Here is a 57,671-nt window from a genome sequence, read left to right on the forward strand (position 1 = left end):
GAGCGAGGCCGGGGTCTGGGAGATTGTAGCGGTGACCTTGGCCGAGATCATGGCGGATACTGGCCACTACAGCATCGACAGCACCACGGTCCGCGCCCACGTCTCGGCGGCGGGCGGAAAAGGGGGGCTCGTCAACGCGCTCTTGGCCGTTCGCGGGGCGGGTTCACCAGTAAGCTTCACTGCCTGGCTGACGCCCTCGGGCGACCGCTCGCGTTCCACCTGACGGGCGGGGAGGCGGCAGACTGCAAGGCCTATGATGCCCTGATCGTCTTACCAGAACACACGCCGAATGCGCTGCTTGCCGACAAGGGCTACGATGCTGAGACCATCCGTGCCGACCTTAAGAGGCGCAACATCGAACCCGTCATCCCCGGCCGCTCAAACCGGCGGGTCAAGATCGAGCATGACCGGTCGCTCTACAAGCAACGAAACCGCATCGAGCGCATGTTCGGCCACCTCAAGATCAACCGCGCCATCGCCACACGTTACGACCAGCTGGCCAGCAGCTTCCTCGGCATGGTCCACCTCGCCACCGCAAGATACTGGCTCAAATTTGTCCACGCCGCCTAGGGCATCATCGATGGGGACGTCACACACCGCATGTTCGAGTGCATTCGCGCCGTTCATGACCGCAATGCGGGCATCGGCAAGCTGCTGGACGTGCACGCCCACCCGCTTGCCTGTCGCTTTGGCAGCGGTCAGTACGACCGCGAAGCGCTGCGGTGAGAACGCGGGTAAACTCGCGGGTCGGTCTTGCCGGGCGCCATCGTCCTGAAGCACCTTGATATAATCTGACCCGGCGTCGATCCGGGCGGTCATGAACGACGCCGGATTCTCCCCAGGCGCAAGCGTCTGCGGAAGCGCTGTACCTGTGGGCATGTCGCTGAACAGTTCGAGTGGATGGCCGCCTGGTGGGGTTGCGCCGATGCCGGCCGTAAAGGTGTCGGCCTCCCCGACCTGAGCGAACGAAGTTCGTTGCTGGCGCCAATGGTCAATCGTCGCGCGATCGGCGAGCGAGTACATGTCAAAGACCGTCGTCACCCCAAAGCGTAGCGCGTCGGCTTGTGCCCCGGGGAAGACGTGGACGTGGCCGTCGATCAGGCCGGGGATAAGTACCCGGCCGCGCGCCTCGATCAGTTCGATGCCGCTCGGTGCTGCCACCCGCCGGGCAACGGCGACGATACGCCCATCCCGAACCAACACATCCCTCACGCCCAGCATCCGTGTGCCGTCGAACACGCGGGCTCCGCGAATAAGAACGCTGCCATCTCGGGCCTGGGCTGAAGTTGCCGCCATCGCCGCCGCCACCGTCAACGCCAGATATGCCCCAAGTCTCATGTCGACCTCCCAAGTTCCATCGGCGCTAAGGAAATGGGCGGTGAGATGCGGGCAAGTGTCGTGGCCTGACCAGTGCAGCTGGCGCCGTCGATCGTGCCAGCTAGCGTCGTGCTGTGGCCATACGCGCCTCAAGCATAGAGCGATAGGAGCGGCTGAGCGGCACGATCGCGCCATTGGAGAGCCGGATATCGCCGTCGCCGTTGCGCCGGTCAGCGATTGCCGCGATCCGGTCGACCCGGATCAATGCCGAGCGATGGACCCGGACGAACGCGGGTCCAAGGCGATCAAGCAGATCGGTAATCGGCGTCCGTAACAGATGCACTTCACCACCCGCATGGATGCACAGGTAGTGGCCTGCAGCATCGACCCGCTCGATCGCATCAAGCGCCACGAAGATGGTGCGCCCACCGTCGCGTATTTCCAGGTGCGCCGGGACCGTCGCTTCTTTCGCTGGCGGATGAAGGAGCCGCCGCACGCGGGCAAGCGCGCGACCCACGTCCGCCGGTGTGGCTGGTTTTAGCAGATAGTCGATCGCTGCCACGCCGAACGCGGGCAGCGCGTGCTCGGGAAAGGCGGTGAGGAAGACGAGCGCCGGGCGCGGCTCGCGCAGGCGCTCGGCAAGCATCAATCCGGTGCCATCGGGCAGCTCAACGTCGAGGAAGGCTAGGTCCGGGTGCATCACCTCCGCCTTGGCTAGCCCTTCTTGCAGCGTCGACGCCTCTGCGATCACTTCGACGTCGTCATGCGCCGCTAGCAAGCGGCAAAGTCCCGCCCGCGCAAGCGGCACGTCCTCAACGATTAGCGTACGGATCACGACGCCAGTCTGCCATCGACATAAGGCATGTCGATGCGCACCACAAAGCGATCTGCACGACGATCCACCGTCATCGTTCCAGACCCATCATTCCACGCCGTCAATCGCTCGCGGACCCCCGCCAACCCCGAGCCAAGGCCACGCGAGGACAGTTTTGCATCCGCGATCGCGTTCGCGATTTCGATAACAAGCCGCCCATCGTCAACATTGCCTGTAATCGTCAGCCCGCCGCTTTCGGCTATACGACCCAATCCATGCACAAATGCGTTTTCAGCCAACGGCTGCAGGATCAAGGCAGGCACCCGTGCCGTCCAGGCTTTGTCCGACATCGTCATGCGTACATCCAACTCAGCGGGCAGCAGCAACCGATGCAGTTCGATATGATCCTTGGTGAGCGCAACCTCCTCGGCCAAGGTCGCCTCCTCCGCGTCGTTCGCCAGTGTTGTGCGGAGCACGTCCGCCAAACGCGCAATCGCATTCTGTGCCGCAGTGGCGTCACGATGGGCAAGCTCGGCGACTGCGCCCAGAGCATTGAAGAGGAAGTGCGGGTTGATCTGCGCACGCAACGTTTCGAGGCGCGCCCTTGCAAGCATCCGTTCCCGGTGGCGCGTCCGCTCTACCCAGACGAGCGTCTGCCCGACGCCGACGACTGCACAGTAAACTGGCACCGAGAAGAACGACGTGATCGCAACACCGGTCGCCAGTTGGACTATCGACGACGGTGCTCGACTGCCCAAAGCCAATTCAAGAACCACTTCGAGGCACAGACCTACCGCGGTGATTGTCGGAATGACGATGATCCCGGCCAGACCGAGGAGCGGGAGCGACCGCGCCGTTCGGCCGGGTATCAGCGGCAACCCTGCGCTGAGACGCAGCAACGTCGGCGTCGACAACGCCCAAGGCAGGAAGAACACGGCCATCGCGCAGAGCGTCTCGGGCAGCGACGCACTCTGTCCTTGTGTAGCGCCAACTAACCAGACCGCCGGGGTATAGGCGAACGCGACGACTGCCCAGCCCGCCGCAATCGTCCGCTTTGCGGGCATGAGACCTGCCGATAACATTCCGTCGCATACGCCTCTTAGTGAATCATCGCTAAAGCTAGTGCGACGCGCCTTCACTGCGCAACGATAGCCTGTCAGCATGGCTGTTCCACAGCGGCTGCCCCGACCCAGTTGCGGACGCTCAGGGCGCCGATGACGCTCCCCGTAAGCAGACGATCGTTCACAACGCCGTCCAAGACCTCCCATTGCGGGAACAAGTTGGGAACTAATCAACTAATAGACGATTTAGGACTGTGCACCACTAGATGGTGTTTGCTTGGAGCCAAACGATGGCGAAGAACGAGCATACGAGCGAGAAGGCCGGCAAGGCAGCCTCCAAGGTCCTGAAGGACGGTCGAACCGGCAAGGACTCGAAGACAGCCGCTGGATCGGCTTTGTCTCAACGCCCCGACAAAAAGAAGAAGTAATTGATGGGGGCCGGTCGGTACCGGCCCCACCCATCTGGCACGGGTATTAGCCAGCTGAGACTCAGAAGCGGTCATGCGAGGCCCGTTGTCGTATCCCTAACATCGTCCATTCGTTCATCTCACTTGAGCGACCAGCGGGGATAAATGGATTATGGCTGTAGCCGCGCCAAACCGACCCAAAGGAAACCCATGGGACCGATCGTTTATCGATAAATGGTGATTTACATCACAAATACACCGTGTCACCTTTAAGCAGCTTGATCGCTGAGGGGGGCGGTTCGCATGCTGCAAATTGAACGACTGACTCATGTCTATGGCAATGGGACGAGGGCGCTTGACGACGTAACGCTGACGATCCCGCCCGGGATGTTCGGGCTCCTCGGCCCTAACGGTGCGGGCAAGTCGACGCTGATGCGCACCATCGCGACGCTGCAGACGCCGACGTCGGGTAGCATCACGTTCGACGGCATCGACGTAATCCGCCAGCCCGAGCTGCTGCGCCGGACCCTGGGATATCTGCCGCAGGATTTCGACGTCTATCCGCGCGTATCAGCCTACGACATGCTCGACCACATGGCGGTGCTGAAGGGCATTGCCGGACGGGCCGACCGCAAGGAGACGGTCGAGGCGCTGCTGAACCAAGTCAACCTGTGGTCGGTGCGCAAGAAGGCGCTGGCAGGCTTTTCGGGAGGCATGCGTCAGCGGTTCGGCATCGCGCAGGCGCTGATCGGCAATCCGCATCTGATCATCGTCGATGAGCCGACCGCAGGCCTCGACCCCGAAGAACGCAACCGCTTCCTCAACTTGCTTGCGGAAATCGGCGACAATGTCGTTGTGATCCTGTCGACGCATATCGTCGAGGACGTCGCCGACCTGTGCCCGCGGATGGCGGTGCTGGCGAGCGGGCGGATCCTGCTGGAAGGACCGCCGCTCGGCCTGATCGCAGCAACCCGTGGGCAGGTATGGCAGAAAACGATCGCGCGTGACGAACTGGACGCGCATCGCGAACGGTATCGGGTGATCTCGACGCGGCTGTTCGCCGGACGGACGATCATTCACGTCATGGCCGAAGCATCGCCGGGCGACGGCTTCGAGCCGGTCGATGGTGGTCTGGAGGACGTGTACTTCTCGACGCTCGACGCCTCGCGTCGCGCCGCCTGAGGGGGCCGCCCATGTTCGCCGGCATCCTCGGCTTCGAATGGCGATACCAGCTGCGCAACCCAGTGTTCTGGGTCGCGGTCGTCATCTTCTTCCTGCTCGCGTTCGGCGCGACCACCGTGGACCAGATCCAGATTGGATCGGGCGGTAACGTCCATAAGAATGCGCCGTTCGCCATCGCGCAGATGATGCAAATCCTGACGCTGTTCTACATGTTCGTCGCCACCGCGTTCGTTGCAAACGTGGTGGTACGCGACGACGATACCGGTTTCGGCCCGATCGTGCGCGCGACCCGCGTCACCAAGGGCGCCTATCTCTTCGGGCGTTTCGGCGGTGCGTTCCTGGCAGCGGCGATGGGCTTCCTGGCGGTGCCGCTTGGGGTGTTGATCGGCAGCGTCATGCCCTGGGTCGATGCCGAAACGCTGGGGCCGAACAATCCGGCTTATTATCTGTCGGCCTATCTGTGGTTGGCGGTGCCCAACATTTTGCTGACGTCGGCGCTGTTCTTCGCACTGGCGACCGTGACGCGGTCGATGATGGCGACATATGTCGGCGTCGTCGCGTTCCTGATCCTGTTTACGGTGGCGAGCGTCGTCTTGGACAAGAACCCGGCGTACGAGTTGTGGGGCGCGTATGGCGAGCCGTTGGGACTCGGCGCGACGAGCTATCTGACGAAATACTGGACCGCAGCCGACCGGAACGCGATGACGATCCCGATCACCGGGATGCTGCTATGGAACCGGCTGCTGTCGCTGACCCTGTCGGTGGCGGCGCTGGGCATCGCCTATGCGACGTTCCGGTTTGCGACCAAGCCATCGAAGAAGGCGCGCAAGGCGGAAGCGCTGGCCGAACGCGCCGAGGCACCGGTGACGGTAGGCCGTGCCGGCAACTTGCCGGAGCCGCACTACGACCGCCAGACGGCATGGGCGCAGCTAGTAGCGCGCACCCGACTAGAGATGATCCAGGTGTTCCGCAGCCCCGCCTATGCGGTGTTGCTGGCGCTGGGCCTGTTCAACTCTATGGCGGCGCTGATCGATCTGGGCGAGGTGTTCGGAACGCCGGTGCTGCCGGTGACCCGCGTGGTCATCAAACTGCTCGAAGGTTCGTTCTCGATCATTCCGGTGATCGTCGCGATCTATTATGCCGGCGAATTGGTCTGGCGCGAGCGCGAGCGCAAGACGCACGAGATCATCGACGCGAGCGCGATTCCCGACTGGGCGTTCGTGCTGCCAAAGATGCTGGCGGTGACGCTGGTGCTGTTCTCCACGCTGCTGGTCAGCGTCGCAGGCGCGATGCTGATGCAGCTGTTCCACGGCTACACGCACTTCGAGATCGGCAAGTATCTGCTGTGGTATGTGCTGCCCGAAACGGTGGACTACACCCTGCTCGCAGTGCTGGCGGTGTTCGTCCAGGCGTTGAGCCCGCACAAGTTCGTCGGTTGGGCAGTCATGGTCCTCTATATCGTCGCGCGGACGACGCTGGGGCAGATGGGCTTCGGCGATGTGCTGTACAACTACGCATCCGGCCCGAGGGTGCCGCTGTCCGACATGAACGGACAGGGCCAATTCTGGATCGGCGCATGGTGGCTGCGCTTCTACTGGTCGGCGTTTGCGGTCGTGCTCGTGGTCCTCGCCCATGCACTCTGGCGGCGCGGGACCGAGACGCGATTGCGACCGAGGTTGGCGCGACTTCCGCGGCGGTTGAAAGGCGGTGCGGGCGTCATCGGCGGATCGGCGCTGGCGGCGTTCGCGGCAGCCGGCGCCTATATCTACACCAACACGCATGTCTGGAACGAGTATCGCACGCCGGTGTCGGATGACGAGTTCGCCGCCGCTTACGAAAAGACGTTGCTGCCGTTCGAAAACGTACCGCAACCGTCGGTCGAGGCTGTGAAGGTCGCGGTCGATCTGCGGCCCGAGCAGCCAGGACTGACGGCGGCGGGGCAGATGGTGCTGGTGAACCGTACCGGTCGGCCGCTCGACCGGATAGATGTCCGGTTGGGGGATCGCCAGACGAAGCTGGTATCCGTCGCCATTCCGGGAGCCCGGGTCGAAAAGGAGTTTCTGCGCTTTCAATATCGTATCTATCGCCTGGCCACCCCCTTGGCACCGGGGGCGACGACGACGCTGAATTTCCGTACCGAGCGGCGCCAACGCGGCTTCACCAACAGCGGCGGTGACACCCGCGTCGTCACCAACGGCACTTTCGTCAACAACGGCGAGTTCGCGCCGGTCATTGGCATGGACCGGCAGGAGCTGCTGCAGGATCGCGCCAAGCGGCGCAAATACGGCCTGCCGTCCGAACTGCGCCCGCCGAAGCTGGAGGATCTGGCCGGCACACGGTTCAGCGCGTTCCATGTCGGTTGGGTGAAGACCGACATCACCGTATCGACCGACGCCGACCAGACGCCGATCGCGCCGGGCGAGCGGGTGGCGGACACGACGGCGAACGGGCGGCGTACCGCCAGGTTCGTCACCGCGGCACCGATCCTGAACTTCTATTCAATCCAGTCCGGGCGCTATGTTGAGAAGCACCGGATGCACAACGGCATCGACCTGGTCGTCTATTACGATCCTCGGCACGGTGCCAATGTCGACCGGATGCTGGCAGCGTTCGCGCACGGGCTCGACCTGTATCAGCCCGCTTTCGGTCCCTATCAGTTCAAGTCGGCGCGGATCATCGAATTTCCCGACTATGCGCAGTTCGCACAGGCGTTCGCGGGAACAATGCCCTACTCGGAGGGTATCGGGTTTATCGCCGACCTCTCCGATCCCGACAAGATCGACTATGTCAGCTATGTCGCGGCGCATGAGCTTGGACACCAGTGGTGGGCGCACCAGGTGATCACCTCGGACAATCAGGGCGCTACGATGGGGATCGAGACGCTCGCGCAATATTCGGCGCTGATGGTGATGGAGCATCTGTACGGGCGCGACCAGATCCGGCGGTTCCTGAAGTATGAGCTGGATCGCTACCTGCGCAGCCGCGGTGGGGAAGTGATCGAGGAGTTGCCGCTCTTCCGCGTGGAGAACCAGCAGTATATCCATTATCGCAAGGGCAGTCTGGCGATGTACCGGCTGAAGGACGAGTTGGGCGAGGCGCGGGTCAATGCGGCGCTGAAGCGCTATGACCAGCGGTTCCGCTTTGCCGGGCCGCCCTACCCGCGCAGCCTCGACCTGATCGCAGAGTTCCGGCGCCGGGCGAGCCCGGCGGAGAATGCGCTGATTACCGACCTGTTCCAACGCATTACGTTGTACGACATCAAGACGACCGGGGCGGTGGTAACGCGATTGTCGAACGATCGATACAGGACGACGCTGACCATCGACGCGCACAAGCTGTATGCGGACGGGCGCGGCAAGGAGCGCGAAGCCCCGATGTCGGAGACTGCCGAATTCGGCGCGTTCGCGGCGATGCCCGGGCGCGGCGCGTTCGTGGCGAAGGACGTGCTGGCGCTACAGCGGTTGCCGATCCGGTCGGGCCGGCAGAATGTGGTGCTGGAAACAGCGACACGGCCGGCGTTCGCGGGGGCGGACCCGTATAATGTGCGGATCGACCGGAATTCCGATGATAACGTCGTGGCGGTAACGGAGTGACGTTCCGCGATTGCACTATCTCGCTCTGCTCCCTCTTCCAAAATTGAAGGTGGCCGATGACGCGCCAAGCCGCAAAAGCAAGAACCGCATCGCAGCAACCGCTTCCCAACGGCGCCATCCGGACGTCAGAATTTACCCTGATCGATCGACGGTCGCTCTGATGCTTTGACCCATGTGCGGACATTCGTAAGGCGCCGTTGCAATGCCGAGAACGGACGTTTGTTCAGGGATTCGTCTAACCCCACGAGCACCTTCCAAACTGCCGCCTTTCAGCATCTTTTTGGGGCGAGGGGATGCATTCGAGATCGATCCGCCACGGAACCCTTTGAGTTCGTGATCGAGATGGTTGAAGGTTAGCGTATGGCCGACCATACCCGCTTCCGCACAACGCCGAGACGACATCGTCTCCTCGTGGCCGGCATTGCCTCTCTGTTGATTCTTGGAGGCGCCGCCCCGGCACCCGCCGCGGACCCGGTCGGACGGCCGCTGACGATGGAAGACGTGCTGGAACGCCAGACACTGGACCGCGCAACGACCTCGCCCGACGGCGAGTGGGTCGCTGCCGTAATCCGGCGCGGGGCCAAGCCTGGCGAGGCGTATGGCCGCACCTCCTACGAAGTCGACGCGACGCGCTCTGACGTCTGGCTTCTCTCAACACGAACGGGCGAGCGACGCCGTATAACCGATGGCGCTGCCCACGCTGCTGGCTTCTGGTGTGCCACTTGGTCGCCGGACGGGCGGCGACTGGCGATGCTGTCCACCACGCCGGAGGGTGGCGAGCCGCGCGGGGGCGACAACGTACGACTTTACGTCTGGGAACGTGACACCGGCGCGCTGCGGCGGCTAGGTAACTGGCCGGTCATAACCCAGTCCCGCTACGGCAGCCCTCTCGATCAGCTCGATCTGCGCGGCGGCGCCCGTGGTGCAGGGGATGGAGCGGACGCGGCGCACGCCTGCAGTGTGGGTTTGCTACCCGAGAACGCACCTTTCCTATGGCTGGACAGCCAGCGGCTGCTGATCGCCACGCTCGCAGCCGGTGAAGTGTCAGCGGCCGTGGGGCACTACACCCGTCCCTATCGTATCGCCGCCGCCGACGCTGCCCGACTACGCGACGGCATGGAGCCGACGGGGAGCGCAGTGGCGAGCGGCGCCGCGCGCACGTCCGGTGCTGCGGTGAACGCTCGCGTGACCTTCCGCGTCGCGGACACAGCTACCGGCGCAGCCTTTGCGGTCGCGGCCGTGCCCGCCTACCCATTCCGCGGTGCGCTCACCGCGTCGGTGTCGCCCGACGGTCGGCGGCTTGCGGTGCTGGCAACGGTCGGCGCGCTGCCGCCGATGGAGGGGCGGAATTTTCCCCACCCGCGGTTCGAGGAATGGTCACTCGAGCGGCGGCTCGGCTTCGCAGACCTCTTGCCTGGCAAGGCAGTGCGCTGGGTGACGATGCCCGCCGCCGCACGCCTGCCGTTGGAACTCTACGGTTGGTCGCCCGATGCGCGTGCAGTCGCTTTGCGCGCTCGAAACGACGCATACGCAACCGAGACACCCTTGTTCACCGCTCGCGCGGACACCGGCGCAGTAACAGCGGCGGGACGGCGATCGGTTGGAGGTGAAGCGACCGGCATAGTCCGCCCACCTCCGGCGGCAGCGCTTTGGCTCGATCGCCGCCGGCTCGCCGCGCGAGGCCCGGACGGCGCATGGACGGTGGTCGAGGGGCAACACGAGACGCCGGTCACTCTGCCTGCCGGGGTCACGGTACCCGACCGGCTGCTACGCGCGGCCGACGGATCGCTTGCGGCGCTGTCAGGACAGTCGCTGCTGCGGCTCGATCCCAAGCGGGGGTTGGTGAAGGTCGCCGATCTGGGCGGCGGGGCGTTCGTGCCACCGGCCGACGACGGCACCGTCTCGCTCGGACGACCACTGGTCGTCCTTACCCGTCCCGGCGCGCCCCAGTCGCTGGCAACGCTCGACCTCGTCACCGGCGCGCTCGGCATCCCCTTCCCGGTACCGGCGGGCCAACCGTTGGCCACAGATCCCACCCACCCGTCGCTGCTCTACCTGGTGAACCAGGGGAGTGGGCAATATCTGCGCCGAGGTAGCGCCGTCGGCACCAGCACCGAATTGCTTGCGCTCAACACCAATCTCGACGCGGTGAACTGGGGCGAGCGGCGATTGATTGCCTATGAGGCCGCAGACGGGACGAAGCTCAACGGTTCGCTGATACTGCCGCCGAACTATCGCGCGGGACAGCGCCTGCCGCTGCTCGTGTGGGTCTATGGCGGCTATCAAGTGCCTGCCGACCTGAGCGGCGACTACATGACCGGGCGGGACATGCCTGGCATCTACAACCTCTACCTCTACGCCGCACGCGGCTACGCAGTGCTGGTGCCGTCAATGCCGTTGGGACCACGCGACGGAAAGCGCGACGTCTATACGGAACTGCCGAAGGGCGTGCTACCGGCGGTGGACAAGGTTGCGGCGCTGGGCATCATTGACCCGGCGCGCGTCGGCGTGTTCGGGCAGAGCTACGGCGGCTACAGCGTCATGGGGCTGCTTGGGCAGACGCGTCGCTTCCGCGCGGGCGTTGCGATCGCAGGGATCAGCGAGCTTGTATCAAACTGGGGCCAGTTCGATCCCACCGCACGCGGCTATCCCGGCATCGAGCACGAAAAGAGTGCAAACAGCGGCATGACCGAGCTGTTCGGCCTCCATGCCCCGCCCTGGATCGACCCCGATGGCTACCGACGCAACTCGCCGCTAAGCTTCGTGAACAAAGTTGAGACGCCGTTGCTACTGCTACACGGCGAGTTCGACACCCGCGGTGCGCCGACGCAGGCCGAGCTTTTCTTTCAAGGCCTCTACTCGCGCGGGCGGACGGCCGAATTGGTCCGCTACGGTGGCGAAAGTCACAGCCTTCACCAGTCGCCCGCCAACGTGCGCGATGTGTTCGAACGTACAGTCGACTGGTTCGACCGCTTCCTGCAACCGGCCAACGCCAACGCCGGCTCTGTCAGCGGTCCCTAGACCCACATCCGGTCATCCGCGGCTTATTTTCACCTTCCCGCATTCAGTCATTCGTTCACCTCAGCAGTTGCAATCAGCCAAGGCAGGCATGTGCCCCCGGCGGGCCGCCGCCTTTCCCAAAAACGATGGTGAAAAGAGAATGCGCTGACCTTCTCGAAATATCTCATAGACGGGATATCGGGAAAGCCCGCACCGCTCAGTGGGATGCCCCGCTGGACATGCCGCTCAAAGTCCGCCAGCATTCAGGACTGGATTGCTTGATCCGCATCTCTTGAACGCTGACCCGGTTTAGCCCTTGGGGAAGGTAGCGGATCGTGCGCTTCACCCCGTTATCGTCGACCAGCAGACCGTAGGGAACGACGGCGTTGTCCGTCTCGCCCTCGGTGCGCTCAAGGATCTTCATGCCGTTTCGTAAGCCTGCCACATACGCCGGGAGACGTCGATCAACCCCCGTCGCGATATTGCCGGCAGCGGCGGTCGCTTCCGCATCAAATCCTCGCGAAAACGAGGGGCGCTGTTCAGTCACGATCGTGGCACATGGTCCAAAGGTATTGGCAGGGAGCAGGATCGGCTCTCCGCTGGCCAAGTAACGGGTCTCATCAGCAGCGATGTCCAACCCGCTACGCTTCGCCAGTCGACGAAAGAGGTCCGTTGCATGATCGTTGGATGTACGAGCGGCGGCCAGTTGTGCGTGCATCACCGCGTCGAGGTTGGCTCGCCCACCACTCGCGTCTAGCAGTCTCCGGTTCCAGATCGCAGCCAGGAGCGCGCCCCGCTGATAGGCGAGCTTCTGCGCCGCGTCATTTTCCCAGAACGCCGTAGCCGCCTGCGCGCCGGAAAGGGTTCGCACCGGTGACCCTGCGTAAGTCGCCAGCATCTCGTTCCACTGTGCCGCGAAATCCGCCGGTGATATCAGGCTGGCACGCACCATCAGCGCCCGAGCGTAATAATCAGTGAAGCCCTCGCTGAACCAGTAATGCGCGGGCCGAGTCTCCCGATCGTCGGGCATGGTGCCGAGGCGAGCGGAGTTCCATGTGTGAAAATACTCGTGCGCGAGCAGCCACTTCATGCGGTAGAGAGGAGTGCGCTGATCGATCCAGAGCGCGAACGCATCGCCTCGCCCCGTACCGCCGAGGCTCGTCACCGTTGGATCGCCGACAATGGGAGCCGCTGTCACCAGAAAGGGTGCGCGCCGGTCCGTCCGCCAGAAAGCGCGCTCGACAGCGATGACCTGGCGGGCAAGGCCGTTCAACTGCTCCGGTGTGAAGGCGTAGCTCCCGATCGTCGCGACGCGCACGCCCGATCCGTCGCGGGCTGGAAAGGTTCGCAGCTCACGGCCGCCTATGACGATGCTTTCCAGAGCATCGGCGACGGTGCCGGGTCGCAGCGCGCGACGGCTCGCGCCGGCAAGGTGCTCAAGATCGGAGGCGAAGCCGATCCCCGGTGCGCCTACCCAATCGAAGGTTGCAGGTGCCCCTTCCCGCCCGCCGGGAAAGCCGAACAGCGCATTCCCGGCAGCGTAGAACCAGCGCGGGCGGACGACGGGACGTGCTTGGTCGCTGTCTTCAACCGTCGGGTCGTGATCGTAGGCGGATACCACCCGGTATGTGACGGTCAGCTTTGCGCCGGGCGCGGCGCGGATACGCCAGTGACCGTCGTCACGCTGTTCGACGGCGGTCGCGCCCGCGACCTTGAGATCGCGCGTCCATTGCCAAAGACGGCGCTCGCCATTCCATCCGTCATCCCATCGGAAGTCAGTGGCTCCGGAAGGGTCGGCGCGGAAGCTGACCTGCACCCGCAAAGACGTGAGATTGCCTTCCGCTACTTGGGGAGCCAATGTGTAATGTATTGCCTCTGGAACGACCGGTGGAGCGGCGGCAGACGACAACGTAAGGGCGGCGAAGCTCAGAACTATGCGCATGTCGCGACCGTAACGATCATCGATCTTTCTTGAAACCTTGTTGAACGCGGTCATAGAAAGACAAACGCCCATTTTAATCACCGCACCTTGCAACCGGGAGCGGAGGTCGCCCCATTTGCCGCGGTACTGATCGCGGATACGGGATCGGCTATCGAAGCGAGCTCGGGCGCTTCGACACGCAGATGCTCCGTGCCGCTGCCCCACTGCCGACGCCACCATTTGTTTCCGGATCGCGCGTCGGTTTGCGGCAATATCGCGCGCGCGTAGCGCAACAGTTCATCGACTGGGATCAGGCTGCGGCTATCGACAAGTGCGTGAGAGAGGTCTTTCGCTATGTCGACGTTCGGCACCCCTGACATTCCTGCTGCACGATGTTCTAGGTCGGACAGGAGGTTCTGCTTGGCAGTGGACCATTCGCTCTCAGTGAAACCGGAGGCGTTAAGCGGGCAGGTCGTCTTCTTCAGACTTGCGACCGCCTCCCGCCATTTGTCGCCAGCAAAACTGTCCCAAAGCATGATCTGGCGCTGACCTTGCTCACCGTTCTCGATAAACATGCCGACCTTGCCAGCCGGGCTTCCGGGCTGGAGCGTATTGAGCCGGTCGTTCACGGCGCGCGTGACCAGGAGATCCATTACCTCCGCTCGCGCCTGACGATCCCGTGACGAGGGAGGCGCTGGAGTCGGCATGACGACGGTTACCAACGCGACTCGACGTCCCTGCGGGAGCGCAGAATAGCTGACTGGGCGGATGCGGTCACGTTGGAACATCGGAAAAGGCTTCTGGCGAGGCGTAGGCTGTGACGGCTTCCAGTCGCCGAAACGCTTCTCGATCAGTGCCCTTGCCTCATCAGCCTTCACGTTGCCGACGACGACGATCATCATGTTCTCAGGGCGGTACAAGCGATGATACAGCGCGCGGATGGTATCGACACTCGCGGTAGGCACATCAGCCGAGTTTTGTGCCTCAATCACATCGTTCGGAGACCCCGGCGCTATCGCCGCGATATAGCTCGCGTAAATGTCGTTGCCGAGTTTCTTTTCCGCCATTTCCCGCATGACCTCGGTCCGGGAAACGTCGACGGCATCGGCACGTAGGGTCATCCCGGTGGCCGCATCACTGAATAGAGCCAGCAAGGCGTCCAGATCGCCGGAGGCTGTAGTTCGGGTGGAGAGATAGTAGTTTGTCTCTCGCCACGACGTAGAGCCCGCATTCGGCGCCGGTAGCGTTAGCGGCATGCCAATACGCTTCAGGTGGTCGAAGTCATCCGGCGCGCCGGTTACCGGGCTATGAAATACGATATGCTCAATCAGATGCGCCAGCCCTCGCTCGCCGGGGCGACGCTCGGCAATGAAGCCGCCTTCGTTCCGCATCAGCACCGCGACACCCGGCTCGCTGCCATGTCGAGGAAGGACCGCGTAGCGAACGCCGTTGCTAAGGCGGCCGACTACCGGAGTTTCCCAATCGGATAGCTGGTTAGCGGGAGGTGCTATGGGACTATGTAAAGCCGGTGCCCGATCAGCAACAACGCCGGACAGCAGAAGGGTTGAAACGGAAAGAACGATCGAGCGATTCCATACTCGGCTGTACCAGCGATTTTGCAATGCCTGCTCCGATACCGTTTCATTGTCCGCGTCAGCTCGCAGATCGACCCGACCGCAACCTATGTTGCGACACATTGCGGCAGCAGGGTGACACGCAATGAAGAGCAGCGCCCTGTCTCTTTCTCAAAAGGGAACCTCCAACGGGACAACAAAGGCAGGGTCGGTATAAGATGCGTCCAGCTTGAGCCGTTTTCCCAAAACCAGTTCCCGATTGTATTTTCCCGGAACGGTTCGTCGGACACGGAGAAACTCGGCTGCCTAGCGTTGTTGAAACGGCCGTTTTAGGAGAATATCCGGCCAATCTACCGAGCGGCCGGAAATAGGTTCGAGGGCGCTTGGCAGCTGTGCGCCTGAGACGACTCAGAATGCGCCATTCAGAATGGCCCAAGCTCTCCCTCGGAACGCCCATTCGTTCATTTGCTCCGCTAGATGGTTCGGATCACCAACGCTGGCGTTACGAGAAACTGTCCAGCCATCTACCAAGGCTTACCGCATTGAGGAGATAATAGCTGCAGTCCGGCCTCGCAGTGACGCTCACCAGTCCGGCCTCGCAGTGACGCTCACCAACATGCCGCTACTCGAACGTGAGTGCCTATCGTGTGCGCCAGCCCGGGAGGCGCTGCCAATCAACAGTGACGTTCGCGGGGAAAACCCCTCGCGATCAGAGACGGGTTCGCGATGACGAGGCCACTGCCGAACACTATCGCATCCTCGACGAACCCAGTCCCCGTCTGCCCGAAGCGTCGCATGGCCGATTTGCGCGCGGCGAGTCCGACGTAGGAGGAGGCGAGCGCTGCTGCCACAGCAATTGCGGCACCGAGGACTCGGCGATCACGCGGCGCGAGCGCGGCGCCAGCATACGCGGCGGTAATACTGCGGACCGCCAGACCGACGAACATCGTGCGGTCAGGCGCGGTCTTCATCTTATCGCCAGCCATCTCGGCCGCTGCGAAGGCGGCGGCGCCGGCCGCTATGACCGGGTTCAGCATCAGCTTCTGGAGCGGCAGTTCGACCGGCACCTCTTCACGCCTCGTCGCAGTGGCAATCACTGTCAACGGCGTAATGCCGCGTTGGCCGGCAACGAGGCCGATGACGAAGGATCGTAACATGAAATGTTCTCCGAAGAAGGCGGCATGAGGACGTCGGCTCCATGGACGCTCGTCCACCAAATTGCGTTCCACAGCCGACCGTCACGTCTTCGGCAAGGCGAAAGCCAGGGTGTAGTCGCCATAGCGCGTGCCAAGGGCGCCATGACCTCCGGCCGTGATAACGACATATTGCCGCCCGTCGTGCCCACGATAGGTCATCGGCGTCGCCTGCGCACCGGCGGGCAGCCGTGCCTTCCATACCACCTCGCCCGTATTAAGGTCGTACGCACGCAGATACTGGTCCGTCGTCGCGCCGATGAAGGCAAGCCCGCCCGCAGTGATGATCGACCCACCAAGATTGGGGACGCCGGTCTTGATCGGCACACCCAGGTGCGATCCGAACAGCCCGGTATCGCGGGCGGTGCCCAGCACCTTCTTCCACAAGACACGCTTGGTCTTGAGGTCGACCGCGGTCAGATGCCCCCATGGTGGCGCAACGCACGGTGCCCCAAAGATACCGACCCACGCTTTCACTACCGCGACATAGGGCGTGTTGTACTGGGTCTGGAGCTGCGCCTGCATGGCGTTCTCGCCGCCCTGCTTCTGCTTCATCATCGGCGCGACACGCGGATCGTCGCGGCGCATCAGCCATAGTTTGAACGGCATCTCCATCGTGTTGACGGTCATGATGCCGCGCACCGGATCGACCGCCGCGCCACCCCAATCGGTGACGCCGTCGAAGGCAGGGTGCCCGATGATCGGCTTCAGCCCCATCGGTTGGTAGATACCGGTCCCCTGCGCACGGCGGATGTCGATGCGGCAAAAGAGCTGATCGATCGGTGTCGCACCCCAGGTGGCGACCTCGCTTGGCGCGGGCGGGGTGAAGCTGGGCATGCCGGTCGAGAAAGGCTGGGTCGGCGAGACGCGGACACCCGGCGTGGCACCGTCGGTGCGCACTCGCTGCTCCGTGATCGCTGCAATTGGTACGCCGGTCAGGCGGTTCAGGAAGAACACCTGTCCCATCTTCGTCGTCTGAATCAGGGCCGGGATTACCTGCCCGTTAGCAGCGCGATAGTCGAATAGCGACGGACCGATCGGCAGATCCATGTCCCACATGTCGCGATGCACAAGCTGCCGCGTCCAGCGCAGCTTGCCGGTCGCGACGTCCAGCGCGACGATCGACGAGCCGAAGCGGTCGTCGAACGGCCGGCGATAGCCGATCCAGTAATCGGGCGAAGCGTTGCCCGTGCCAAGGTAAACTAGACCATTGGCCGCATCGGCGGTGATGGCACCCCAGACGTTCGGCGTGCCGCGCGTGTAGGTCTGTCCCTCTGGCAGCGGCGCGATCGCATCCGGTGAACGGCCGACGTCCCATGCCCAGATCGGGGCGCCCGACACCGGGTCATATGCGCGCACGACACCCGACGGGATATCGCGGTTGACGTTGTCGATGATTCGTTCGCCGATGATGAGGCGGTTGTTCACCACTACCGGCGGGGTCGTACCGATCTGATCGGACGGCCTCGACGTACCCATATTGGCACGCAGGTCGATCGCTCCGCCATTGGCAAAGCTGGGACACGGCCTCCCGGTATCCGCATCGAGCGCGACAAGTCGAGCGTTGAACGTCGGCGCAAAGATGCGACGTGGGCACGGTGTTCCTGCCGATGCCTCGAAATACGTTACGCCGCGGCAGACCAGGTAGTTGTTGCCCTCGACCTTCGCATCCTCGTGCCAGCTCCACATGGTCTTGCCGGTGGTGGCGTCGATCGCCTGGACGAAGGAATGCGGCGTGCACGTATAGAGCATGTTGCCGATATGGATCGGCGTCGCCTCGGAATGATATTCGCGCTTGTGTTCCTTAGTCTCGGCTTCCATCGGCAGGTCGCCTGTGCGCTGGGTCCAAGCGAGTTCAAGACGACCCACATTTTGCGGCGTGATATCGCCGAGCGCCGAATAGCGCCGTCCAGAAAGCGTTCCTCCATAGTCGCGCCAGTCGCCATCAGACTCACCGGTCGATGCACGTGGACTGGCGGCGGCACTCGCCGCTTCCTGCGCCTCAACGCCCCCACCGTTGATGGCGACGCCGCAAACGCCAAGAGTCAGCAACACCACCATGGCAGCGGGCACGGCACGGGTAGGCGACCGCCAAAAGCGCGCGGACCAACCGGTAAGTAGGACGAGCACCAGCAGGACCGTCGGCGCCACCAAGCGCGGGACCAGTTGCAAGCCGTCCAGCCCGACTTCCCAGATCGCCCAGATCAGCGTGCCGACCCAGATAGCGACGAACCACCAGCGCCCGTACCGAGAATGACGTCCCAACAGCGCACCACTGACGATCATCGCGATACCAGCGACGAGGTAGTAGGGCGATCCACCGAGCGATGTGAGAACGCCGCCGGCAACTGCGAAGAAGCCGCCGAGGACGGCCACGCACCACGCGATCACCAGCCGGTATAGCCGAGCCATTACTGTTCCCTTTCGAAATGTTGCTGGTTCAACGATCGACGAGGGTGAAGTTTCAGACCAAACTGCTTTCACTCTTGCGTCCTCTCGTCGCTAAGACCGGACTGATCGATGGAAGGGGCAGTTGCTCGGTAAAGGTTGATTTGATCGTGCCGCAGATTCTCGAACGACCGAATCCAGAGTGGTCGTCACGCAAATCGACCCACAAGGCGACATTCGCGCCAGCCTTGGGGCCTTCCAACTTCTACCATCCGTTCATCTCGGTGGCAGCGCTTTCAGTAGGCCCCATCAAGCGCTGTCCGCGGGTCGACTTTATCGGGCAGCGCTTGGCGGGGCGTGGATGGACGGCGATTAAGAACCGAAGGTAGGACAGGTTGGGTCGGGCAACCTCATTGGCGACACCCAGCGGTGCTTTTGCCTGCAATGATCTAATCCGCATCGTGTCCGAAGTAGTGTAGATGACGAGACAAGGGGGAAGATACGAGGTGCCGACGCTTTACCAGATTACCGACAAAGTAGACCGGCTGGCGATGGGCCGCTCGTTTGGCTCGCTGCAAGACAGACGCAAGCGGATCCACAATCTTGGCCGCAAGCCATCGAACGCCCCCTTTAGCGGTGCCAAGAACGAGGCGTGGACGTTCCACAATGGCGGCCGGGAGGAGCTGCAGTTCAACCTTGGCATCGAGGACGACTTGCCTGGTGGCGATTTCCGGTACGGCGTCGCTTTCTCGTTCGAACCTAGCCGCTCGATGCCGGATATCGACAAGCTGCTACCGCTGGTGGCGCGGTTCAACGATTATATACTAGAAAATTCCGCGCGACTGTCTGGCCTGAAGATGTGGCACTTCGCGCATGCCCGGGATGCCGACACCAGGGTCGGCCCCTATCCGCCAGCGCCGGTCGCACCCGAATTGTTCCACCTCGGTGTTTTCGTCTTTCTCGGCAGGATCGGCAGTTCGGCAGATCCTGACTATGGGGCAGTGCTTGAGACGCTCGAGGCTTTGCTCCCCATGTGGGAGTTCGTCGTGGCTGGCCCCGAGCGTGCACAGGCTCCAGCGGTGGAAGCACCGCTCGGCCAAAATACACTATCGCAGCGCACGTCGATGATCGTCACTCGCAAGGCGTTGCTGCTTGATGTGGGCCTCAGGCACAATGCGATGCAGCGCCAACTCTTTGACGACTTGGTAGCCACCTATGGTGGAACCCAGGTCGATGTGGAATTCGATGCGCGGGGCGGCGGCCGGGTGGATGCGATCGTTCAAACCCCGACCGAGCGCATCCTCTTTGAGATTAAAACTGCATCAACCGCACGCGGCTGCATCCGCGAGGCCTTGGGGCAACTGCTAGATTATGGCTGCTGGCCCGGTCGTGTCCCGGCGACGCGTCTGATTGTTGTCGGTTCGCCGCCCGCCGATGAGGATGCCCGCGCGTATCTCAACCTGCTGACGCGGAGGTCAGACATTCCTATCGAGTATTTACAGGTGCAGTTGCCTACAGCGACAAGTTGATCGCCGGCGGCGCGGCATTATTGATTTCAAGGAGAATGTTTGCGTGGGAGACAAGGCAACGGACCAGCGCGAGCGTCTGCGGAAAGGGATACTGGGTGAGTATCTCGCAATGGACTATTTTGATGCCAAGAAAGTGTCTTACTTCGCGATCGAGCAGAATACCCCAACCTGGAATCAGAAGCTGGCGTCAAATAACCTGAAGCGCCCTGACTTTATCATCTGGGACGAGCTCGGAAATCGGAGGCTTGTCGATGTTAAAAACTACACAATCCACGTTACGAGCTGCACTATAAGTGTCGATCATACAGATGTGCGCAGCTTGCGCGCGCATTCCACGGCACTTGGAATGGATGCATTGCTGGCCTTCGCGTTCGAACAGCGGTACCTTTTTTTCCTGAAGCTAGACAGCCTTACGCCGCCCAATACGCTTGGTCAGCCTCACTCTTTTTCGGTGGTTCCAGGACCCGCCGAATTGACTGATGGTATGCGCCCTCGATGGCTGCCTCCCGCCGCAATCGTGGCCTGGGATAGCAGTATGACGAGCGGGCTGGGTTTGAACCCGCTGTCCGATCCCGAAGCACTATTCATCTAAGCGTCGAGCAGTTTACAAATGGCGGCCTAGCCGACCTACAACTGCCATTGGGAGCAACCGAATTAACGCGCGTTGCTGCCAGATGGGTTCTCACTAGGCTGGCGGCAGGTTGGGGACGATTGTTTTGAAAAAGGCCGCCTTGCAGTCATGCTGATGGTTTGATTCAATCTTTGCGAGGTGAGCGGAGACGGGCCGATGATGGGCGAACGGACAGTGGCGCAGGAAGCGCTGTTCTACAGCTTCAGCCTGGAGCGGCACGTGCCGGCGGACCATCTGCTGCGCTCGATCGACCGGTTCGTGGACCTGTCAGGCATCCGCGAGGAGCTGAAGCCGTTCTACAGCGAGACGGGTCGTCCCTCGATCGACCCAGAGTTGATGATCCGAATGCTCATCATCGGCTATTGCATGGACATCCGGTCCGAGCGGCGGCTGTGCGATGAGGTGCATCTGAACCTGGCGTATCGCTGGTTCTGCCGGCTGGGGCTGGACGGCGACGTGCCCGACCATTCGACCTTCTCGAAGAACCGCCACGGGCGTTTCCGTGACAGCGACCTGTTGCGCCGGGTGTTCGAGACGACGGTCGCGCGCTGCATGGCCGAGGGGCTGGTGGGTGGCGAAGGGTTCGCGGTCGACGCCAGCCTCATCCGCGCCGACGCCAATCGTCAGACCGGCGGGCCGGGCAGCGATGGTGTGCCGCCGGACATCAACAGTCGTGCGGTGCGCGAGTATCTGGCCGTTCTCGACGATGCCGCGTCCGGCGCCGCGACGCTGGTGGTGCCGAAGTATCTGGCGCCGGCCGATCCGGCATCGCGATGGACCAGCGCGCATCGCGGGCCGGCGTTCTACGCCTACTCGACCAACTACCTCATCGACCTCGACCACGCCGTCATCATGGACGTGGAAGCGAGCACCGCCGTGCGCCAGGCCGAGGTGACCGCGTGCAAGCGCATGATCGCGCGGGTGCACGACCGCTTCGGCGTCTGGCCCGAGCGTCTGGCCGCCGACACCGCCTACGGCTCGGCCGAGATGCTCGCCTGGCTCGTCCATGAGCGCGACATCCAGCCGCACATCCCGGTGTTCGACAAGTCCGCCCGCCGCGACGGCACGTTCGAGCGCGATGCCTTCACCTACGACCATGACGACGACAGCTACGTCTGTCCCGGCGGCAAGCGCCTGAGGCCCAGGAACCGCAACTTCACGACCGTCCGGGGCGATGTCGGGCAGGACGGCTTCATCCGTTATCGCGCGCGACAGCAGGACTGCGGCGGCTGCGCCCTGCGGGAGCGTTGCACGCCCAACATGCCCGCGCGCAAGGTCACCCGTTCGATCCACGAAGGCGCTCGCGACCTGGCCCGCGACATCGCCACCACCGACGCCTACGTCACTTCGCGGCGCCAGCGAAAGAAGGTCGAGATGCTGTTCGCGCACCTTAAACGCATCCTGAAGCTCGACCGATTGCGCCTTCGCGGTCCAAACGGTGCCAGGGACGAGTTCCATATGGCAGCCACCGCCCAGAACCTGCGCAAGATGGCAAAGCTCATCCCAATGCCGGCGCAACCACTACCCGCCTGAACCGATCAGCGGCTTCCGCCGCAGTTCAGCAGCAATTCGTCGACCGGCCCAACGCCGACTTCTTCAACACAATCGGACAGTAGCTGCCGTTCAGAACTCGATCGGCGACCGGCGCATTTTGGTCAAGACCCGCCCCTCCCGGCTCGGTGCACAGACCCAGATCCGGTCGTTCACTGCCTCTTTTTAACTCCCCGCTTTCGGCCATCCGTTCATGTTGGTCGCGTAGGAGCAGCCCAGCCTTTGATCTGCTCGCCGACCCGCGAGTTTCTGAAAAACGGGTGGCGTTTCGAACGTGTTACCGCGGCTCTCATATCCGCTACCTCTATGAGTAATACGCTTCATATTGCGGCCGCGCTCAGATACCGCTAGCTGTTGCACATGGATAATACAGTAGGTGTGCTCAAGCATGCAGTTTGCGGTGGGTTGATCGCATTGATGGCTTGCGCCTCGTCTGCCGCCAACACGAACACTGCGCTGCCGGATATGACCACAATCCTGCGCGAACAGCGCGTGGAAAGCGCGTCGGTCGCCGTGATCCGCGACGGACGGATCGTCTCGACCGGGGCTTGGGGCATGGCGGGACCGAACCGCGCGGCGACCGTCGCCACGCCCTACAATCTCGCTTCGCTGACGAAGCCGCTGACGGCGGAGGTCATCCTGCGACTGGTCTCGGCCGGCAAGCTGTCGCTCGACGAGCCGATGGATCGCTACTGGAGCGATCCCGACCTGTCGCGCGATCCCCGGCGGATGAAGCTGACGGTCCGCATGGCGCTCAGCCATCGCACCGGGCTGCCGAACTGGCGCGATGCAAAGGGGCTAGCGTTCGATCATGATCCCGGCACAACTACCGGCTATTCGGGCGAGGGGTATCAATATGCCGCGCTCTATGCAGAGCACCGCACCGGGCAGTCGTTCGAGACGCTTGGCCAGCGCTGGCTGTTCGCTCCCACCCATATGCGCGCCTCGGGCTATGTGTCCGCGCAGGGCGAGACGGTGCCGATTGCCGTACCCTATGACGACGGAGGCAAGCCGCTGCCGGTCGAGCGTGTGACAAGGTACAACGCCGCCGATCTGGCGCATGCGACGGCGCGCGATTATGCGCGCTTCCTCATCGATGCCCGCAACGACCGGGGCTTGAGTACGTCTCTGGCGGCGGAGCGCAGCCGATCGCAGGCCGACCTGACGCCCGAACTATGCGCCGGATCGAAAGCGGCCAGCTGTCCGCCGTGGACCGGCTTCGGCCTGGGCTGGCAACTCCTCGGTTTTCACGATGGCACGACGATGCTCCACACCGGCAAGGATGCCGGGGCGTTCACCTTTGCCGCGATCGATCGCGCAAGCGGCGACGGCATCGTCATCCTGACCAACAGCGACAATGGGTGGCGGGCCATCCTGCCCATCCTCGAGTGCACCGGGAGCGATCCGAAGCTGATCGCCTTCCTGCGCGGCCAGATGAACTGACAGGACCAGAGCCATTATGACCGCGATCGCCGTTGCCGCAGCCTTGCTCGCGACGCCCGTGCCGCCCCTGACCGATCCGTTGACGACCGAGATCGGTGCGCTCGACGCGAAGGTGTTCGACGCCTACAACCGCTGCGACCTGCCGACCTTCTCCGGCTATTTCGATCCGAAGGTCGCCTTCTACCACGACACCGGCGGCGCGACGTTCGAGCGTGACGCGATGGTCGACGGCGTCCGCAACTATGTCTTCGGAAAGGTGAAGCGCGAACTGATCCCGGCGACGTTCCGCGTCTATCCGATCAAGGATTACGGGGCGATCGAGGAAGGCGAGCACCGCTTCTGCGAACTGGCGACAGGGCGCTGCGAGGGGATCGCCAAATTCGTGATGGTCTGGGCAAAGCAGGATGGCGCCTGGCGGATCACCAGCGTCCTCAGTTACGGACACCGCGCCGCGACGCCCGCCGAACAGCGAAGCGCCACTGACAGATAGCTGGTGGGGTGCTTCCCGATCCGGTTTGGCGAACCAGACCCACATCCGGTCATTCACGGCCTCTTTTTGGCTCCCCACCTTCTGCCGTTCATTCATGTGGACAGCGGAGGAGGTGCCGAGCCTCAGTCCTGCCCACTGCCCACAAGCCTCCCATATGGATGGTGTATCGGGACTGACAGTCGATCTGCTATGGACATAAGATAGAGTCAGTCGCAGCAACTGACCTGCCAAACGGCGAGCTTTTACGTTCCACGCTGATCCGAAGCGGCCATATTCCCGTCCGCGTGCGGCTTTGCTAAATAGCGGACGAGGATTTGCCAGGGGGCTTGTCCGCTCTTGGACGCCCTGATGATCCGTTCCCTGCCTGTCAGTTTCTTCGACCGGATCGTAGCTTGGTCACTCTACCTTCAGCTCCCGATCGTGGTCCGCTATCTACTCGCGGCAATCACCATCCTTGCCGTTGGCTGGGGGCGCGTCCTGTTCGTACCGGACACGTTGCCTTGGCTTCTGTTCATTCCTGCGACGATCGCCATCGCTCTGGTGGCGGGCAAAGGACCGGGGCTTTTCGCAGCTGTTTTATCGACAGCTACCGGCATCGCATCCCTTGGCACGATCGAGCATCCCACCTGGGTGCCGCGGCAGCAATGGGTATCAGCAACCCTGTTCCTCGTCGTCATGCTCGGCATCGTCATGCTGACCGCTGAGTTGCGCGAGTCCCTGCGTCGCGCGCGGCGGCTCAACGAGGAGCTTGTCGAAAGCGAGCGACAGGCGGTCGAGCGGCAGGCGTTCCTGTCCGGCGTGCTGGCCAGCTCGACGGATTGCATTAAGGTCCTCGACCTCGACGGCAAGCTGACCTTCATGAGTGAAGGGGGGCAGCGTGTCATGGAGATCAGCGACTTCAATGAGGTCGTTGGTTGTCCATGGCCGGACTTTTGGCAAGATGCTGGCAACGCCGAAGCCAAGGCCGCGATCGAGGCGGCCAAGCGGGGTGAGGCGCGCAGCTTCATCGGCAAGGCTGACACCTATCGCGGTACGCCGAAATGGTGGCACGTCGCGGTCAGTCCGATCGCCGGACCGGACGGGCGCCCCGATCGCATCCTATCGGTCTCCCGTGACATCACCAACCTGCGCGCGAGCGAGGAGGAGCGCGACCGCTTCGTCCGACTGGCGGAGAACAGCACCGACTTCATCGGCATGGCCCGTACCGACGGCAGCGTCTTTTACGTCAACGATGCCGCCAGACGCCTCGTAGGTCTGGAAGGTGCCGACATCACCCGACTGACCATCGCCGACTTCTTTCTGCCCGAGCAGGTTGAGACTGTCATGCGCGAGGTGCTGCCTGCGGTGGACCGCGACGGCCACTGGGTCGGCGAGTTGGATTTCCGGCATTTCCGCACCAGTGAGTTGATCCCGGTCCTTTATTCTGTGTTTCCAGTCACCGACGCGACGGGAACGCTGATCGGCTACGGCACCGTGACCCGTGACTTTCGCGAGCGGCGCCGCGCCGAAGACGATATGCGCCTGATGAACGGCGAACTGGCGCATCGCCTCAAGAATGTCCTGGCGGTCGTCCAGTCGGTCGCCGCGCAGACGTTCAGAGGCATTCCCGAGGCGGAAACGGCGAGCCAGAGCCTGTCGGCGCGACTTGTCGCGCTGGGTGCCGCAACGGACGTGCTGACCGGCCGTTCATGGCGCTCCGCCGATCTGTGCGAGTTGGCGACGCGGGCCTTGTCCCCGCATGGCCGGATCGGCGAGCGCATCCTGTTGTCCGGCCCGGCGGTGACGTTGAAGCCCGAACTTACGGTCGCCTTCGCGCTCGCCCTGCACGAACTGGCGACCAACGCCGCCAAATATGGCGCGCTGTCGAATGAGACAGGCCATGTGACGCTTGCTTGGTCGATTAACGGCGACCGCGACGATGCCTCATTCGCGGTCTGCTGGCGCGAAGAGGGGGGACCGCCCGTCACGCGGCCACAGCGCAAGGGCTTCGGCTCGGTCCTGATCGAGCGCTCCTTGCGAAGCTATTTCAGCGGCAAGGCTGCAACCGACTATCGGCCGGAAGGTTTGGTGTTTGAACTTGAAGCGCGGCTTGGAGACGCCGCCATCGTGACCGGGAATTAAGCGTGGGTCAGAGTACGCCGATCGGCAGCAAGACGATCCTGATCGTTGAGGACGAGGCTTTGGTCAGGTTCGACCTCGTGGACTTCTTCGGCCATGCCGAATGGCGGGTTTTTGACGCGGAGAACGCGGACGAAGCCATTGCCATCCTCGACGCGCACAAGGAAATTCGGGTGGTTCTGACCGATGTGCAGATGCCGGGATCGATGGATGGTGTGAAGCTCGCACACTATATACGTGAACGCTTTCCGCCGACCGTACTCTTCGTCGCATCCGGCAACGCCCCCATCCCGGCGCACGAATTGCCTGCCCGAGCTACCTTCCTTCCCAAGCCCTTCGATCCGCATCGGCTGCTGCGTCAAATCGAAAGCATGGCGCAGGCATAATTCCCCGACGACGGCCTCATGGCGCGGCCCGGTTTCTCATTTGGGAAGCCCTGCGGGAAAGCCAGGGCAGTATGGGTCTTCCCATGCCTCACGATCTCGGCCGTTTTGCCAAAAGCTAGTCCTGATTGCGTTTTTCCGAAACGGTCCATCATATATGGGGAAACGGGACTGCGGCGAGTTTCCTGAACGGCTGGCCTCGGAATGCAGCGCCGACTCACCGAACGGCGGAGAACGGATTGAGAGCTGCCGGACAGCTTCACGGCAGTCAGGACCCACAAATGGACGTTCAGACCACCTTGCTCGTCTCCTAACTTTAGACATTCGTTCATTGGGCGTGCGCGACCGACCGCGAGGGCGGAAGCTGGGACTTTGCTGCCGTTCGCCCGCGGTGAGCCGAAAGGCGGCTCTTGTCAGAAGCCGACGTTGAACGTTCGCTCGACCGGCATCTTGGAACGTTAGAAGCTGGCCCCCCCAGACTGGCGGATTTTGCGAGCGCCGCTAGTGAAGCGGACATTCGCGGGAGCTACTCCCGTTGTATCGAGAAGGTCCAGAGTCGGCTATCGACGGTAAGGGAGTTTCGGAGCGCCGGGCGGCGATTCCCAGCGGCGTCCGACCTTTGCACAGATTCATCCACGACTCTCCTCACCCAATTTTTGTCCCGCTTCGTCCCCGACGCATTGAGAAAGCAGTTCCCCAATGCAATAATCCTGCGATGGTAATCGCTCGATGAACGTGATGATAGACGTTGGCGCGGGTGGCCGGAATGCGGCCCACGTCGGGATGAATGACGAGATCGTGTGCTGGTCGCGTATGCAGGCGGAAGCGGGCCAGGCGCTCGACGCAATCATCGCGCGCAAGGAGATCGAGCGGCAGGCTGGCGGCGGATACTTCATGTGGGGTGTCGGCAACCCTCCAGCGCTGATCGCACGATCACTGGCACGCGCGCACGTGCCGGTCCGTGCAGTTTTCTCCATCATGAAGTCGCGACCCAAGGCTGTCGATGCGCAGCCGAGCCGCACGGTGGTCTGGCGGCGCTACCTCGACGCGGAGGGTGTCGAGCGGACGCTTCCACCGTACGCGCTGGTCACAAGCCGCGGCGACAGCACGCGCGGTGCTAAACGCATGCACTTCGCACTCATGTGCTACTCGCCCGAGCCGCTCGCCATACGACGCGGTGAGGCCTTCGACCCCAATGCATTCAGGAACGCCGGCGGGACAGGCGCCCCGGTGGGTGCATCGCAGGTGACGGCTCTGCTGAGGCGCGTGGATGCGGACGCCGTAGTGACTGACTATGAGGCCAACATCTCCGCCTGGCTCACCGCAAGCTATTGGGTGCGCCTGCTGGACCCCGTTGAGCTCGATGCCGGCAAGCAGAAGACGATCGCATCGGCGGCGGCCTTTGACGCGGGCCGCTGGTGCGCGCTGGTCGAGCAGATTCGGAGTGGCGAGGCATGCGTCGAGGCAAGGACGGGCGCACTGCTTTAACCTAGCCCTTCCACCGGCGAATCCCGCTGTGCTATCTCCGCAACGGGGGGAATGGTGGCCGACGATAAAAAGTCCTTGATCGACAGTCTGCGCAAGGCTGGTTTGAGTGCAGCGGCGATCACCGCTGCGTGGCCCTCATGGTGGACGGAAGAGGCGGAGGAATCTCCGTCGGGACGTGCGGAGCTTCGCTTCGCGCTCGCCCGCCGGCTGGGACTGGAGCCACGGCCGTTGCTCGGTGAGCGCGTCGAGTTCGTCTGGAACGATGAGGCCAAGTTCAAGCATCTCAACGCGCAGGATGAGGCGCAGCGGGCGGCGCTGACGTCGTTCGGAATGTCGATCGGTCGACTGCTGCTTCGGGCGACCCCAGCGCAGGTGACCGCCGCCGCGCCTGCTGACATTCTGCGCGAGGCGATCCTCGTCGGCAACGCCTACGTCGACCTGAACTCATTGGTGGCGACCTGCTGGACGCTCGGCATTCCGGTGATTTATCTCCGCGTCTTCCCGCTCGACACCAAGTCCATGCACGCGATGGTCGTGCGCAGCGACGGCAGGTTCGCGATCTTGCTCGGGCGGGACGCCACCTATCCCGCACCGGTCGCCTTCACGCTTGCGCACGAACTCGGCCACGCAATGCTGGGACATCTGGATGGGGCGCCTGCACTGATCGACCTTGAGGACCCGGCATTGGCCCACGACGGCGACGATCAGGAGGATGAGGCCGACCGCTTCGCACTTACGCTGCTAACGGGCTCACCCGATCCGGACATCCAGACCAACCTCGACCGCTTCAACGCGCCCACCCTCGCCCGGGCGGTGCTCGACGTCGCGCGGCAGTATCGTATCGAACCCGGCACGCTGGCGCTGTGCGTCGCACACCGGACGCGTGCTTGGCCCGTCGCGATGTCGGCGCTCAAGTTCATCTACGCCGAACCGAAGCCAGCTTGGCGCGAGGTAAACGGCATCGCCGACCGCATGATCGTTTGGGATGACCTTGGCGATGATGCCGCACTCTACCTGCGTAACGTTATGATTGGCGGCGATGCCTGAGCAAATGCTGCTCGACAACGACGTCGTGCTGAAGGCAGCGTGCTATGCGCTCGCACTTGAGACACTGGCGGCGACGACCAGCGGCGACACGGTGCCCGGGATGCTCGGAGTCGGCCGCTTCGTCATCCGCCGCCGGGTTGAAAGGGCCACCAATCTTGTAGACCGCGACCAAGCGCGCGCGTCGCTCGAACGGATGATCGCCGCAGTGGAGGTGTTCGAGCCCACTGAGGACGAACTCGCGCTCGCCGCCGATCTGGAGGCTGAGGCCTCCCGCCACGGGCTTGAGCTGGACGGGGGCGAGAGTCAGCTGCTAGCGATCGTCGTGAAGCGGAATCTTCATTGCCTGCTGACCGGCGACAAGCGCGCAATCTCGGCGATGGCCGCAGTGGCGATGGCGCTCGCCGCCGGCCGCGTTCTCTGCTTCGAGCAGCTGATGGCGAGGATTGTCGCCGCAGTCGGCCTCGACGCGGTGCGACCAAGAGTCTGCGCCGAACCACGCGTCGATCGCGCGCTCACGGTGTGCTTCGGCTGCGCACGCGACGCTGTCTCGCACGCCGACGTCGTTGACGGCCTCGCCAGCTACATTGATCATATCGAACGCGGTGCACCGGGTGTGCTGATGCGCGACGCCGCCGCGCACTGAAGCGCTATTCGGGCCGGGGCATCCACGGCCTGCCTAGCATCTCGCGCAATCTTCTGGAGGCCGATCCCGGTTGCATCGCAGTGTCGTAATCCTCCAGCTCATCCAAGAATATCTCAGTCGCGTCGAGCTTCTGCCTGTTGGCGCCAGCGTCCGCAAGCAGGGTCAGGATGCGGTTTGAATTGAACTCGCCCAGCTGCGGATCGGCGAGAAACCATGGGTGAATGTAGAAACGCCCGCGATAGAAACAAAGCAGCTTATGGGTGTGCTTCGTGTTCGGAATGACGGCCATGAAGGCGGGCGACACAAGCACTGCGCAGATATGACGCGCGTGGTCGCTGCGCTTTTCGGCTGCCTCGTATGCGTCCAGGAAGCCGTTCCCGATCAGGACGTCGCGGGAGCGATGAATAGGGCCGAAGCCCAGACCGCCACGTGGGATCTGGCCGTCGATCAGCATCTGCTGGAACAGCATCGACGCTGAGATGAGGAACCGAGTCTTCACGGCCTCGAGCTGTCGCGTGGCGTGCAGCACGAACATGTCGTTGAGTTGCAGCGTGGCGAGTTCGCTCGACGCGACGACATCATCGCGACCAACCGCGACCCTTTCAAAGGGGACTCTTGCCTGAAAGCTGTGGAACTGCCTCCGCAAATGCTCGGCGAGTTCGGCGAGGCCCTTGCCGCCGGCAGCCCTGATTCTTTGACTGAACCCCAGTGCGTCGATCACCAGCACCGGCGAGTCGAGTTCCGCGGTCAGCGCTGGCCCCGCAGGAACACGGCATAGGGCGCGCGCAGCTTGGCGACCAGATCGATGTCGATCACTCGCGGCTTGGCCTCGTTCGTCAGTTCGGGCGCGTCCATCACCTCCAGGCACGCCTTGTCGACCCTGCCCTGAATATAGCGGCTGCCTAATCTGCCGGTGCTAGGCCCGACCGGAACGCGCGTCTGGTCCAGTGGAAGCTGAAAGTTTTCCGTGTGTAGGTCCTCAATGAGCAGCGCATACTTCGATCCCCGCACCTCGATGGTGTCGGGGACCTTCTGCCAATCAAGGCCGTCGGCCGAGAACTCATCGGCAACGCCTTCGCCGAAGTGGTTCGAGTTCATTTCCTCCATGCAGAGGTGGATCGTACGGCCACGTTCGACGAACGATCGCGCGAATGGCTGAACCATGGACGTGGGATGGCAGGTATTGCCGCCATAGCCCCACATGCCGAAGCCGGTGTTGCGGATCTCGGTGGTCTTACGGGCAATGATGTCGGCCAGCGTCTCGTTGGCGTGTGTGCCGATCTTCATGAAAAGCAGACCGGACCCCGGCTTTACGATGTCATTCACGGTGCCCCTCCAGGAAGATCAGCTCGTATTCGTCTTCGTGCGCGACACCATAGTCAAGGCGCCGGCGAGCCTTAACGTAGCGGACCGTGGGTGGCTGCGACAGTCCGTAAAAGTTCTCGAGGCGCGCGTCGTCGGTGATCGCGACGCTCGGCGCGCGTGACGGGTTGTCCGGCAGCGCGGCGAGATAGAGATTGCAGGACTTTAGGTCGGGCGCGTCGTCGAGATGGTATTCATGCAGCTTGCGCTGCATCTGCGACACGTAGAATCCTTGGCTCGCGGCAAAGCCCTGGACGCTGGCAAGCACGCGCTTAGGCCATGGCAGATCGTCGTCGTCAGCGATGACCACCACACCTTGGCCTGCGTGTCCCGTCGCCTCCATGCCGCGTTCGACGAACACGTTCACGCTTTCGCCGTCGTTTGATGCGCCCCACGGAGGGTTGGTGTAGAAACAGTCGTAGAGCCGATCAGTCACCATCGGGTCGAGCACGTTGTATAACTTGGCGTCGAGGTTCGGAATGCGCTCGCGATCCGCGAAGTTCATAACCGCTTCGACGGTCCGCTCGTCGAAATCGAAGACTGTTATGTGCGACGGTCCGAAGTTGAGCACGTCGCGGACGCGGAGGTAGGCCACGCACACGCTAATTGCATCGCCATCGCCGATGAAGGCCAGCCTCTTTCCATCAGCCCAGTCGGCGATCATTTCGCTCTGCAGCACCATGTCGCCGGTCTTCATGTGGATCTGGTCGAATACACGCAACGGCCTTGGCCGGTTCTGCACCACGTCGGATACCGCGTTGAGTGCCTTTCGCAGATCGACTCGTCCCCGCTCGTGGCTAGCCGCCGCGGTCGCGGCGGGCTGCGGTTCGTCGCGGCGGCGCGGAATCGACTGCGTGAGCCAGCGCACGCCGTCGACTAAGCGCTTCAAGCCAGTCTCTCCGCCAGCATGCTGACAAGAATGTCACGGGGCTGGGTCGTGTCGAACATGTACACGGCGCAGCCGATGGACATGCCGTAGGTGCACGCGACGCTTCCCTGCAGCAGCGTGTGCGTGCGGGCCTGCTCCTCGGATACCTGCGGCCGGCCACCTGGGTCCACTACTATACGTCGCCTAGTTTCGGCCGGTTCAGCATAGAACACCCAGATTTCGTCGGGCCGCAGGCGCCCGAACTGCTTGAGCGAAAACGGCGTAACACGGTAGCCGTAGGATTCCTTCGTCACCGCGTGGCTGTCGATTAGCACCGGCCTGCTGCCGCGGCGCTCATCCACGAATGCGAGCAGCGCCAGATCGACGTCGGCCACGTCCTGCGGAGTGACCACGGCCGACGACTGGGCCCGCAGATCGTCTTGGCCGGCGATGGCTGCACACCTGGCGAGGCAGTGCTCGGTCAACCGCGCACCGTATTCCCAGATTTCTAGGTCGCTGACGCGCTCTTTGAGCATCCGCGTGGTGGAACTCTTCCCAGATGCAGGCGCGCCCGTAAGGTATATAACCTTGGCCATGAATTTCTCCCCTGTAGGAAACGGCCATGCGCGCGGGTAGACTGTCAAGTGATTACCGACCTTAGTCGCGAACAATCGCGACCAAAATGAAGCGATTCCGATAAGTGGCGATTCGCATCAGACCGACTAGTGCAAGTCATCTGGTAGCTAATTGGATAGCCGCTTTCAGGGGCGCGGCGCTGTATTATGGACGGCGGTAATTGGGGGGCAAGCCGACCGGCCGGCTTGCGGTACCCGAATGGCGGGTTTGAGCGAAAGCTAACGCTCGCATCACCGACGCGGAATGTCTCGAATTGGTCGGCAGCTGCCGCCGCGAGCTCATGAACGAGCGTCTGCTTTGCTTGAGCGCCACCCGAAAGCGGACAAGCCGCTCTCCACCAATAATTCCCGGCAGCTTGCGGAGCCGCTCCCGCCATACGGTGGATAAGGACGCAGCATCAGCCACGGCGGCATTCCCGAAGCTGCATGTTTGGATGAGAAATCGTCCTAAGCGGCTTAGACCCGCTTGCATCAACCGCCGTTCTTTCGTCGACAGCCGATGCGAGCGGCCCTAGCGCCTTCTAGGCGCCGTTCGAACGAGGCTTGCGTCCCAGTCCGATAGTCTTGGCCATCGCGCGGCGGCTCTCGCTGTAGCTCGGCGCTACCATCGGATAGTCGTCCTTTAGACCATAGCGCTTGCGGTAGTCTTCGGGCGTCAAACCGTGACCTGACAGGTGACGCCGCAGCGTACGGTAGGGCTTACCATCGATCATCGAGATGATATGGTCGGGCGATGCCAGCGACTTGCGCACCGAGACGGCCGGCGTGTGCTGCTCGGCGTTCGTTGCCGGATCAGCATCGACCTGACTGGGTGCCGCAAGCGCCGTGAGCGTGTCGTGCATCGCCTGCAGAAATGCCGGTACGTCGGCGGCGGTGGCTCGGGTGTTGGAGTTTGAACCGCGCCGGGTTTGTCGGAGGCCCCAACTCCTGAGAGGAAGGGGCTATGACGAGCAAGACGACGAACAAGTTTTCGCCTGAGGTGCGCGCGCGTGCGGTGCGGATGGTGCTGGACCATGAGAAGGATCACGCGTCGCGTTGGGCCGCGGTGGTGTCGATCGCGGCGAAGATCGGGTGCGCGGGACAGACGCTGCACGAGTGGGTGAAAAAGGCCGAGGTCGACAGCGGCATGCGCGCCGGGGTGCCGAGCGATGTCGCCGACCGAATGAAGGCACTGGAGCGGGAGAACCGCGAACTGCGCCAAGCCAACGAGATCCTACGCAAGGCGTCGGCGTATTTTGCGATGGCGGAGCTCGACCGCCGAGCGAGGTGATGGTGTCGTTCATCGACGCGCATCGCGAGGTGTACGGGGTCGAGCCGATCTGCCGGGTCCTGCCGATCTCTGCCAGCTACAGGTGAAGCGCACGCTTCGCCATTTCGGTCTGCGCGATCTGCCGAAGCGGATTGTCAGGCTTCGCCTCGAAAATATCAGCAAGATCGAGGAGGTCGTCGTTGTCGAGTGCGGCAATCGCAGCTTCGATCTGTTTGAGACGCTGCTCGGTCCGCTCACTTCGGTCAGCGAGACGCTTCATTCTGGTTCTAAGCATGTCGCGCTCCTTTGGAAGTTTTCTGCACCGATGTCTGGCGCGCCGGACGTAGACCGTTTTACGGCAGCTTCGTTGATGTTCTGTGGCGGTTATCGTATTACTACGAGTCTGAACATGATCGCACCAGCTTAGTATTCGACGCCCATTATAGGGATCAGATCCAGCGACGGCCTATCACTTACTATGGCCATGCCGGTCGATGGCAACGCAGTAACTATGCTGGTGGCTAGCCACGATGCCCACGACGCATCCTTGCCATTTTATAATTAGTGTGCTATTATTATAGTACAGTGGTTACTGCGCCGCTGTTCCCCAACATCGGAGACAAACTATGCCGACACCCGCCCGGGTGCTGGAGGCAGCGGACGTGCGCCGCCTGCTGCAGCACGTGCGCGCCAACCGCTACGCCAAACGCGACACCGTCCTCATTCTGCTGAGCTTCAAGGCCGGCTTACGCGCTGGCGAGATCGCCGGCCTGTCTTGGACCATGGTGCTGGGGCCGTCCGGCAAGGTCGATACCCACATCGCTGTCGCCGCCAGCATCGCCAAGAAGGGTTCTGGACGGCGCATCCCTATCAACCCTGATCTGCACCGCGCGCTGGTCGCTTGGCACCGCAGTTGCGGCAGCCCCCGTGACGGACCAGTCATCCTGTCAGAACGCGGACGTCACATGCACCCGCGTAGCATCGTCAACTGGTTTGCCGGCCTGTACCAGGCGCTGTCGCTTGATGGCTGCTCCTCGCATTCCGGCCGACGCACTTTCATCACCCGTACTGCCCGCCTGCTGTCCCAAGCCGGCGGTTCACTGCGCGACGTCCAGGAACTTGCCGGACATCGCAGCCTGACCACCACCGAGCGCTATATTGAAGGCGACCGCGACGCCCAGCGCGCGCTCGTCCGGCTGGTCTAACCCTACCCTAACCCCATCCATCGTTAGAACAGGAGACCCACGCCCATGATGGGACGTGATAATGACGCATGTCTTGCGGCCGTGCAGCTGCGCGCCCAGCAGATCGCTACCTTGAACGACAAGCTACGCCGCAGCGCCATGGGCGGGCGGTTATACCTCACCTCCGGGGTATCGTCCTTCTCGCAGAACGACCTGGTGCAGATCCTGCGTGCCGTCCGCGACTTCGACCAGTTCGATGGCGACAACGACCCCTATGGCGAGCACGACTTTGGCGCGTTCGACTATGCCGGACAGAAGCTGTTCTGGAAGATCGACTATTACGACCGCGACCAGCGCTACGCCTCCCCCGACCCTACCGACCCCAAGGTTACTCTGCGGGTCCTGACCATCCTGCTGGCGTCGGAATGGTGATGCGGATCGCGCAAGACCCATATCGTCAGGGCCAGCTGGACGGGCTTTGCGGACTGTACTCGGCGGTCAACGCGCTGGCGCTGCTTACCGCCCGTGGGAAACCGCTGAGCCTCAAACGCTGCCAACAGCTGTTCGCCTGCGGGCTGCGGTTCGTCGAAGCGTACGATGCGCTGGGGGAAGTCGTCCGTCACGGCATAAAGCCACAACTGTGGTTCGAAACCATCCGTGCAATGGCCGCTGATGTCGAACGGCGCCAATTGCTGACGCTCGATCTCCGCAGGCCATTCGTCCGTCATCCCGAAGTCGGCTGGACGCAACTGCGCCAGGCTATCGAGACGGCGGTTGATGGCGACGCTGTCGCGCTGGTTCAGCTACTGGGTGCATTGAACCACTACAGCGTCATCAGCTCCCATACGGCACGGCGCTTCGTCCTGCACGACAGCACCGGCTTGCGTTGGCTGGACAAGGCAACCTGCGGCACGTCGGCGATGTCCTGCCGCCACCGGATCGTCGCCGCGTCGATAGTCACGATGCGGGTGATGGCCTGATGATCGCGGTATCAGCAACGGCTGGCGCTTGCTCTGGCATCGCCAGTTGCCTACCAGCTGTGTTGCGCTGCGTGAAAGCCGCAGCGTGGGGCGTGGAAACCTCAACGAACGGACTCGGTCGCGAAGCAATTCGAGGCCGGGTGGCATGCGCGCATGTCCAGTCGGCTTCGGTCGATAAAGGCGCATGCGCCTGTACGTTCGTCAGGTTTCCAACATCCGGCTTCGGCCGCGCCCCGAGAGGACATAGGGGTGCGCGACGGCTACGAAGTCACGCTGTGGTCGCCCCGCATCAGGGGCGGCAGATGATCAAGACCATTGCTGTAGGCATCAGTGCAGTTGCCATGCTGACCGCATTGCCGGCGCAGGCGCAATCGCTCCTCGACATCGCGGCAAACGTTGTCGGCAAACGGCTGGAATCCAAACGGATGAAGGCGACATGCGAACGCCTGGCTGACCCCGCCCTGTTTATCGCTAGCGTTGCCGGCGACGATGTTGGTCACGACGACGCCGTCACCCGCCCATCACGAGAACAGCTGTTGGCGCGTCAGATCATGGCACCAGCTGAAGTGACGCTAACCTATGGCGGCTGGACCGAAGAGCGCGAAGGCGGACGTGGCATCTGCAACTTCCTGGTGAGTATGCGCCTGCCACCCGCCATCGTCGCTAAGGCCAATGCTTCGCACGCCGAACAGGAAATGGGATTGGTGCTGGTCCAGCGCGGTCGTGACTGGACCGTCGACTCCATCGGTAACACCAACGGTTTCGGCATCGACATGCTGCGCGAGCAGGTCCGCCCGTATCTTTCCCGAGCAGTTACGGACCTACGAGAGCAGCAAGACGCGCGGGCAGCAGCGCAAGCGCAGATTGCAGCCGCACAGGCCGCTGCCACCCGTGCCGAATGGATTCGTACCCACCCAGCCGAATATGCGGAACAGCAACGACGCGCCCGTGTCCACGCGGGACAGTTGCTGAACTTGCTGGAACGTAGCGAACAGGTTCGACAGCGCGGCCAACGGACCTGCGCCGCCAATGGCGGGGTTTGGGTCGTGCCACGCGGCCGGGACGGGAATGTGCAGATGGGGCCACCCTACTGCCAGTACGCCAACGGCCACCGCTACTAGCTGGCACGGACGCGGCAGCGACGCCCCCTGCCCCTACCCCCAATTCAGCACGGAGCTATTCAACATGCACGTCTTGCCCCCCGAAGAACCGCGCCGTTCGTCGAACGGCAACAACGGCACCGATGCCGACCGCAGCAACGGGCAAACCAGCCATTACCACTATCATGCGGCTGGCGACGCCGATGAGCGTATTCGTCGCGAGGTTCAGCGCGACTTCGAATTGGACCGATTGCTCCGAAGGGAAAGCCATCAGCGAGCGGTCATACGCGTCGGCGGCATCTGCTTGTTGTTCGCTGGTGTGTTTGCGGTCGCCGACTGGGATAAAAGTCGACGGGCTTCGCCGAGCGGTGATACCGCTGTACAGGTCACTAGCGAATTTCGTGATGGACGGTGGGTCGCGACCGCCAAGCGCGTGCCTGCTACCGACCCAACCGCTACTGCATCGTCCCCTGTTCGGCCACTGTCCAGCTATGCTGGTTATGCACCGAATGAAGAAGTCGAACCGGAAAGCTACACCGAAAGCTTGGGCGAAAACGACCAACCGGACTTTCTCAAACAATATCGCACTGAACAGGCGCAGATCGCCGCGGAACGCGGCACGGCTGCGTCGCGGCGCTGTGAAGGCAGTTTCGCTGCGGTGGAAGGCTTGGTCATTCAGGTCGACGGGCGCACTGCTACACTTTGGATTGCAAAAACCGTCCGGGAAGGCGACGCTTCCGGTCAGACGAACATTGGCATCCCCACCTCAACCGGCTTGCGTCTCAATAAGCCGAACGGAGAAGCCGGCATCCGCCTCACCTGTGAAACCGACCACATGCTGATGACTATGACCGACGGCACCAGCATATTGCTGCCGCGAGTGAGCCGCGAGGACGCGGCGGCCACCATGCTAAGCTGGGCGATAAGCCGCTGAAATCAAAATAATATACCTGTGACGAAACTACACTTTTGTCACGAGAGTATCCGATAACGATCGAAATGGGTGGATATTAGGGTCTGGCCGCGTTCGGGCGGCGAGCCTTAGGGACAGGACTCGTTGATCACAGCCAGAAGATGACGGTGGCAGCGAGGGCGACGGCAGAAAAGAAGGCGGTGGGCCCCAACGCTTCCACCGATTGTACAGCGCCTTGTGCGGGACATAAGCGCTCGGCGCATCACGCCAGCGCAGCCCGCTCTTATTTACGAACACGAAGCCACTCAGCACCCGCCGGTCTTTCACCCTCGGCTTGCCGTGGCTTTTGGGAAAGAACGGCTGCAGGCGCTCCATCTGCTCGTCCGTCAGCTAAAGCAGGTCGCTCATCCCGGTCTCCTTGCGGAGGCTGAATCAGATCGCGACGCTCACATCAATGGGTCCTAACCCTAGAAGCCGTTCGTCGCACACTTCTCCGCCCCGACACTGTCCGGTCGCACACACTGCTGGGCAGTGCCGTCTCTGCGTGTATCTTTAAAGACTTCACGAGAACTGTTGCCTACGGGCACAGGGAAAGGCCGCTGTATTCGTCCGGCCCCAGTGTGCGTTCGCAAGCTATACCGCTTTGCTTATCCCACCTAGCATTCCTTTTTGGAAAACTGACCGTTTACGACCGCTGCGCTCGTGCGAACCGGTCGTCAGGCGACAGTTCAGCGAACCGCTTGTCAAAGTCGGCTGCAATATCCGCCAGCGTTACGTCGGCAAGGCGTTGCAGCAACAACGCCTCCGCCTCACACAACGCGCTCTCCAGTGAGCCGTTAACAGCCTGCTCCACCAGACATGCGGGATCGGGATCCGCCGGTCCGAGCGCGAAAATCCGGTTTTCCCCAAGCGCCCGGTGCACGTCGAGCATGGTGATGTCGTCGAGCTTGCCTGTCAGCGACCAGCCTCCGCCATGTCCTTTTACTGATCGCACGTAACCGGCGTCGCGAAGTCCTGCCATGGTCCGGCGGATCACCACCGAGTTGGTGCCCAGCATGGTCGCCGCGGCATCCGACGTCATCGGCCCATCCATGCGATCCATGTGGATCAGCAGGTGCAGCATTCTTGAAAGGCGCGCGTCCAAACTGTTGATCTCCGAAGGCGTGCCAGCGGCCTATCACGTCACATTCTATGTTGCAAAAGATGACGTTGCGCTTCATGTAACGTAGGAAGTTATATGAAAGGTGCCGGCGTGTACGATGTGATCGTGGTGGGGGGAAGTTTCGCGGGGATTTCCGCGGCGCTACAGCTTGCGCGGGCGCGGCAGGAGGTGCTCGTGATTGATGCCGGGATGCCGCGTAACCGCTTTGCCGATGAGGCGCATGGCTTTCTGGGGCAGGATGGACGCGCACCTGCCGCGATCATGCGCGACGCCATCGGTCAGTTGCGGCGCTACCCGAGCGACGAGGTGATATCCGGCCATGCCCTTGCGGCACGCGCGGTTGATGACGGCTTCGCAATCGAACTGTCGGGCGGCAGCGAGCACCACGCTCGACGCCTGATCCTGGCGACGGGCGTATCGGACGAGTTGCCGCCGATCCCCGGGATGCGCGACCGCTGGGGAGAAACCGTGCTCCACTGTCCGTACTGTCACGGATACGAGGTGCGTGACCTGCCGCTAGGCGTGATCGCGGCACATCCGATGTCGGCGCATCAGGCCATCCTCGTGCCCGATTGGGGACCGACCACCTATTTCACGCAGGGGCAATTCGAACCGGAGGCGACAGAGTCCGACGCCTTCGCCGCGCGCGGCATCACCGTCGAACGTACCCCGGTGGTGGAACTGCTCGGCGACGCACCCGCGCTCGACGGCGTGCGCCTTGCGGATGGGCGCTTCGTCGCGGTGGCAGCCGTGTTTACCGCGCCGCGAACCAGACCCGCCACGCCCCTCGCCGCCATGCTCGGGTGTGCCCATGAGGACGGGCCGAGCGGGCCCTACGTCAAGGTCGATCAATGGGGCGCCACATCGATCGTCGGCGTGTGGGCGGCGGGCGATGCAGCCATGCCGATGCATAATGCCACGCTCGCCTCCGCAGCGGGCGCGCTGGCCGGCTTCGGGGCCCACCAGGCTTCCGTTCGTGCGAGGGCCGCGGGCTAGCACATGCTTCCGCCGACCCCGAACCTGCGCTTAGCCTCCTACACCATCGGCGAAGCGCGGCGCGCGGGCGAAGTCGGCTTTCCCGAACGGCCGGTCGTGGAAGACATAGCCGTAATAGAAGGATCGCAGCCGGGCGTGAAAGGCGCGGATGCGATCCTGATAGGCCAGTTGCGCGGTCAGGTCGGTATGCGCCAGCCGGGTCAGCAGCGCCTGCACCCCGACCGAGGGAAGCAACCATCCGAACGCACGCCCCGCCCGGTCGCGCCGCTCCAGCGCCGTGCGATAGGCACGCGAGCGGGCCGCCACGGCCTCGTCGCCATTCTGGTGGAAGGCCAGATACCATTTATAGTGAAACGCCGTCCCCAGCGGCGGCGAATCCGACCATTCCGGATGCGCGGCATAGAAGCGCCGCATCGTATCCTCGCGCGGCATGTCCCAGGCGTGGTTGACGGTTTCACGCTGCGCCAGCGCGATCTCGGCGCCCTGCCCGACCGGGATCAGCCGGTCGATGACGACATTGCCCAGCGTCGGCACGATCAGCACCAGCACCAGCCACGCAGCGGCAAGCGTCGCGGCATTGGCGACCGACGACCAGCGCAGCCGCCCGACCAGAGCGGCCAGCGCGATCCAGAACAGCAGATAGGCGAGGATCACACCCAGCACGAGCAGCACGACACCGGCCGCCACCCCCATGATCAGCGCCGCGCCCGCGAAAGGCAGGCCCAGCGCGGCCCAAAGAAGCGCCAGGCGCAGTCCGGTGCGTCGCCGCCACAATGCCGTGCCGCCCAACGGCAACGCCTCGAGCGTACGCTGCCGCCCAGCCTCCCGTTCGCCCGATCGCAGGTCGTGGAACAGCGCGATCACGAACAGCGGCGCGAGGAACACCAGCACGAAGGCAAAATCGAAGCGGCCGGGCAGAGCAAGTTCGGGGTTGAAAGTGTCGCCGTCATAGATTTGCGCTTCCAGCCCCAGCGCGCGGACGCGCAGCATATAGGGCGCAACGTCGCGCATCCCCAGCGCGGCAAAGGCGAGCGGCGCGGGCGCGTCCCAGGTCGGGTGGAAGCTGTAATAGGCCGCGCTGCCGGCATCCTTCGACCGATCGACATAGTCGGCGACCGCACCGATATCCTCGGCTTGCGCGGTCGGGATCGCGGCGATGGCGGCGCGCTGGCGTGAAATTTCCGCCATGCCGGTGCACAGGGCCGCGATGGTCAGCAGCGCGAGCAGCAACAGTGCGAAAACACTTAGCCGCTGGCGCAGCAACAGGCGCAGTTCATACCGCCACAAGGTCATCGGCGTACTCCCAATCGGCGGGTCGCTAGCGCGAGCAGCGCCAAGGCAGCGACCAGCCAAAGACCCAGGATGGTCAGGCCGGGCACGGCGGCCCGCGCCAGCGCCGCGCCTGTGGGCACAGCGAAGTGAAAATCGGGGATCGCCTGCCAGTTTTCCGCGCCGATTCGCTTGCGCCGGTCCGCGCCGGCATCGGTCGCGGTGTCGTTGGCATAGCTGACGGCGTCCGCCTCCAGGCGATTGAGCCGCTGGACCAGCGTATAGCGATAGGCCTCGGCCTGTTCCAGGAAGCGGCGATGCGCGGCGAAGTCCGTGCCCGCCGCCGCCATCGACAGGCCGCGCAGCGCGATGGCGGGGCTGAGCAGCCCGGCTGTGTTCACCATTTCGTTCTGCCGCGCCTGCGCGATGAAGCTCTGTGCGGCGTAACGGTCGAACAACTGCGACGTCAGCCGCTCGCCCTCCACCGCCAGCGCGCCCTTGTAATTGAACGGCAGGTCCTCGACCCGCGTGACGCGATAACGATCGAGCAGCGCCTGCTTGAATTGCGCGAAATGGGGATCGTTTGGATTGTGGCTATCACCCATCCGCCGCAGATCACGGCCGATCGCGACATCGGTCTGGAGACGGTTGCGCAACGGCACCGTGCCGCCGGCGAGGTCGGGTATCGCGCGTGGCAATAGCACGGTCGTGACGGCCCACAAGGCGACCAGCACCAGCAACGCGTCGCGGCTGCGCCGTACCACCGCCGAAACGAGCAGGATCAATACGCTCCACAGGCCAAGATAGAGAAGATAGCCGAGCGCGATGGCGAGCATGGGCAGCATCAGCGCACCCGGCTGTGCGGCAATGAGCACCAGGCCGAGCATGGCAGGGGCTGCGGCGGCAAGTGCCACCATCCCCAGCGCGAGAAGCTTGCCCGCCACTACCTGTCGCCGGGTCGCGCCTTGCAGCATAAGTAGGCGTAGCGTGCCGCGTTCCGTCTCCCGCGCCAGGCTGCCGAAGCCAAGGAAGATCAGTAGCAACGGCGCCACGATCTGGAGCACGAAGGCCGGCGTCAGCTGGCCGAAGCGGATCAACAGTGAGCTTTGCCGGACATCGCCGAAATTGGCGGTGTTCTGTCGATGCCCCTCCAGGAACATGCTGTTGCCGGTGAAGGCGTCGACACCGGGATCGAAGGCGGCGAGCGGGCTGAGCGGGCGGAAGATGAAGTGGCCGTAATGCACCATCCGGTGCGGATGCCGGTCGGGCTGCGCGTCGAAGGCGTGTTCGGCCTCATGCTGGTGCCGGTCGCGCAAAGCGGCGATGCCGCGCTGGTGCGACCAGCTGCTCGCCACCGCCACCAGCGTCAGCAGCACGATCAGCGCGAAGGCGATCAACGCGACGCGATTGCGCAACATCAACCGCAATTCGTCGCGCGCGATCAGACGGACAATCCTCATGCGGCCACCGCCGCGTGGCCGACCTGGAAGCGGGCATGCAGCGCGCGCACATCGAACCGCTCTGGCCCGCTGGCCTGCACCTGATGCGTCACGCGGCCAGCCTCCAGAAACGCGATCTGATCGGCGACATCGGCGGCGCTGAGCAGGTCGTGCGTCACCATCAGCACCGCGGTACCGCGTTCGCGAACCGCGAGCAGCAGCGCGTTGAAATCTGCCGTCGCGCGCGGATCGAGGCCGGAGGTCGGCTCGTCGAGTAGCAGCACGGGCACCGCGCGCAGCAGCGCAACGGCGATCGCCACCTTCTGCCGCATCCCCTTGGAAAAGCCAGCAAGCCTCTGGTCCCAGGCCCGCTCCTGCAACCCGGCCGCGCGCAGGGCGTCGACGATCGCATCCCGCCCCTGCCGCTCGTCGCTGAGCGCCAACAGGTAGTCGGCATTCTCCACTGCTGAGAGATGCTCGTAGAGCGCTACATTCTCGGGCAAATAGGCGATGTGGCGGCGTGCCGTGTCGGGGGCCGCGCCCGGATCGACACCGCACACGGCGACCCGTCCTGATTGCGCGCGCGTGAAACCGAGCAACGTCGACAGGGTCGTCGATTTGCCCGCGCCATTGCCGCCTAGAAGAGCAGTAATGCTGCCTGCATCGACCGTAAGGCACAGGCCATCGAGGACGCGTTGGTCCTCATAAGCGACGATCAGATCATTTATCAGGATCGGCGAGGATGAGGGGGGCGACATGGATACCTCGATAATCAGATGTCGCGCACCTCTGCGCCATATGACAGAAAGATACAACATATCATTACATGTGCGTCCGTTTTACGCCTTTGGGCTAGCGGCCGCGCCCGAGACACCAACTCGTCGAGCAGACTATAGGCTGCCAATACTCTGCGGGTCATCGCAACATGATAGGCAACGTTGAAATTCACGATGCACGATCAACATTATAGCGGTTCGGCATTCAATCTCTCATTCTGGTCTCTGTCTCAACGGGAGCAACAAGGGCGGTGCCTGCGATGGTGCCGTCGGCCCGCCCCATGCATATTCTTCGGCCGTCCCATGCCGTGCCTCACGCTTGACCCTTCACGAACTAACCGCCACTAGCGACACGATACAACATAACATATGTGTTCTTTGGGGTTTATAGTGACGATTCCTATGCGCCGTGCCGCGTTTCTCCTGTCGGCCGCCATCTCCATGCCGGCATTCGCGCAGGAGAACGATCCCATGGCGAATCGTGAAGCCGACACGATCATTGTTACCGGCAGCCGCTTCGGTGGTCGCACGTCAACGCAGTCAGCCACGCCAGTGGATGCGATTGGCCGGGATCAGCTTCAGCAGAGTGGCCGGGTTGATCTGATTCAACAGCTCAAAGTGGAGGTGCCCAGCTTCAACACGCCGAGGCCGCTGGGTTCGGGAGTAGGCGATTATCTCGTCCCGCCCTCTCTGCGAGGACTTGGACCGGGTGAGGTGCTGGTACTGGTCAATGGCAAGCGTCGTCATACCGCAAGCGACTTGAACGCCAGCAATGGCATCGGCCGCGGCGACGTGTCTGTCGATTTTAACGCCATCCCATCCTTCGCCCTTTCCCGTGCAGAAGTGCTGCGTGACGGTGCGTCGGCGCAATATGGATCGGACGCGATTTCCGGTGTCATCAACCTGATCCTCGACCGCTCAGTCGGCACGCGGGCGCAGGTGACCGGCGGAATTACCACCGAAGGTGACGGCGCCTACGGTGAAGCCAGTGTGTCCTCTGGTATTCGCGTCGGAGATGACGGTGTCTTCAGGCTGACCGCATCGTTTCAGCAGCATGAGGGCACCAACCGGTCGCGCCCCGATACCCGACAGCAGTATTTCGGTATCAACGCGGCCGGTCGCCCCACGACTATCTCCGGCAACTATGGTTCGGGTACGGGCCTGACCCCGTCGAACGGGACGCTTGACCCTCGCGAGGCAACGATCGACCGCAACGTCTTCCGCTTCGGCGATCAGCCCAGCACCAATGCGCAGCTGTTCTACAACTTCACTGCTCCGGCTTCGGACAGCGTCGAGGTGTATTCGTTCGGCGGTTACAATCGCCTTGACGGTGACATCGAATATTTCTTCCGCCGGGCCGGCCAGGACGAGACGATCCGTGCGCTCAACCCCGATGGATACCGTCCGGTCCTCGACTCCAGGATCGAGAACCTATCGGTCGCCATGGGTTTGCGTGGCGACAGCCTCGCGGGCTTCGGTTGGGATCTGTCGACCGTGTATGGCTTGAACACGCAGGACCTCTATTACGACAACAGCGTCAACGTGTCGTACGGAACGGCCACGCCTCGCCGCTTCAATCGGCTGCGGTCCGACTTCTACCAGTGGACCAACAATCTCGATCTGACGAGAGAGATACCGGTGGGCGACGACGCCCCGCTTAAGCTTGCTGCGGGCCTCGAATATCGTGAGGAAACCTACCGCCTGTTCTCAGGGGATCCTGCGGGGTACCTCAGCGGTGGTGTACCCATTCTCGACGGACCCAACGCCGGACGGCCTGCCATCGTCGGGGCGCAGCCTGGTCCCAGTAACGGTGCCGATGATCGGGCTTCCTTAAGCCGCCAAAGCTGGGCGGTGTACGGAGATGCGGAGAAGACGTTCTTCGGAAGCCTTCTGGTCCAGGGTACAGTTCGGCACGAACATTATTCCGACTTCGGCAACACCACCAACTTCAAGGTGGCTGGACGCCTGGGGCTGTTCGGTGGCTTTGCGGCACGTGCATCGTACAACACGGGCTTCCGTGCGCCGGCACTCGCGCAGTCCGGCTACAATGCCTCCAATACCCTGATCCTGAATGGGCAGCAGGCGATCGTGCGTGTTGCGGCAGTAGATAGCCCGGCTGCTCGTCTGGCTGGTGCAACCGATCTCAAGCCCGAGACGTCCCGCAACGTGTCCGCCGGTCTCGTCTTCGAAGCTGGCGGCCTGACCGCGACGCTTGATGCCTATCAGATTAAGGTGCGCGACCGGATCGCGATCTCGTCCACCTTCCAGGATGCACGGCTGACCAGCTTCCTTGCCGCGAATGGGCAAGGAAATTTCAGTGCTATCTCCTATCTGACCAATGCCGTCGACACCAAGACACGGGGCGTCGATCTGGTGGTGAATTATCGCGCCCGCGTCGCAGATGGCGTGTTCAGCGTCACGCTGGCAGGCAATTATAACATGACCACCTTTGACCGGATTGCCGGCACGCCGGCACCGTTGGCGGCGCTCGGCCTCACCACCCCGCTGTTCGATTTAACCCAGCAGCTGCGGTTTTCGGACAGCCTGCCGCGTAACAAGGTAACCCTCGACCTCAATTATTCGCATGGACCGTTCGCTATTTCGCTGACGAACACGCGGTATGGCGAGGTGTCGACGGTTGCTTTGACCAATCGCACCCCGGCGCAGATCGCTGCGCTTATCCCTGGCTATGACGTCTCCCTTGTCCCCGTATCCGCCACCAGCGCCAACTCGGACATCATCCAACGCTTTGGTGCCGAGGTACTGACCGACCTCGAACTCTCGTGGCAGGCGACGCGCGCGCTACGTCTTAGCGCCGGCGCCCAGAACCTGTTCGACGTCTACCCGGACGAGAACATCGCCTCGTCCGTCGCCTCCGTCGCGGCTGGCACCAACGGTGCCGACAATGCGGGCACCCAGCCCTATAACGCGATCTCGCCGTTCGGCTTCAACGGCCGCACCGTCTTCGTTCGGTTAGGTTTGACCTTTTGAGGAGCGACCTGCGAGGGCATATTTCGTGATGATGACGGAGCATATGGCATCAGAAATGCCTTTGAAGGTTCGGCCGTGACAGAATGCCCAAGTGACATGACGCAGCGTTCACGATAACGGCCTAAGCGTGAACGCCGTTCGGCATCTCCTGGCGCAACGCCATCTGGCCGTGCTGCTCTGCGCGGCCACGTTGCTGCTGAAGCTGCTGGTGCCGACTGGGTACATGATCGCGTCTGATCACGGGCGGCTCTCCATCACGATCTGTTCGGGAATGGCGACCGAGCCAACCGCCATGGCCACGCCGGGGATGGATCACGCCATGACCATGGCACACGGCACCATGCCCGATACGGACAAATCGACCGGTCACGCCAAACCCGAAATGCCGTGCGCCTTTGCGGGTCTGTCGGCGCAGGTGTTGGGCGCCGTCGACGTCGTGCTGCTGGCGATCGCGCTTGCCGCCGTCGCGATCATGGCGCTGCGCAGCGTGCCTCGCCTCGCCCCGCGTACCGCGTCGTATCTACGTCCGCCGCTCCGCGGCCCTCCGCTTTCCGCCTGACGAACTGACCGGGAAACCGGTCAGCTAACTGCGTCGTCGTGCAGCCTTGGTGGCTGTCACGCGAACCATGGCCCGTATCGGTTTCCGGTCGCAAGCGACCGGCGATGCAGGCGTAGCGTCAGCACGAAAGCAATCTCCATGTTCCGAAGCACCCTTTTCGGTGTCGCCGCGCTATGCGTCGCGACGCCGTCGGCCGCGCAGGTAGCGCCAGCGCCCTTCAGCCTGCCACCTCTGCCCTACACCGCCGCTGCGCTGGAGCCGGCGATTGATGCCCTGACGATGACGATCCATCACGATCGTCATCACCAGGCCTATGTCGACGCGCTCAACAAGGCGGTCGCTGCCGATGCGAAGCTTGAAGGCCAGTCGCTCGACGCGCTGGTCGCGAAGGCCGGGACGCTGCCCGCCATCGTCCGTAACAACGCCGGCGGTCACTGGAACCACAGCTTCTTCTGGAAGACGATGGCCCCGGCCGCGCAGGCGGGACAGCCATCGTCGGCGCTTGCCGCCGCGATCGACCGTCAGTTCGGCTCGCTCGCCGGCTTCAAGGCCGCGTTCAAGGACGCGGGGACCAAGCGGTTCGGCTCGGGCTGGGTCTGGCTGGTCGTCAAGCCCGACGGCACGCTCGCGATCACCTCGACACCCAACCAGGACAATCCGCTGATGGACGTGGCGGAAGTCAAGGGCACGCCGATCCTGGGCAACGATGTGTGGGAACAGGCCTACTACCTCAGATACCAGAACCGGCGCGCTGATTACCTCGATGGCTGGTGGCAGGTGATCGACTGGAAGACCGTGTCCGATCGCTACGCCGAGACGCGCACGCGCTGACGCCCTCCCGAAATCCAAAGGAATCATCATGACCTATCGTATCGCGTTGGCGCTGGTTGCCACGCTGACCGCGCCTGCGCTCGCACAAGACGCCCGCAAGGGCAGCATCACCATATCGAAGCCATGGTCGCGCGCAACCGCCCCCCGGGCGACCGTGGGCGCAGGCTTCCTCACCATCCGCAACACCGGCACGCAGCCGGATCGCCTGCTGTCGGCCACCTCCCCCCGTGCGGCGAAGGTCGAGCTCCACACCATGTCGCTCGAAGACGGCATCATGCGAATGCGTCCGCTCGTCGATGGCGTTGAAATCCCGGCGGGTGGCGACGCGACGCTGGCACCGGGCGGCAACCACATCATGCTGATCGGGCTCAAGGCGCCCCTCAAGGTGGGCGAGCGCGTGCCCGCGACGTTGCGCTTCGCGCGAGCGGGACCGGTGAAGGTGCAGTTCGTGGTTGCCGGTGCCGGCGCTGCCCAACCGGCGGACGAGCACGGGGGGCATCATTGATGGCCAATGCTCGCACTCGCGACCTGATGCGCGGCACAGCTCTCGCGACCCTGCTGACGCTCACCGTCGTCGGCAGCATCGCCGCTTGCTCGAAAGAGCCGGAGGGTGCGCAGAACAGCGCGGTCCCCGCGCAGCCGAACGCGCCGGGCGGGCCGTTCAAGCTCACCGATACGAACGGCAGGACGGTCACGAACGAAACGCTGAAGGGCAAGCCCTATGCGATCTTCTTCGGCTTCACCCGGTGTCCCGATGTCTGTCCGACGACGATGGCGCGCATGGCGCTGCTCCACAAACGATTGGGCGCGGACGCTTCTAAGATGAACGTCGTCTTCGTCTCGGTCGATCCCGAACATGACAAGCGCGAGGACATCGCCAGCTTCCTGTCGATGTTCGAGGCGCCCGTCATCGGCCTGACCGGCGATCCGGCCGAGCTTGAGCGCATGGAGAAGGCGTTCAAGATCTATGTGGAACGCGTGCCGCTGCCGAGCGGTGACTATACGATCGATCATACCGCACGCATCCTGCTGTTCGATCGGAACGGCCAGTTCGCCGACACGATGGATGCCAAGGAGCCGCAGGCGCAGGCCGTCGAGCGGTTGCGTAAGCTGATCCGTGCTTAGGTGGGCGATGCTGGCGGGCGCATTGACGCTCGCCGGCTGCGGCTTTCCGAACACCGTGCTCGACGAAGGTCGCGTCCGCGAAGCGACCGAGGCGCATTTCGGCAGCCCGTTGGCGCCGATCGACGTCGGCCCGGTGGTCATCAGCGGCGATCACGCGATCGCCGACTGGACGCAGGGCGACTTCGGCGGGCGGGCGCTGTTCGAGCGCGGTGCCTATGGCTGGGGTCTGCTGTTGTGCAGCGGAGATTCGATCCGTCGCGCGGATAATCTCGCGCGCGCCGGCGTGCCCGACTTCAATGCCCGCTGGATCGCCGATCAGCTCGCAAAGGCTGAGTCCCAACTACCGCCCGCGCGCCTTGCCCGGATGAAACGCTTCACCGGCACCGCAGCCGATCACGAAGCCTATTTGAAAACCCTGGGGGACCAATGAAACCGACCATCCTGCTGGCGTTGATCGCCGGCACCGCGCTGGCGTCGCCGGCTTTTGCGCAAGACCAGACCGTCCCGACCGAAGACACGCAGACGCCAAGCTGGTCCGGAAGCGACATCGTCGTGACCGGTGTCCGGGATAGCTATGCTGCGCCTAAGACAAGCGCGGCCACCCGCACCGACACGCCGCTGATCCAGGTGCCCCAGTCGGTGCAGGTGCTGACCAAGACGCTGATCCAGGAACAGGACCGCCGCACGCTGGGCGATGCGCTGGTGAACGTCTCCGGCGTCACCCCGACGCGGGTCGACGAGGTGCTGTTCATCCCACCGATCGTGCGCGGCTTTCCGGCGGAGGTGTATCTCGACGGCCTGTCTGTCTTCGCGGGCAACCAGCAGGCCTATGACCCCAACAGCCTTGTCGGCATCGAGCGGATCGATGTCCTGAAGGGTCCGACCGCCACCCTCTACGGGGGCGGCATCGGCACGCCGCTGGGCGGCGTCATCAACCTCGAAAGCGTCCGACCGAACGATAAGGCTGGCGGCTATGTGGCGATGCGCGCCGGCAGCTTCTCGACCTGGAACCCCTTCGGCGACATCACTGTGCCGCTGTCGGACGGGATCGCGGCGCGGATCACGGGCGAGTATCAGGGCAACGATAGCTGGATCGACAAGGTAAAGGCGCGGCGCTGGTCCGTGCAGCCCAGCCTCTCGTTCCGGATCGACCCCGCGACCGATCTGCTGGTCCAGGGGCAGTTCAGCCGGCGCAGCAATCTCGAATATTCCGGCCTACCCGCCGACGCGGCGCTGGCTGGCACGATCCGTCGCGATGCCTTCCCCGGCTCGCCGATCGATCAGCCGTTCACCACCAACGACATCCGCATGGGGCAGGCGACGCTGCGCCACGCCTTCTCGGATCGGCTCAAGCTGACGGTGAGCGGGCGCTATTATTCGAGCGTCATCGATGAGCAGGGCAGCTTCGTCTATCCCGGCCTCTTCCCAACGGGCACGGTCGCGCCGCGCTACGACGTGTTCCCAATCACGATGCGCAACCGCACCAAGGAAGCGACCGTCGATGCGAACCTGGCCGGTGACGTCGATCTGCTGGGGGGGGGCGCACAAGCTGCTCGTCGGGGCAAATTACGACTGGACCAGCTTTTACAGCGCGATGGGTCTGTTCGTCAGCGATAGCCCATCGGGCACGATCGACCTTGCAAATCCCAGCTACGATCTGCGTTATACCCCGCAGCTTCCGGTCAATTCCTACACCGACGATCGCTTTACGACGTTCGCCGGCTACATTCAGGATCAGGCCACCTACGGTCCGCTGCACCTGACCGGGGGCTTGCGCCTGACCTCGCTCAAGTTCGTCGAGAACAGCAACATCGGCGTCGCCAACGACAAGACCTACACGCACCTGTCGCCCCGGATCGGCGCGACCCTCGACGTGGTGAAGGGCGTCGCGCTGTTCGCAGGCTATGCGACTGCGTTCCGTGCGCCATTCGGCTTCATCGGCACGGTGTCGCCGGTGCCGGAAACGTCGAGCAACATCGAGGGTGGGGTGAAGCTGGCGCTGGCCGGCACCGGTCTGTCGGGAACGATCGCCGTGTTCCGCCAGACCCACGACAATGTCGTCACCGCTGATCCCGCCAACGTCGGCTTCTACATCCAGAGCGGGCGGCAACGCGCGCGCGGCGTCGAGGTGGACATGGTTTGGGAGCCGACGCCGGCCTTCTCGCTGCTCGCCAACTACGCCTACACTGACACCCGCGACAACGGCGTGGCCCCCGGCGACAGGCTGATCCGCGTGCCCGAGAGCAGCGGGCGGATCGCGGCCCGCTACCGAGTACTGCACGGCCCGGCCAAGGGGTTGGCGATTGGGGCCGGCATCAGTGCCTTCACGTCACGCGAGCTGACGCTGCCGAACACAATCGCGGTGCCCGGCTATGCCGCGATCGACGCACAGGCCTCCTACGATATCGGACGGTTCACGCTGGGCACGTCGGTGGTCAACCTCGGCAACCGGCGGGCCTTCGATCCCTATTCCTATCTCGGCTATCCGGTGGTCGCGCCTAACCAGCCCCGATCGGCCTATGTGACGCTGAAGGTGCGGATATGACCGTGGTCAGTTTCGTGTGCCGCTCAATTGCTCTCGCGAGCATGGCTGTAGCGGCGGTGCCGTTGGCGACGATCGCGAGCGCGCAGACGCCGGGCACGGGCGGGACGGTCATCCCGCTTTACCGCAAAGGCAGCGTTCCATCGCTCGGTGTGCCCGAAAAGCGGGATCGGCTGCCGAACGGCGAGACGATGATCTACGACGTGAGCGAACCGACGCTGGAGCTTTTCCGGCCCGCGTCTGGCCGCGCCAACGGCACCGCCGTGATCGTCGCGCCGGGTGGCGGGTTCGTAGCGCTCGGCTATACCTTCGGCGGGACGGACGTGGCGCGAGCGCTGGCAGCGCGCGGCGTCACCGCGTTCGTGCTGAAATACCGCACGATCCGGAGCGGCGACGGGCCGATGCGGATGCCCGACGTCCATATGAAGGAGATGGGCGTCGTCATATCGCGCGCGAAGACCGGCACGCCGGTCGAGATGCCGCGCTTCGCCGGCGAAGCGCACGCGGTCGAGGACGGCGTGCGGGCAATGGCGATCGTCCGGCAGCACGCCTCCGAATGGAGCATCGAACCCCATAGTGTCGGCGTCATTGGCTTCTCGGCCGGAGCCTATCTCGCGGCCGATCTGGCGATCGGCGATGCACCGTCACGTCCAGATTTCGTCGGCCTGATCTATGGTGGATTACGGACGCCAGTGCCTGCCGGCGCTCCGCCCGCATTCATCGCGGGAGCGGCCGACGACGAGTATCAGCCGAACGATCCGGTCCTGCTCTACACGGCATGGCGGAAGGCGGGGGCAGCGGCCGAACTCCACCTCTATGAGCGCGGCGGGCATGGGTTCGACCTGCACCGCCAAGGCACTACGAGCGACCACTGGTTCGACCAGCTTCTCTCGTGGATGCAGGCGCGCGGGCTTGCGTCATCATCGCGCCCTCAGACGAACTCGCCCTCAACTGATGAGTGAGTACGACCCGCAGCCGCCGTTCAACGTGGGCTCGCGCAGGACCGTGCCCGCTGAAGCGGTGAGGACGATGCCTACTGCTGACGCATATTGAGCACGAACGTTCGCTGGAGATCGTCAGCGTTCAATACGAAAGTGGGCATAAAAGTGGGCATGACCTACACAAAATCTTCTAACCTATTGAAGTTGCATAAGATCTTACGGACACCTCTTCCGCCAACGCGTCATGCCAACAGGGCTGGTGCGACGCCGCGGGACGCTGAACGACTTCGTCTTCCCGAGCCGAAACGACTACATGGCTCACAGGAGCACGGGGCAGTATGCCCGCCTCGTTCACGAGTGGGTGGTCGGCATCAGCCTTCCGGCTCAGGAATACGGGACGCACTCGCTCCGGCGCACAAAAGCATCGATTATCTACAAGGCTACGGGCAATCTCCGCGTAGTTCATATTTTTCTGGGCCATGCCAAGATCGACAGCACGGTCCGCTACTTGGGCGTCGACGTGGAGGACGCTTTGGAACTGGCCGAACGCACTGAACTCTAAGCCGACCCATATCCGGTCATTCAGCGACGATGTCCTTGTTCCGGAAACCAGCCATTTGTTAATGCTAAGCGCGGTCGCTTCGGATGTGTTGGTTCCCGCCTTAATTCAGAATGCTGCGTCGTGCGACGCAGCGTAAAATGTTACAGATATTGGCTACAATGACGATCGTTTCGCCCTCTGACACGGCACCGACACCAATCAAGATCGCACGCCGAAGATGCCAGCGGCTGCCAAAGTGCCCTTCGATCCGCAGCTACGCGCCCCGTACAAGCAGGCAGACCGGCGGTCGTCCGGTGTCAGTGCCGCGTCAGGAGTACCGGGCGGCTACCGACCTTGATCCGTAGCAACTCATACGGTTTGCGACGCAGGTCGCGTCCGCCATGAAAGCCGGGTTGGCGATGCAGCTGGTTCGCGGTGAAGTAGAGATAGCCATTGGGGCCGATCGACAGGGTATCGGGCCAGCTTATGCGCGGATCGCTGATCAGCGTCGACTAGGTGCCGCGATCGAGCACGCGGATCGCATTATGTCCATAGTCGCTGGCGAAGACGCGACCCCTGTCGTCCTCGGCAATGCCATCGGACGCCCCCTTGCGCCCCATGCTGCGTACCGCACGGCCGAGCGTGTCTTCCGAAACCGATGGATCGCGCAGCATCACCGTGGGCACGGCATGAAGGGTGCGACCCGAGTTGGTGCATTCCTGTGGTGAGTCGAGGTGGAGGATGCGCCCGATGGCGTTCCATAGGCCATGGATGGTCCGTTCTGCGGCTTTGCGTAGGTGCGCCTTCAGCTTGGAGAATGCCTGCTCGATTGGGTTGAAGTCCGGGCTGTACGGCGGGAGGAACAGGAGCGTTGCGCCGACACTCTCGATGGCGGTGCGCACGGCGGGCGTCTTGTGGCTCGACAGGTTGTCCATGATGACGACGTCGCCGCAGTCCAGTTCGGGTACGATGACAGCGCCGGGACATCCGGCTCGCCTTGCGCGATCTGGAAGCGCCGGACGTCTTCTGCCGTTGCAGTGTCCGGCGAACGCCCCAGGAATGTCGCGAACCGGCCGACATCGCGGATGTAGTTGCGCTGTGTCTCGCGCCCGAAGCGCCGTATGTCCATCTCGTCGATGAGACGCCGGCGCAGCGGGCTGACGGCAATTGGAACGAGTGTGGTCATGGCAGGGCTCCTTCTGGTGGAGCCCCCATGCCCTGCCTGCCTCCCGAAACGCTCAACCGGCGCGCAACGCTCGTTACATCACCTCAACCGTGCCCCGCACGCCCTCCCGCGCAGCGGGTTCGTGCTTCCACCAGTATCTGACGCAGGGGAGCGCTGGTGTCACGGATCAACTAGGTGGTACGTAGAGGGATTAATCTGGCCCCGGCCCACGTGCATGCGCTGTAACGGATACTCCTCCTGCGCTGGACCGCGACCGGTTACGGATCCGCCAGCATGGCACACTTGCGACCGACACTGGCGGGGGCTCTTGGCGGAAGGTTCAAGCATGCCGCACTGCGTTGATAGCGGATGGGGTTACCGCGCTTCTCGACCTGTTTCGGTAGCATAGCGCTAAAGTTCGCGACCAGCCGCGCTTGGGCCGGATCGGCTGCGAGGTTGCGGACCTCCTCTGGATCGTTGCGCAGATCGTAGAGTTCGCGACCGCGCTTGCCGCCTTCCCATTCGGTATAGCGATAGCGTTCGGTCTGGACCGAACGACCGCCCGCGATCTGCGAGAAGGCCGGTTTGGACCAGCTGCGATCGCTTGGACGATCGAGCAACGGCGTCAGCGCCTTGCCCTGGTTCGCGGCGACGCCTGGCAGTCCGGCGAGCGAGGTCAGCGTCGGAAACAGGTCGAGCAGTTCGACGACCCGGTCGGACGTTTTGCCATTCCCGCTCCTGCCCGGCGCGCTGATGATGAGGGGGACGTGGGTGGCGGGTTCCCAGAGGATGTTCTTCATCCACTGGCCATGCTGGCCCAGCAGATAGCCATGGTCGCTGAGGAACACGACGATCGTGTTCTCGCGCTGCCCCGATGCGTCCAGCGCCGCGAGGATACGACCGACCTGGGCATCCATGTAGCTGGTCGAGGCTCGATAGGCCTGGATGACCTGACGCTGCTGGTCGGGCGTCATGTCGAAGTTCGCCGGTGCCCAGGCGGTCGTCCACGGGTCGGGCGTCGGCGAGGGCGTCGCGGTACGTATCTGATTTACCGAATAGGCGTCAAAATATTTCTTCGGCGCGATCAGCGGGACGTGCGGTCGATAGAAGCCGGCGGCGATGAAAAACGGCTTGCCGGCATTCGCCTCGATCATCCGGATCGCCTCTGTCGCGACCTTGCCGTCGGTCTGCGCCTCGTCCGGTCCTTCGTCGGCCAGAAAGGCCATTGCGGAGCCCAGGCCTATGCCGGGCGTCAGGTTGACCAGCCGGTCCTCGACATCACGGTCGCGGCCGCGCGGGTTCACCGCCTGATCCCATGACAGCGGATCGTCCGGCCCGGCGGTGCCGATATCGCCCGGAACGCCTTGATGATAGATCTTGCCGACGCGTCCGGTGAAATAGCCGTTCTGGCGGAAATATTGCGGCAGGGTCACGACGTCCGGCACCTTGTCACGCACATGGGTCGTCAGATTCGTGACACCGATCGTGTCCGGGCGCAGGCCGGTCAGGAACGAGGCCCGGCTAGGTCCGCACCATGGAAACTGGGCATAGGCGCGCTGAAACCGCACCCCTTGCCGTGCAAGGCGGTCGATGTTCGGCGTCTGCACCTGCGCGCCGTAGCTGCCGAGGTCGGTATTGAGGTCGTCCGAAACGATCATCAGGACGTTCAGCGGCCGCGACGCGGCGGGACGCGGCGCCCTGGCAGGCCCAACAGGCTGCGCGGCCATCATTGCCGGCGCATTCGCGCAACCCGATACGCCAAGGGCGGCCACCGCCGTCAAAAGCGAAGCGAACGTCGCTTTCAAACCATTGCGCATTTCATTCTCCATCCAGCGAACGGACGCGGTCGCATCCGGCTTCGGTCGCCGGGCGTGCCGGGTCGAGCGAGGGGCGATTGGCGCACATGGGATAGCGTACCGGATTGAGCGGCCCGTCGCCCATATTGTCCAGGAGCTTCTGGAACTGGGCGCGGCGTGCAGCACCAGTCCGTCCGGTTACCGGCGTTTCGGTCGAGGTTCGCGGAACGAGCGCGACGAACCTGCCGTCGCCGTACAGCTTATACTGCCCGTCGAAGATGAAGCGCGCCGGCTCCGCGATCCAGACCGGGGCGTAATGCATGAAGATCCAGTCGCGGACTGCTGGTTTACGTCCCGCGAACACATCCATCTGATCCTTGCCGTCGATCCCGGCAGGCACGGCCACACCTGCGGCATGGGCGATGGTTGGCAGGACGTCGGTGAAATCGACCATTCCCGTGCTGATGCGACCTTCCGGTATATGCCCCGGCCAGCTCGCCACGAACGGAACATGCGTCCCGGCCAGCGTCGACTTGCCCTTGCCGCCCTGTACTTCCACGCCATCGACCTTGCTGACGATCTTCGTAGAAGTCCCATTATCGCCGGCAAACAGGATCAGCGTATCCTGCTCTAGACCCAGCGACCGAACCTTGTCGGTGACGTTGCCGACCAGCTTGTCGAGATAGCTGACCATCGCCGCGAAGCGGGGCTGATCGCCGGTCGCATTGGGCTGATCCGGCGTTGGCACGAACGGGTCATGCGGCAGCGGCAGGGTGTAATAAAGGAAGAACGGCTTGGCCTTGTTCTCCTCGATGAACGCCATGGCGCGATCGTTCATCATGTCGGGGCCGAAGCCGCTTTCGTAGATCGTCGTCTTGCCGTTGTCGGACAGGGTCGGCCCCCAATAGCGCGAGCCGCTGCGCGCCCGGCTTTCCAGCTGCCACAGGAACGACGTGTCGAACCCGGCCTGTTGCGGCGTCGCCCCGGTCCGCTTGTCGAACGCATTGCCAGACAGCTGCCATTTGCCGACGATCCCGGTCGTATAGCCCGCATCCTTCAGCAGATGCGCAAAGGTCCGTTCCTTCGGATCGAGATAGCCGAATGCGGTATAGTTGCGGTGGCTTTCCTTGCCGGTCATGATCCGCACGCGCGACGGCGTGCAAAGCGGCGTCGCATGGGCGTTGTCCATCCGCACGCCGCGTCTGGCGAGTTCGTCGATGCGCGGGGTGTAATATTGCCCGCCATAGGCATTGATCGCTTCCGTCCCGATGTCGTCCGCGAGGATCAGGATGATGTTCGGCGGACGCTGGGTTGCAGGGCGCTGGGCGGCAGGCGTGGCTACCGGACCGGAGGTCTGCGCTGCGGTGCCGACGGGGAGCATGGCGAGCGCCAGGGCGGCTGTGCCGACCAGTCTGCGGGCGAGGATCGAAAGACGGCAGGACGACATCGGTGCAGGCTCCTATTCGGCGTCCGG

Annotated in this window: 48 protein-coding genes, 6 pseudogenes and 1 other annotated feature (1 of these 55 running past the window's edge); of the genes and pseudogenes, 33 read left to right on the forward strand and 21 right to left on the reverse strand. The window is 63.3% G+C overall.

The features are described from left to right. The first annotated feature begins 15 nt into the window (after positions 1-15). Positions 16-570 carry an IS5 family transposase gene (locus tag MF609_RS20035; protein WP_422920555.1) on the forward strand — a complete coding sequence of 185 codons (555 nt, stop codon included), beginning with the start codon at positions 16-18 and terminating at the stop codon, positions 568-570. A gap of 868 nt (positions 571-1,438) precedes the next feature. On the opposite strand, the gene MF609_RS19975 is transcribed toward MF609_RS20035, so the two are convergent. Both MF609_RS19975 and MF609_RS04795 read right to left on the reverse strand, forming a co-directional pair. Continuing rightward, positions 1,439-2,152, reverse strand: coding sequence for a LytR/AlgR family response regulator transcription factor (locus MF609_RS19975; protein WP_242415186.1), 714 nt, complete (start codon positions 2,150-2,152; stop codon positions 1,439-1,441). Beyond that, positions 2,149-3,294 carry a sensor histidine kinase gene (locus MF609_RS04795; protein WP_242415187.1) on the reverse strand — a complete coding sequence of 382 codons (1,146 nt, stop codon included), beginning with the start codon at positions 3,292-3,294 and terminating at the stop codon, positions 2,149-2,151. Before MF609_RS04795 ends, MF609_RS19975 begins: the two co-directional genes overlap by 4 nt. Positions 3,295-3,482: 188 nt before the next feature. Between MF609_RS04795 and MF609_RS04800 the strand changes: the two genes are divergently transcribed. From MF609_RS04800 to MF609_RS04815, 4 genes are all read left to right on the forward strand, one after another. Continuing rightward, complete coding sequence (locus MF609_RS04800) at positions 3,483-3,620, forward strand: hypothetical protein (RefSeq protein ID WP_165895571.1); 138 nt, start codon at positions 3,483-3,485, stop codon at positions 3,618-3,620. Between the two features lie 282 nt (positions 3,621-3,902). After that, positions 3,903-4,781, forward strand: a complete 879-nt coding sequence (locus tag MF609_RS04805; RefSeq protein ID WP_242415188.1) for an ABC transporter ATP-binding protein — start codon at positions 3,903-3,905, stop codon at positions 4,779-4,781. Between the two features lie 11 nt (positions 4,782-4,792). Beyond that, the gene (locus MF609_RS04810) at positions 4,793-8,374 is read left to right on the forward strand and encodes a M1 family aminopeptidase (protein WP_242415189.1); all 3,582 of its coding nucleotides are present in this window, start codon (positions 4,793-4,795) and stop codon (positions 8,372-8,374) included. A gap of 360 nt (positions 8,375-8,734) precedes the next feature. Further along, positions 8,735-11,395: a prolyl oligopeptidase family serine peptidase gene (locus tag MF609_RS04815; RefSeq protein WP_242415190.1), complete on the forward strand. Its 2,661-nt coding sequence runs from the start codon at positions 8,735-8,737 to the stop codon at positions 11,393-11,395. Positions 11,396-11,591: 196 nt separating this feature from the next. Here MF609_RS04815 and MF609_RS04820 read toward each other — a convergent pair whose 3' ends face one another. From MF609_RS04820 to MF609_RS04835, 4 genes are all read right to left on the reverse strand, one after another. Beyond that, positions 11,592-13,370: a M61 family metallopeptidase gene (locus MF609_RS04820; protein WP_242415191.1), complete on the reverse strand. Its 1,779-nt coding sequence runs from the start codon at positions 13,368-13,370 to the stop codon at positions 11,592-11,594. Positions 13,371-13,393: 23 nt separating this feature from the next. Next, positions 13,394-14,686 carry a M16 family metallopeptidase gene (locus MF609_RS04825; RefSeq protein ID WP_242415192.1) on the reverse strand — a complete coding sequence of 431 codons (1,293 nt, stop codon included), beginning with the start codon at positions 14,684-14,686 and terminating at the stop codon, positions 13,394-13,396. 857 nt (positions 14,687-15,543) lie between these two features. After that, positions 15,544-16,098: a DUF4126 domain-containing protein gene (locus MF609_RS04830; protein WP_242415193.1), complete on the reverse strand. Its 555-nt coding sequence runs from the start codon at positions 16,096-16,098 to the stop codon at positions 15,544-15,546. A gap of 9 nt (positions 16,099-16,107) precedes the next feature. Continuing rightward, a complete protein-coding gene (locus MF609_RS04835; RefSeq protein WP_242415194.1) occupies positions 16,108-18,474 on the reverse strand; it encodes a membrane-bound PQQ-dependent dehydrogenase, glucose/quinate/shikimate family in 2,367 nt (788 codons plus the stop codon). Between the two features lie 482 nt (positions 18,475-18,956). Between MF609_RS04835 and MF609_RS04840 the strand changes: the two genes are divergently transcribed. From MF609_RS04840 to MF609_RS04885, 10 genes are all read left to right on the forward strand, one after another. Continuing rightward, positions 18,957-19,979, forward strand: a complete 1,023-nt coding sequence (locus tag MF609_RS04840; RefSeq protein ID WP_242415195.1) for a hypothetical protein — start codon at positions 18,957-18,959, stop codon at positions 19,977-19,979. Between the two features lie 43 nt (positions 19,980-20,022). Continuing rightward, positions 20,023-20,571: a hypothetical protein gene (locus tag MF609_RS04845; RefSeq protein WP_242415196.1), complete on the forward strand. Its 549-nt coding sequence runs from the start codon at positions 20,023-20,025 to the stop codon at positions 20,569-20,571. Positions 20,572-20,766: 195 nt separating this feature from the next. Next, the gene (locus MF609_RS04850; RefSeq protein ID WP_242415197.1) at positions 20,767-22,143 is read left to right on the forward strand and encodes a transposase; all 1,377 of its coding nucleotides are present in this window, start codon (positions 20,767-20,769) and stop codon (positions 22,141-22,143) included. 483 nt (positions 22,144-22,626) lie between these two features. Next, the gene (locus tag MF609_RS04855; RefSeq protein WP_242415198.1) at positions 22,627-23,604 is read left to right on the forward strand and encodes a serine hydrolase domain-containing protein; all 978 of its coding nucleotides are present in this window, start codon (positions 22,627-22,629) and stop codon (positions 23,602-23,604) included. Positions 23,605-23,620: 16 nt separating this feature from the next. Next, positions 23,621-24,094, forward strand: a complete 474-nt coding sequence (locus tag MF609_RS04860; protein ID WP_242415199.1) for a nuclear transport factor 2 family protein — start codon at positions 23,621-23,623, stop codon at positions 24,092-24,094. A 348-nt stretch (positions 24,095-24,442) separates the two neighbouring features. After that, positions 24,443-26,215 (forward strand): PAS domain-containing protein, encoded by a 1,773-nt coding sequence (locus tag MF609_RS04865; RefSeq protein ID WP_242415200.1) that lies wholly within the window; start codon positions 24,443-24,445, stop codon positions 26,213-26,215. A 2-nt stretch (positions 26,216-26,217) separates the two neighbouring features. After that, complete coding sequence (locus MF609_RS04870) at positions 26,218-26,598, forward strand: response regulator (RefSeq protein WP_242415201.1); 381 nt, start codon at positions 26,218-26,220, stop codon at positions 26,596-26,598. 726 nt (positions 26,599-27,324) lie between these two features. Continuing rightward, entirely contained in the window at positions 27,325-28,083 is a 759-nt protein-coding gene (locus MF609_RS04875; protein ID WP_242415202.1) for a hypothetical protein, read from the forward strand. Between the two features lie 51 nt (positions 28,084-28,134). Further along, on the forward strand, positions 28,135-29,130 hold the full coding sequence (locus MF609_RS04880) for an ImmA/IrrE family metallo-endopeptidase (protein WP_242415203.1): 996 nt from the start codon (positions 28,135-28,137) through the stop codon (positions 29,128-29,130). A gap of 4 nt (positions 29,131-29,134) precedes the next feature. After that, on the forward strand, positions 29,135-29,773 hold the full coding sequence (locus tag MF609_RS04885; RefSeq protein WP_242415204.1) for a hypothetical protein: 639 nt from the start codon (positions 29,135-29,137) through the stop codon (positions 29,771-29,773). 4 nt (positions 29,774-29,777) lie between these two features. Here the strand turns inward: MF609_RS04885 and MF609_RS04890 are convergent, their stop codons facing one another. The 5 genes and pseudogenes from MF609_RS04890 to MF609_RS04910 all read right to left on the reverse strand — a co-directional run. Continuing rightward, positions 29,778-30,500 carry a hypothetical protein gene (locus tag MF609_RS04890; RefSeq protein WP_242415205.1) on the reverse strand — a complete coding sequence of 241 codons (723 nt, stop codon included), beginning with the start codon at positions 30,498-30,500 and terminating at the stop codon, positions 29,778-29,780. Between the two features lie 20 nt (positions 30,501-30,520). After that, positions 30,521-31,060 (reverse strand): hypothetical protein, encoded by a 540-nt coding sequence (locus tag MF609_RS04895; protein ID WP_242415206.1) that lies wholly within the window; start codon positions 31,058-31,060, stop codon positions 30,521-30,523. A gap of 31 nt (positions 31,061-31,091) precedes the next feature. Beyond that, complete coding sequence (locus MF609_RS04900; RefSeq protein WP_242415207.1) at positions 31,092-32,024, reverse strand: bis-aminopropyl spermidine synthase family protein; 933 nt, start codon at positions 32,022-32,024, stop codon at positions 31,092-31,094. Further along, positions 32,021-32,599 carry an ATP-binding protein gene (locus MF609_RS04905; RefSeq protein WP_242415208.1) on the reverse strand — a complete coding sequence of 193 codons (579 nt, stop codon included), beginning with the start codon at positions 32,597-32,599 and terminating at the stop codon, positions 32,021-32,023. Before MF609_RS04905 ends, MF609_RS04900 begins: the two co-directional genes overlap by 4 nt. Before the next feature lie 560 nt (positions 32,600-33,159). Next, positions 33,160-33,534 (reverse strand): annotated as a pseudogene (locus MF609_RS04910) (Ros/MucR family transcriptional regulator); the annotation flags it as partial. 47 nt (positions 33,535-33,581) lie between these two features. Here MF609_RS04910 and MF609_RS04915 point away from each other — a divergent pair. From MF609_RS04915 to MF609_RS04945, 7 genes and pseudogenes are all read left to right on the forward strand, one after another. Further along, a pseudogene (locus MF609_RS04915) lies at positions 33,582-33,985 on the forward strand (transposase); the annotation flags it as partial. After that, positions 33,866-33,980: a sequence feature (AL1L pseudoknot), on the forward strand. (Overlaps the previous pseudogene by 115 nt.) 5 nt (positions 33,986-33,990) lie before the next feature. After that, positions 33,991-34,314 carry a hypothetical protein gene (locus MF609_RS04920; RefSeq protein ID WP_242415209.1) on the forward strand — a complete coding sequence of 108 codons (324 nt, stop codon included), beginning with the start codon at positions 33,991-33,993 and terminating at the stop codon, positions 34,312-34,314. A 199-nt stretch (positions 34,315-34,513) separates the two neighbouring features. Next, positions 34,514-35,092: a tyrosine-type recombinase/integrase gene (locus MF609_RS04925; protein ID WP_242415210.1), complete on the forward strand. Its 579-nt coding sequence runs from the start codon at positions 34,514-34,516 to the stop codon at positions 35,090-35,092. A 45-nt stretch (positions 35,093-35,137) separates the two neighbouring features. Beyond that, entirely contained in the window at positions 35,138-35,503 is a 366-nt protein-coding gene (locus MF609_RS04930) for a DUF3768 domain-containing protein (protein WP_242415211.1), read from the forward strand. Next, a complete protein-coding gene (locus MF609_RS04935) occupies positions 35,497-36,051 on the forward strand; it encodes a hypothetical protein (RefSeq protein ID WP_242415212.1) in 555 nt (184 codons plus the stop codon). The genes MF609_RS04930 and MF609_RS04935 overlap by 7 nt, the downstream gene beginning before the upstream one ends. A 302-nt stretch (positions 36,052-36,353) precedes the next feature. Then, the gene (locus MF609_RS04940; RefSeq protein ID WP_242415213.1) at positions 36,354-37,172 is read left to right on the forward strand and encodes a hypothetical protein; all 819 of its coding nucleotides are present in this window, start codon (positions 36,354-36,356) and stop codon (positions 37,170-37,172) included. Between the two features lie 64 nt (positions 37,173-37,236). Continuing rightward, positions 37,237-38,085, forward strand: a complete 849-nt coding sequence (locus MF609_RS04945) for a hypothetical protein (protein WP_242415214.1) — start codon at positions 37,237-37,239, stop codon at positions 38,083-38,085. Between the two features lie 186 nt (positions 38,086-38,271). On the opposite strand, the pseudogene MF609_RS04950 reads toward MF609_RS04945, so the two are convergent. Then, positions 38,272-38,454, reverse strand: a pseudogene (locus MF609_RS04950) (transposase); the annotation flags it as partial. A 295-nt stretch (positions 38,455-38,749) separates the two neighbouring features. Beyond that, positions 38,750-39,208, reverse strand: coding sequence for an Rrf2 family transcriptional regulator (locus MF609_RS04955; protein ID WP_277991077.1), 459 nt, complete (start codon positions 39,206-39,208; stop codon positions 38,750-38,752). Between the two features lie 93 nt (positions 39,209-39,301). Here MF609_RS04955 and MF609_RS04960 point away from each other — a divergent pair, with 93 nt between their 5' ends. Further along, positions 39,302-40,222, forward strand: a complete 921-nt coding sequence (locus MF609_RS04960; RefSeq protein WP_242415216.1) for an NAD(P)/FAD-dependent oxidoreductase — start codon at positions 39,302-39,304, stop codon at positions 40,220-40,222. A gap of 30 nt (positions 40,223-40,252) precedes the next feature. Here MF609_RS04960 and MF609_RS04965 read toward each other — a convergent pair whose 3' ends face one another. Genes MF609_RS04965 through MF609_RS04975 form a run of 3 tightly spaced genes read right to left on the reverse strand, consistent with a single transcriptional unit; the run spans position 40,253 to position 43,688 of the window. Further along, complete coding sequence (locus MF609_RS04965; protein WP_242415217.1) at positions 40,253-41,515, reverse strand: DUF3526 domain-containing protein; 1,263 nt, start codon at positions 41,513-41,515, stop codon at positions 40,253-40,255. Continuing rightward, a complete protein-coding gene (locus MF609_RS04970) occupies positions 41,512-42,951 on the reverse strand; it encodes an ABC transporter permease (protein WP_242415218.1) in 1,440 nt (479 codons plus the stop codon). The genes MF609_RS04965 and MF609_RS04970 overlap by 4 nt, the downstream gene beginning before the upstream one ends. Further along, complete coding sequence (locus MF609_RS04975) at positions 42,948-43,688, reverse strand: ABC transporter ATP-binding protein (protein ID WP_242415219.1); 741 nt, start codon at positions 43,686-43,688, stop codon at positions 42,948-42,950. The genes MF609_RS04970 and MF609_RS04975 overlap by 4 nt, the downstream gene beginning before the upstream one ends. A gap of 408 nt (positions 43,689-44,096) precedes the next feature. On the opposite strand from MF609_RS04975, the gene MF609_RS04980 reads away from it, so the two are divergent. From MF609_RS04980 to MF609_RS05025, 10 genes and pseudogenes are all read left to right on the forward strand, one after another. After that, positions 44,097-46,697 (forward strand): TonB-dependent receptor plug domain-containing protein, encoded by a 2,601-nt coding sequence (locus tag MF609_RS04980; RefSeq protein ID WP_242415220.1) that lies wholly within the window; start codon positions 44,097-44,099, stop codon positions 46,695-46,697. A 127-nt stretch (positions 46,698-46,824) separates the two neighbouring features. Continuing rightward, a complete protein-coding gene (locus tag MF609_RS04985; RefSeq protein WP_242415221.1) occupies positions 46,825-47,256 on the forward strand; it encodes a DUF2946 family protein in 432 nt (143 codons plus the stop codon). 138 nt (positions 47,257-47,394) lie between these two features. Then, the gene (locus MF609_RS04990) at positions 47,395-48,087 is read left to right on the forward strand and encodes a superoxide dismutase (RefSeq protein WP_242415222.1); all 693 of its coding nucleotides are present in this window, start codon (positions 47,395-47,397) and stop codon (positions 48,085-48,087) included. 28 nt (positions 48,088-48,115) lie between these two features. Next, positions 48,116-48,592, forward strand: coding sequence for a copper chaperone PCu(A)C (locus tag MF609_RS04995; protein ID WP_242415223.1), 477 nt, complete (start codon positions 48,116-48,118; stop codon positions 48,590-48,592). After that, positions 48,592-49,212, forward strand: a complete 621-nt coding sequence (locus MF609_RS05000) for an SCO family protein (RefSeq protein ID WP_242415224.1) — start codon at positions 48,592-48,594, stop codon at positions 49,210-49,212. Before MF609_RS04995 ends, MF609_RS05000 begins: the two co-directional genes overlap by 1 nt. Continuing rightward, complete coding sequence (locus MF609_RS05005) at positions 49,205-49,642, forward strand: copper uptake system-associated protein (protein WP_242415225.1); 438 nt, start codon at positions 49,205-49,207, stop codon at positions 49,640-49,642. The genes MF609_RS05000 and MF609_RS05005 overlap by 8 nt, the downstream gene beginning before the upstream one ends. Further along, positions 49,639-50,829, forward strand: a complete 1,191-nt coding sequence (locus tag MF609_RS05010) for a TonB-dependent siderophore receptor (RefSeq protein ID WP_242415226.1) — start codon at positions 49,639-49,641, stop codon at positions 50,827-50,829. Before MF609_RS05005 ends, MF609_RS05010 begins: the two co-directional genes overlap by 4 nt. Beyond that, on the forward strand, positions 50,714-51,757 hold the full coding sequence (locus MF609_RS05015) for a TonB-dependent siderophore receptor (RefSeq protein WP_336944342.1): 1,044 nt from the start codon (positions 50,714-50,716) through the stop codon (positions 51,755-51,757). The genes MF609_RS05010 and MF609_RS05015 overlap by 116 nt, the downstream gene beginning before the upstream one ends. Positions 51,758-51,798: 41 nt before the next feature. Next, positions 51,799-52,716, forward strand: a complete 918-nt coding sequence (locus tag MF609_RS05020) for an alpha/beta hydrolase (RefSeq protein WP_242415228.1) — start codon at positions 51,799-51,801, stop codon at positions 52,714-52,716. A 235-nt stretch (positions 52,717-52,951) separates the two neighbouring features. After that, positions 52,952-53,257: pseudogene (locus MF609_RS05025) on the forward strand (tyrosine-type recombinase/integrase); the annotation flags it as partial. 686 nt (positions 53,258-53,943) lie between these two features. On the opposite strand, the pseudogene MF609_RS05030 reads toward MF609_RS05025, so the two are convergent. The 5 genes and pseudogenes from MF609_RS05030 to maiA form a co-directional block, all read right to left on the reverse strand. Beyond that, positions 53,944-54,210 (reverse strand): annotated as a pseudogene (locus tag MF609_RS05030) (transposase); the annotation flags it as partial. Positions 54,211-54,254: 44 nt separating this feature from the next. Beyond that, positions 54,255-54,422, reverse strand: a pseudogene (locus MF609_RS20150) (integrase); the annotation flags it as partial. A gap of 257 nt (positions 54,423-54,679) precedes the next feature. After that, on the reverse strand, positions 54,680-56,128 hold the full coding sequence (locus tag MF609_RS19870) for a sulfatase (RefSeq protein ID WP_277991078.1): 1,449 nt from the start codon (positions 56,126-56,128) through the stop codon (positions 54,680-54,682). Between the two features lie 91 nt (positions 56,129-56,219). After that, positions 56,220-57,644 carry a sulfatase family protein gene (locus MF609_RS05045; RefSeq protein ID WP_242415230.1) on the reverse strand — a complete coding sequence of 475 codons (1,425 nt, stop codon included), beginning with the start codon at positions 57,642-57,644 and terminating at the stop codon, positions 56,220-56,222. A 12-nt stretch (positions 57,645-57,656) separates the two neighbouring features. Further along, a protein-coding gene (gene maiA, locus MF609_RS05050) for a maleylacetoacetate isomerase (protein ID WP_242415231.1) crosses the window boundary here: on the reverse strand, positions 57,657-57,671 show its end. It continues 621 nt past the right edge of the window; only the last 15 of its 636 coding nucleotides appear in the window; its start codon lies beyond the right edge, outside the window — the gene reads right to left on this strand; the stop codon is at positions 57,657-57,659.

The sequence above is a fragment of the Sphingomonas panni genome (assembly GCF_022664435.1).
Lineage (GTDB): Bacteria > Pseudomonadota > Alphaproteobacteria > Sphingomonadales > Sphingomonadaceae > Sphingomonas > Sphingomonas panni.

Excerpts from the sequence above, each read along its gene's own strand:
- MF609_RS04795 (WP_242415187.1), bottom strand. The coding sequence starts at position 3,294 with ATGCTGACAGGCTATCGTTGCGCAGTGAAGGCGCGTCGCACTAGCTTT.
- MF609_RS04800 (WP_165895571.1), top strand. The coding sequence starts at position 3,483 with ATGGCGAAGAACGAGCATACGAGCGAGAAGGCCGGCAAGGCAGCCTCC.
- MF609_RS04805 (WP_242415188.1), top strand. The coding sequence starts at position 3,903 with ATGCTGCAAATTGAACGACTGACTCATGTCTATGGCAATGGGACGAGG.
- MF609_RS04810 (WP_242415189.1), top strand. The coding sequence starts at position 4,793 with ATGTTCGCCGGCATCCTCGGCTTCGAATGGCGATACCAGCTGCGCAAC.
- MF609_RS04815 (WP_242415190.1), top strand. The coding sequence starts at position 8,735 with ATGGCCGACCATACCCGCTTCCGCACAACGCCGAGACGACATCGTCTC.
- MF609_RS04820 (WP_242415191.1), bottom strand. The coding sequence starts at position 13,370 with ATGACCGCGTTCAACAAGGTTTCAAGAAAGATCGATGATCGTTACGGT.
- MF609_RS04825 (WP_242415192.1), bottom strand. The coding sequence starts at position 14,686 with ATGCGGAACGAAGGCGGCTTCATTGCCGAGCGTCGCCCCGGCGAGCGA.
- MF609_RS04835 (WP_242415194.1), bottom strand. The coding sequence starts at position 18,474 with ATGGCTCGGCTATACCGGCTGGTGATCGCGTGGTGCGTGGCCGTCCTC.
- MF609_RS04850 (WP_242415197.1), top strand. The coding sequence starts at position 20,767 with ATGATGGGCGAACGGACAGTGGCGCAGGAAGCGCTGTTCTACAGCTTC.
- MF609_RS04855 (WP_242415198.1), top strand. The coding sequence starts at position 22,627 with ATGACCACAATCCTGCGCGAACAGCGCGTGGAAAGCGCGTCGGTCGCC.
- MF609_RS04860 (WP_242415199.1), top strand. The coding sequence starts at position 23,621 with ATGACCGCGATCGCCGTTGCCGCAGCCTTGCTCGCGACGCCCGTGCCG.
- MF609_RS04865 (WP_242415200.1), top strand. The coding sequence starts at position 24,443 with ATGATCCGTTCCCTGCCTGTCAGTTTCTTCGACCGGATCGTAGCTTGG.
- MF609_RS04875 (WP_242415202.1), top strand. The coding sequence starts at position 27,325 with ATGAACGTGATGATAGACGTTGGCGCGGGTGGCCGGAATGCGGCCCAC.
- MF609_RS04880 (WP_242415203.1), top strand. The coding sequence starts at position 28,135 with ATGGTGGCCGACGATAAAAAGTCCTTGATCGACAGTCTGCGCAAGGCT.
- MF609_RS04885 (WP_242415204.1), top strand. The coding sequence starts at position 29,135 with ATGCTGCTCGACAACGACGTCGTGCTGAAGGCAGCGTGCTATGCGCTC.
- MF609_RS04895 (WP_242415206.1), bottom strand. The coding sequence starts at position 31,060 with ATGAAGATCGGCACACACGCCAACGAGACGCTGGCCGACATCATTGCC.
- MF609_RS04905 (WP_242415208.1), bottom strand. The coding sequence starts at position 32,599 with ATGGCCAAGGTTATATACCTTACGGGCGCGCCTGCATCTGGGAAGAGT.
- MF609_RS04925 (WP_242415210.1), top strand. The coding sequence starts at position 34,514 with ATGCCGACACCCGCCCGGGTGCTGGAGGCAGCGGACGTGCGCCGCCTG.
- MF609_RS04930 (WP_242415211.1), top strand. The coding sequence starts at position 35,138 with ATGATGGGACGTGATAATGACGCATGTCTTGCGGCCGTGCAGCTGCGC.
- MF609_RS04935 (WP_242415212.1), top strand. The coding sequence starts at position 35,497 with ATGGTGATGCGGATCGCGCAAGACCCATATCGTCAGGGCCAGCTGGAC.
- MF609_RS04940 (WP_242415213.1), top strand. The coding sequence starts at position 36,354 with ATGATCAAGACCATTGCTGTAGGCATCAGTGCAGTTGCCATGCTGACC.
- MF609_RS04945 (WP_242415214.1), top strand. The coding sequence starts at position 37,237 with ATGCACGTCTTGCCCCCCGAAGAACCGCGCCGTTCGTCGAACGGCAAC.
- MF609_RS04960 (WP_242415216.1), top strand. The coding sequence starts at position 39,302 with ATGAAAGGTGCCGGCGTGTACGATGTGATCGTGGTGGGGGGAAGTTTC.
- MF609_RS04965 (WP_242415217.1), bottom strand. The coding sequence starts at position 41,515 with ATGACCTTGTGGCGGTATGAACTGCGCCTGTTGCTGCGCCAGCGGCTA.
- MF609_RS04970 (WP_242415218.1), bottom strand. The coding sequence starts at position 42,951 with ATGAGGATTGTCCGTCTGATCGCGCGCGACGAATTGCGGTTGATGTTG.
- MF609_RS04975 (WP_242415219.1), bottom strand. The coding sequence starts at position 43,688 with ATGTCGCCCCCCTCATCCTCGCCGATCCTGATAAATGATCTGATCGTC.
- MF609_RS04990 (WP_242415222.1), top strand. The coding sequence starts at position 47,395 with ATGTTCCGAAGCACCCTTTTCGGTGTCGCCGCGCTATGCGTCGCGACG.
- MF609_RS04995 (WP_242415223.1), top strand. The coding sequence starts at position 48,116 with ATGACCTATCGTATCGCGTTGGCGCTGGTTGCCACGCTGACCGCGCCT.
- MF609_RS05000 (WP_242415224.1), top strand. The coding sequence starts at position 48,592 with ATGGCCAATGCTCGCACTCGCGACCTGATGCGCGGCACAGCTCTCGCG.
- MF609_RS05010 (WP_242415226.1), top strand. The coding sequence starts at position 49,639 with ATGAAACCGACCATCCTGCTGGCGTTGATCGCCGGCACCGCGCTGGCG.
- MF609_RS05015 (WP_336944342.1), top strand. The coding sequence starts at position 50,714 with ATGCGAACCTGGCCGGTGACGTCGATCTGCTGGGGGGGGGCGCACAAG.
- MF609_RS05020 (WP_242415228.1), top strand. The coding sequence starts at position 51,799 with ATGGCTGTAGCGGCGGTGCCGTTGGCGACGATCGCGAGCGCGCAGACG.
- MF609_RS19870 (WP_277991078.1), bottom strand. The coding sequence starts at position 56,128 with ATGGCCGCGCAGCCTGTTGGGCCTGCCAGGGCGCCGCGTCCCGCCGCG.
- MF609_RS05045 (WP_242415230.1), bottom strand. The coding sequence starts at position 57,644 with ATGTCGTCCTGCCGTCTTTCGATCCTCGCCCGCAGACTGGTCGGCACA.